The 57671-nt window shown below is 46.8% G+C and carries 51 protein-coding genes (2 of these 51 cut by a window edge); all 51 read left to right on the top strand.

Translation table 11 applies throughout. The features are described from left to right. Positions 1-349 carry the 3' portion of a TIGR01440 family protein gene (locus KJS69_RS23485; protein WP_249730684.1) on the top strand. It extends 308 nt beyond the left edge of the window, so only the last 349 of its 657 coding nucleotides appear in the window; its start codon lies beyond the left edge, outside the window; it ends in the stop codon at positions 347-349. Between the two features lie 40 nt (positions 350-389). Then, entirely contained in the window at positions 390-1637 is a 1248-nt protein-coding gene (locus KJS69_RS23490; protein WP_213586234.1) for a serine hydroxymethyltransferase, read from the top strand. Between the two features lie 351 nt (positions 1638-1988). Continuing rightward, positions 1989-2618 (top strand): uracil phosphoribosyltransferase, encoded by a 630-nt coding sequence (gene upp, locus KJS69_RS23495; protein WP_213586235.1) that lies wholly within the window; start codon positions 1989-1991, stop codon positions 2616-2618. A gap of 45 nt (positions 2619-2663) precedes the next feature. Beyond that, entirely contained in the window at positions 2664-3806 is a 1143-nt protein-coding gene (wecB, locus tag KJS69_RS23500) for a non-hydrolyzing UDP-N-acetylglucosamine 2-epimerase (RefSeq protein ID WP_213586236.1), read from the top strand. A gap of 242 nt (positions 3807-4048) precedes the next feature. After that, on the top strand, positions 4049-4282 hold the full coding sequence (locus KJS69_RS23505) for an AtpZ/AtpI family protein (protein WP_213586237.1): 234 nt from the start codon (positions 4049-4051) through the stop codon (positions 4280-4282). Continuing rightward, positions 4275-4670, top strand: a complete 396-nt coding sequence (locus KJS69_RS23510; RefSeq protein WP_213586238.1) for an ATP synthase subunit I — start codon at positions 4275-4277, stop codon at positions 4668-4670. The genes KJS69_RS23505 and KJS69_RS23510 overlap by 8 nt, the downstream gene beginning before the upstream one ends. Positions 4671-4679: 9 nt before the next feature. Further along, positions 4680-5459 carry a F0F1 ATP synthase subunit A gene (gene atpB, locus KJS69_RS23515; RefSeq protein ID WP_213586239.1) on the top strand — a complete coding sequence of 260 codons (780 nt, stop codon included), beginning with the start codon at positions 4680-4682 and terminating at the stop codon, positions 5457-5459. Positions 5460-5574: 115 nt separating this feature from the next. Next, on the top strand, positions 5575-5790 hold the full coding sequence (gene atpE / locus KJS69_RS23520) for a F0F1 ATP synthase subunit C (RefSeq protein ID WP_213586240.1): 216 nt from the start codon (positions 5575-5577) through the stop codon (positions 5788-5790). 107 nt (positions 5791-5897) lie between these two features. Further along, positions 5898-6383 (top strand): F0F1 ATP synthase subunit B, encoded by a 486-nt coding sequence (gene atpF, locus KJS69_RS23525; RefSeq protein WP_213586241.1) that lies wholly within the window; start codon positions 5898-5900, stop codon positions 6381-6383. Beyond that, positions 6380-6931 (top strand): F0F1 ATP synthase subunit delta, encoded by a 552-nt coding sequence (locus KJS69_RS23530; RefSeq protein ID WP_213586242.1) that lies wholly within the window; start codon positions 6380-6382, stop codon positions 6929-6931. The genes atpF and KJS69_RS23530 overlap by 4 nt, the downstream gene beginning before the upstream one ends. 16 nt (positions 6932-6947) lie before the next feature. After that, the gene (gene atpA, locus KJS69_RS23535) at positions 6948-8462 is read left to right on the top strand and encodes a F0F1 ATP synthase subunit alpha (RefSeq protein WP_213586243.1); all 1515 of its coding nucleotides are present in this window, start codon (positions 6948-6950) and stop codon (positions 8460-8462) included. 113 nt (positions 8463-8575) lie between these two features. Then, positions 8576-9439, top strand: coding sequence for an ATP synthase F1 subunit gamma (atpG, locus tag KJS69_RS23540; RefSeq protein WP_213586244.1), 864 nt, complete (start codon positions 8576-8578; stop codon positions 9437-9439). Between the two features lie 141 nt (positions 9440-9580). Beyond that, on the top strand, positions 9581-10990 hold the full coding sequence (gene atpD, locus KJS69_RS23545; RefSeq protein WP_213586245.1) for a F0F1 ATP synthase subunit beta: 1410 nt from the start codon (positions 9581-9583) through the stop codon (positions 10988-10990). Between the two features lie 153 nt (positions 10991-11143). Continuing rightward, entirely contained in the window at positions 11144-11542 is a 399-nt protein-coding gene (locus KJS69_RS23550) for a F0F1 ATP synthase subunit epsilon (protein ID WP_213586246.1), read from the top strand. 128 nt (positions 11543-11670) lie between these two features. Next, positions 11671-12039: an NADH-quinone oxidoreductase subunit A gene (locus KJS69_RS23555; RefSeq protein ID WP_213586247.1), complete on the top strand. Its 369-nt coding sequence runs from the start codon at positions 11671-11673 to the stop codon at positions 12037-12039. Then, positions 12024-12542 carry a NuoB/complex I 20 kDa subunit family protein gene (locus KJS69_RS23560; protein ID WP_213586248.1) on the top strand — a complete coding sequence of 173 codons (519 nt, stop codon included), beginning with the start codon at positions 12024-12026 and terminating at the stop codon, positions 12540-12542. The genes KJS69_RS23555 and KJS69_RS23560 overlap by 16 nt, the downstream gene beginning before the upstream one ends. Next, positions 12539-13606 (top strand): NADH-quinone oxidoreductase subunit C, encoded by a 1068-nt coding sequence (locus KJS69_RS23565; RefSeq protein WP_213586249.1) that lies wholly within the window; start codon positions 12539-12541, stop codon positions 13604-13606. Before KJS69_RS23560 ends, KJS69_RS23565 begins: the two co-directional genes overlap by 4 nt. 3 nt (positions 13607-13609) lie before the next feature. Continuing rightward, entirely contained in the window at positions 13610-14710 is a 1101-nt protein-coding gene (locus KJS69_RS23570) for an NADH-quinone oxidoreductase subunit D (protein WP_213586250.1), read from the top strand. Continuing rightward, the gene (gene nuoH, locus KJS69_RS23575; RefSeq protein WP_213586251.1) at positions 14710-15720 is read left to right on the top strand and encodes an NADH-quinone oxidoreductase subunit NuoH; all 1011 of its coding nucleotides are present in this window, start codon (positions 14710-14712) and stop codon (positions 15718-15720) included. The genes KJS69_RS23570 and nuoH overlap by 1 nt, the downstream gene beginning before the upstream one ends. A gap of 24 nt (positions 15721-15744) precedes the next feature. After that, positions 15745-16200, top strand: coding sequence for an NADH-quinone oxidoreductase subunit NuoI (gene nuoI / locus KJS69_RS23580; RefSeq protein WP_213586252.1), 456 nt, complete (start codon positions 15745-15747; stop codon positions 16198-16200). Then, on the top strand, positions 16193-16720 hold the full coding sequence (locus KJS69_RS23585) for an NADH-quinone oxidoreductase subunit J (RefSeq protein ID WP_213586253.1): 528 nt from the start codon (positions 16193-16195) through the stop codon (positions 16718-16720). Before nuoI ends, KJS69_RS23585 begins: the two co-directional genes overlap by 8 nt. Positions 16721-16722: 2 nt before the next feature. After that, on the top strand, positions 16723-17034 hold the full coding sequence (nuoK, locus tag KJS69_RS23590) for an NADH-quinone oxidoreductase subunit NuoK (RefSeq protein WP_213586254.1): 312 nt from the start codon (positions 16723-16725) through the stop codon (positions 17032-17034). A 58-nt stretch (positions 17035-17092) separates the two neighbouring features. After that, positions 17093-18982, top strand: coding sequence for an NADH-quinone oxidoreductase subunit L (gene nuoL / locus KJS69_RS23595; RefSeq protein WP_213586255.1), 1890 nt, complete (start codon positions 17093-17095; stop codon positions 18980-18982). Positions 18983-18998: 16 nt separating this feature from the next. Next, positions 18999-20594 carry a complex I subunit 4 family protein gene (locus tag KJS69_RS23600; protein WP_374706714.1) on the top strand — a complete coding sequence of 532 codons (1596 nt, stop codon included), beginning with the start codon at positions 18999-19001 and terminating at the stop codon, positions 20592-20594. Positions 20595-20598: 4 nt separating this feature from the next. Continuing rightward, positions 20599-22107, top strand: coding sequence for an NADH-quinone oxidoreductase subunit N (locus KJS69_RS23605; protein ID WP_213586256.1), 1509 nt, complete (start codon positions 20599-20601; stop codon positions 22105-22107). A 335-nt stretch (positions 22108-22442) separates the two neighbouring features. Then, positions 22443-25184, top strand: a complete 2742-nt coding sequence (locus tag KJS69_RS23610; protein WP_249730685.1) for a S8 family serine peptidase — start codon at positions 22443-22445, stop codon at positions 25182-25184. An 89-nt stretch (positions 25185-25273) separates the two neighbouring features. Further along, complete coding sequence (locus KJS69_RS23615; RefSeq protein WP_306434429.1) at positions 25274-25531, top strand: DUF1146 family protein; 258 nt, start codon at positions 25274-25276, stop codon at positions 25529-25531. A 180-nt stretch (positions 25532-25711) separates the two neighbouring features. Further along, a complete protein-coding gene (murA, locus tag KJS69_RS23620; protein WP_213586257.1) occupies positions 25712-27034 on the top strand; it encodes a UDP-N-acetylglucosamine 1-carboxyvinyltransferase in 1323 nt (440 codons plus the stop codon). A 391-nt stretch (positions 27035-27425) separates the two neighbouring features. Further along, positions 27426-28475, top strand: coding sequence for a stage II sporulation protein D (spoIID, locus tag KJS69_RS23625; protein ID WP_213586258.1), 1050 nt, complete (start codon positions 27426-27428; stop codon positions 28473-28475). A gap of 72 nt (positions 28476-28547) precedes the next feature. Beyond that, positions 28548-29288, top strand: coding sequence for a M23 family metallopeptidase (locus tag KJS69_RS23630; RefSeq protein ID WP_213586259.1), 741 nt, complete (start codon positions 28548-28550; stop codon positions 29286-29288). A 297-nt stretch (positions 29289-29585) separates the two neighbouring features. After that, entirely contained in the window at positions 29586-29879 is a 294-nt protein-coding gene (gene spoIIID / locus KJS69_RS23635) for a sporulation transcriptional regulator SpoIIID (protein WP_213586260.1), read from the top strand. Between the two features lie 162 nt (positions 29880-30041). Further along, positions 30042-31052 (top strand): rod shape-determining protein, encoded by a 1011-nt coding sequence (mreB, locus tag KJS69_RS23640; RefSeq protein WP_213586261.1) that lies wholly within the window; start codon positions 30042-30044, stop codon positions 31050-31052. A 30-nt stretch (positions 31053-31082) separates the two neighbouring features. Next, positions 31083-31985, top strand: a complete 903-nt coding sequence (locus KJS69_RS23645) for a flagellar hook-basal body protein (protein ID WP_213586262.1) — start codon at positions 31083-31085, stop codon at positions 31983-31985. A 24-nt stretch (positions 31986-32009) separates the two neighbouring features. Continuing rightward, a complete protein-coding gene (locus KJS69_RS23650) occupies positions 32010-32870 on the top strand; it encodes a flagellar hook-basal body protein (protein ID WP_213586263.1) in 861 nt (286 codons plus the stop codon). Positions 32871-32889: 19 nt separating this feature from the next. Continuing rightward, positions 32890-33111: a DNA-directed RNA polymerase subunit beta gene (locus KJS69_RS23655; protein ID WP_213586264.1), complete on the top strand. Its 222-nt coding sequence runs from the start codon at positions 32890-32892 to the stop codon at positions 33109-33111. A gap of 604 nt (positions 33112-33715) precedes the next feature. Beyond that, positions 33716-34231 carry a CDP-alcohol phosphatidyltransferase family protein gene (locus KJS69_RS23660; RefSeq protein ID WP_213586265.1) on the top strand — a complete coding sequence of 172 codons (516 nt, stop codon included), beginning with the start codon at positions 33716-33718 and terminating at the stop codon, positions 34229-34231. A 154-nt stretch (positions 34232-34385) separates the two neighbouring features. Continuing rightward, positions 34386-34814: a 3-hydroxyacyl-ACP dehydratase FabZ gene (gene fabZ / locus KJS69_RS23665; RefSeq protein ID WP_213586266.1), complete on the top strand. Its 429-nt coding sequence runs from the start codon at positions 34386-34388 to the stop codon at positions 34812-34814. Positions 34815-34870: 56 nt separating this feature from the next. Further along, positions 34871-36571: a phospho-sugar mutase gene (locus KJS69_RS23670; protein WP_213586267.1), complete on the top strand. Its 1701-nt coding sequence runs from the start codon at positions 34871-34873 to the stop codon at positions 36569-36571. Positions 36572-36601: 30 nt separating this feature from the next. Beyond that, a complete protein-coding gene (locus tag KJS69_RS23675) occupies positions 36602-38662 on the top strand; it encodes a DUF5693 family protein (protein ID WP_213586268.1) in 2061 nt (686 codons plus the stop codon). Then, positions 38638-39768: a polysaccharide pyruvyl transferase CsaB gene (csaB, locus tag KJS69_RS23680; protein ID WP_213586269.1), complete on the top strand. Its 1131-nt coding sequence runs from the start codon at positions 38638-38640 to the stop codon at positions 39766-39768. The genes KJS69_RS23675 and csaB overlap by 25 nt, the downstream gene beginning before the upstream one ends. Positions 39769-40169: 401 nt before the next feature. Then, positions 40170-41264, top strand: a complete 1095-nt coding sequence (locus tag KJS69_RS23685) for a glycosyltransferase family 4 protein (RefSeq protein ID WP_213586270.1) — start codon at positions 40170-40172, stop codon at positions 41262-41264. 255 nt (positions 41265-41519) lie between these two features. Next, entirely contained in the window at positions 41520-45395 is a 3876-nt protein-coding gene (locus KJS69_RS23690) for an S-layer homology domain-containing protein (RefSeq protein ID WP_213586271.1), read from the top strand. Between the two features lie 504 nt (positions 45396-45899). Continuing rightward, positions 45900-48791, top strand: a complete 2892-nt coding sequence (locus KJS69_RS23695; protein WP_213586272.1) for an S-layer homology domain-containing protein — start codon at positions 45900-45902, stop codon at positions 48789-48791. Positions 48792-48890: 99 nt separating this feature from the next. Beyond that, complete coding sequence (locus tag KJS69_RS23700) at positions 48891-49460, top strand: hypothetical protein (RefSeq protein WP_213586273.1); 570 nt, start codon at positions 48891-48893, stop codon at positions 49458-49460. Positions 49461-49548: 88 nt separating this feature from the next. Continuing rightward, a complete protein-coding gene (locus KJS69_RS23705; RefSeq protein ID WP_213586274.1) occupies positions 49549-49836 on the top strand; it encodes an alpha/beta-type small acid-soluble spore protein in 288 nt (95 codons plus the stop codon). A 140-nt stretch (positions 49837-49976) separates the two neighbouring features. Beyond that, positions 49977-51179, top strand: a complete 1203-nt coding sequence (metK, locus tag KJS69_RS23710) for a methionine adenosyltransferase (protein ID WP_213586275.1) — start codon at positions 49977-49979, stop codon at positions 51177-51179. 178 nt (positions 51180-51357) lie between these two features. Further along, on the top strand, positions 51358-54018 hold the full coding sequence (locus KJS69_RS23715; RefSeq protein ID WP_213586276.1) for a stalk domain-containing protein: 2661 nt from the start codon (positions 51358-51360) through the stop codon (positions 54016-54018). A 225-nt stretch (positions 54019-54243) separates the two neighbouring features. Beyond that, positions 54244-55401 (top strand): sensor histidine kinase, encoded by a 1158-nt coding sequence (locus KJS69_RS23720; protein WP_213586277.1) that lies wholly within the window; start codon positions 54244-54246, stop codon positions 55399-55401. A 5-nt stretch (positions 55402-55406) separates the two neighbouring features. After that, positions 55407-56132 (top strand): response regulator, encoded by a 726-nt coding sequence (locus tag KJS69_RS23725; protein ID WP_213586278.1) that lies wholly within the window; start codon positions 55407-55409, stop codon positions 56130-56132. Between the two features lie 53 nt (positions 56133-56185). Beyond that, entirely contained in the window at positions 56186-56587 is a 402-nt protein-coding gene (locus KJS69_RS23730) for a glycosyltransferase family A protein (protein WP_213586279.1), read from the top strand. Between the two features lie 27 nt (positions 56588-56614). Beyond that, positions 56615-57671: the 5' portion of an ATP-dependent helicase ComFA gene (locus tag KJS69_RS23735; RefSeq protein WP_213586280.1), read on the top strand. It continues 806 nt past the right edge of the window; the window shows 1057 of its 1863 coding nt (coding positions 1-1057); its start codon is at positions 56615-56617; its stop codon lies beyond the right edge, outside the window.

Consider the following 57671-nt stretch of genomic DNA (forward strand, 5'->3'; position numbering starts at 1 on the left):
GAACCGTGCTTTGGTAGTAGAGAAGGTAGCACTGGCTAAATATCCTGCGCTTGAACCGGTATCGGTCATTCCCGTACCCAAGGCGGGCGGTTCTATGGCTGCTTACGCTTTCGATCATTTTTCCGAGCCGGTGGTGGTGGAAGCCATTCAAGCCCATGCAGGGATCGACATCGGAGATACGCTGATTGGCATGCATCTGCGCCAAGTGGCGGTCCCGGTTCGACCGTCTATCCGCTCCATTGGCGAAGCTCATGTGACTATGGCCTATACCCGTCCCAAGTTAATTGGCGGGGCAAGAGCCGTCTATGCAGGGAAGCAGTCGGAGGAAGAGGAAGGAACTTGTTCATAAGTTGAATTTATATCATTAGAATTATAGGAGGAAGAATAGGATGGAGCACTTACGTAAAGCCGACCCGGAAGTTTTAAAAGCGATGAATTTAGAATTGGGCCGTCAGCGCGACAAAATCGAATTGATCGCTTCTGAGAACTTTGTCAGTCAAGCGGTTATTGAAGCTATGGGATCTGTATTGACTAATAAGTATGCAGAAGGATACCCAGGCAAAAGATTTTACGGCGGCTGTGAGTATGTGGATGAGGTCGAGACGCTGGCCATTAATCGGGCTAAAGAACTGTTTGGAGCCGAGCATGCCAACGTTCAGCCCCACTCTGGAGCTCAAGCCAATATGGCGGTTTACTTGGCAACGATCAAGCCGGGAGATACAGTCCTCGGAATGAATTTGGCTCATGGTGGTCATTTGACTCACGGAAGCCCGGCCAACGCCTCTGGTATTTTGTACAACTTCGTTGCGTATGGAGTCGATGAGCAGTCTTTCCGCATTGATTATGATGAAGTCCGCAAAGCGGCTTTCAAGCACCGCCCCAAAATTATCGTAGCCGGAGCGAGCGCTTATCCGCGAACCATCGATTTTGAAGCACTGGCTCAAATCGCTAACGATGTGGGAGCGTTGTTCATGGTCGATATGGCCCATATCGCCGGTTTGGTAGCGGCGGGCCTGCATCCTAACCCGGTGCCTCACGCTCATTTTGTGACGACTACTACTCACAAGACACTGCGCGGTCCTCGCGGAGGTATGATTCTATGCCGTAAAGCCTGGGCGAGAGAAATCGACAAGGCGGTATTCCCCGGCTCGCAGGGCGGCCCTCTGATGCACGTCATTGCGGCCAAAGCGGTATCGTTCGGTGAAGCGCTGAAGGACGATTTCAAAACGTACTGTCAAAATATTATCAGCAACGCTCAAGTGCTGGCTGAAGAGCTGATGGCCGAAGGGCTGAATGTGTTGTCCGGCGGCACTGACAATCACTTGATGCTCGTTGACCTGCGCAACATTAACTTGACGGGTAAGGATGCTCAGAATTTGTTGGACGAGGTGGGGGTAACGGTTAACAAGAACGCCATCCCATTCGATCCGACCAGTCCATTCATTACTAGCGGTATCCGAATCGGCACGTCTGCAGTTACATCAAGAGGAATGGGCAGAGAAGCAATGAAGACCATCGCCCAAATTATATCGCTGGCCTTGAAAAATCCTAAAGATGAAGCGATCCATGACAAAGTTCGCGGAATGGTGAATGAACTAACAGCACAGTATCCACTTTATTCCGACCTTAAATATTAAGATCATCCACTGATGACTATCAAGATCATCCAGGATGACATCTAAGATAATCTCCTCCTGCAAGCAGGTTTGGTCAGGCTCCGGCCTGCTGCCCAGGGGGGGATTTCTGTTTGTTCCTTGAGAGCGGCAAAGAGTGAACTCGAGGGAGCCGATTCCATGCGATTCCGTACACAGTTTCGACTCTGTTTTTTACCGGATATTTTCAATCTATTTGTGGTATAATGAACAAGGTTTATGGCAAAAAGCTGCTGATCGACACTCCAATAGGGTTGCGTCATGAAGGCATCTGCGAGCAGAGGCTTGGTCATAAATGAAAGGAAAGACACACACCTTTATGGGAGGATTTATTTTATGGGCAAGGTCTTTATATGTGATCATCCATTAATTCAACATAAGTTAACCTTCATACGCGATGTTAACACAAAGACCAAAGATTTCAGAGATTACGTTGATGAAGTAGCTACTTTAATGGCTTATGAGATTACAAGAAACATACCATTGGAGGAAGTCATCGTTAGAACCCCGGTAGCGGACGCCTCTTGCAAGGTTATATCCGGTCGCATGCTCGGACTGATTCCTATTCTTCGAGCGGGACTCGGAATGGTGGAAGGGGTGCTGAAGCTGTTACCCGCAGCCAAAGTGGGCCACATCGGATTATACCGGGATCCCGAGACGCTGAAGCCAGTCGAATATTATGTCAAGCTACCTACCGATGTGACGGAGCGCGAGCTGATCGTCATCGATCCTATGCTAGCCACAGGAGGCTCGGTTAATGCATCTATCGATTTGTTAAAAAGCAGAGGCTGCTCGCAAATCAAATTAATGTGCCTGATTGCCGCTCCCGAAGGGATCCGTGCTGTTCAGGAGGAGCATCCCGACATCGACATTTATGTAGCCGCAATTGACGATCGTCTGGACGAGCACGGATATATCATTCCGGGACTCGGAGATGCCGGAGATCGTCTATTTGGCACGAAGTAGAAATCTGCACCGCCGAAAGATGAGGACGCGGAAAGGAGAAGAAGAATGAAGAAAGTGAAAGTAATGACGGTCTTCGGGACAAGACCGGAAGCGATCAAGATGATTCCGTTGGTGGAGGAACTGAAGAAGTATCCAGATCAGATTGAATCGCTCGTTTGTGTTACGGCACAGCATCGCCAAATTATGGATCAGATGCTGCAAACGTTCGGGATCAAGCCGGATTACGATCTTGATGTGATGAAGGAGCGTCAGACTTTGGCAGAGCTGTCCGTCCGGGTATTACTAGGTATGGACCCGGTATTACGAGAGGCGCAGCCGGATATTGTGCTCGTTCACGGAGACACATCCACCACTTTTGTCGCCAGCTATGCCGCATTCTTGCAGCAAATCAAAGTCGGCCATGTCGAAGCCGGCTTAAGAACGTGGAATAAGCTGTCGCCCTACCCGGAAGAAATCAACCGCCAATTGGCCGGAGTGATTGCCGATCTGCATTTTTCTCCTACGGAATGGTCGGCCGGGAATTTGCGCAAAGAGAATAAGTCGGAGGAGCACATCTTCGTTACCGGAAATACGGTTACGGATGTTCCCCAGTATACTATTCGAGAGGATTACAGCCATCCGATGCTCGAATGGGCTGCGGGCAAACGTTTGATTTTGATGACGGCCCACCGCAGGGAATCGCAAGGCGAGCCGCACCGGCAAATTTTTAGGGCCATCCGCCGAATTGCCGATGAATTCGAGGATATTGCTATCGTCTATCCGGTCCATCCGAACCCGGCGGTACAAGAGCCGGCGCACGAACTATTAGGGAATCACCCGCGGATTCAGTTGATTGAACCGCTGGATGTGATCGATCTCCATAATTTCTATCCTCATACTCATCTGATAGTGACCGACTCGGGAGGCTTGCAAGAAGAGGCTCCGTCCTTTGGCGTGCCGGTGCTCGTGCTCCGGGATACGACTGAGCGGCCGGAAGGAATAGAAGCGGGGACGCTGGAACTTGTGGGCACCAAAGAAGAGGATGTTTATGGAAGAACGAGAGCTTTGCTGACGAATGAAGAACTCTATGATAAAATGAGCAGGGCGGCCAATCCGTATGGAGATGGACAGGCGTCCAAACGGATCGTTCAGGCCATTTTATACCACTTCGGATTGTCGTCACATAGACCAGAGCCTTTTAAAGTGTAGGATTTATTTCCCACCATACACCATACAGTTGCACTGTTTAGTTGGCGACACTGAAAAATCCAGATTTTATAAGGCTTTTTTTGTCAGCCGTTCACGAAATGTTTGGATTTTAATTAATTGACAAACAGGACTGCGCTTTATTAAAATGGATTAGGATTGCTACGCAAATTACCCAAATAAAACGATTTCAAAGGCAGGTTCCTTTTTGTCCGATAACGTCATAGACGATAGGAGAAAAAGTAATGAAAAAGCCTAAACCGAATGATAATCCATGGCGGGCTGCAGGAATGGTCAGTGCGATCGGTGCTGATCTAATTGTATGCATTCTGCTAGGTTACTTTGGAGGTTCGTTTGTGAGCGATCGGTTCGGCTTATCCCCTGCCTGGAAAGCCGGGGGACTGATCTTAGGCCTGTTTGTCGGGATTGTCAGTGTCGTGTTTCTGATCAAGCGATTTCTGGAGGACACGAATGAATGATTTAACGGCCTATATGAAAACCGTTTTCCGCGCCGCTTTATTTTTTTTGGCTGCTTGCTTACTTCTGTGGGCTCTTATTCCCCAGGTCAAACCTTATGCGGCCGGGCTTGTCCTCGGAACGGTCATCAGCCTGATCAATGCTCGATTGTTGGGCTACAAAATCCAGGTGGTCACCAAGCTTGTTTTGGAAAATACGGGCAAGCGAGTTAATTTGGGTTTCATCTCCAGGGCTTGCATGGTCCTTATCGGAACGATGATTTGTGTCAAGTTTCCGCAGTTTGATCTGATTTCCATGGTTATAGGTTTATTTTTTGTACCGCTGGTAACACTCCTGATGGGAATCTTTTCGATCTTCAAAACCAATAAAGGCATGCGTGGAAAGGGGTGAAATTAATCGATGCATAGCTCTCCTTTACTAGAAATTGGCGGTCTTGCTATTGATCTGTCCACTTTTTTTGTTATTATCGTGGCTGCCGTCATCACTTTTATCGTTGCTCGCTTGGGAGTCCGGAATCTTTCCGTGGACAAACCTTCCAAGATGCAGAACTTTATGGAATGGCTGATTGAGTTTGTTCACAACACCATTGCCAGCACCATGCCTTTGAAGAAGGCTGGAGCTTACATTTCACTTGGTCTTACTCTCTTAATGTTTATTTTCATCTCCAACGTATTGGGACTTCCCTTTGCGGTTGTAACCGAACATACGGAGCCTGTTGAATTTATGGGTCATCCAGTAGTGTCTGAGAAAGCCATTCAGGAAGGAATCGACAAGGGACACGCGGGGGCCGAGGTTCTGTGGTGGAAATCTCCGACGGCCGATCTTTCGGTTACGATGGGACTTGCCCTTATCGTATTTTTCCTGGTCCATTATTTAGGACTGAGACAGAATACGAAGCATTATCTCAAGCATTACTTTGAACCCTATTGGTTCTTCTTCCCATTAAACTTAATTAAAGAAATTTTCAAGCCGATTACTCTTGCTCTTCGTTTGTTCGCAAACATTTTTGCGGGTGAGATTCTGATAGCGACTATTATAATGGCGGGAGCATTCGGCATTCCGTTGTTGGCTGTATGGCAAGGCTTCAGTATTTTTATCGGAGCTATTCAGGCATTCTTGTTTACTATTCTAACGATGGTTTACATTGGTCAGGCGTCCGTCCATGAGGAAGGACACTAACATTTGTCGAGCTCTGTCAAAGGACGAAAGATATTATTGGAATCCTGAGGCACGAGATCAGATAGAACTACATTTTAAAACAAAATTTCAAACAAATTTGGGAGGTTTTTTTACAATGGAATTTTTAGCAGCGGCTATTGCAGTTGGTTTGGGTGCTTTTGGCGCCGGTATTGGTAACGGTATGATCGTGAGCAAAACGGTAGAAGGAATTTCTCGTCAGCCTGAGCTGCGCGGAACTCTGCAAACGACTATGTTTATCGGGGTTGGTATCGTAGAGGTTGTTCCTTTGATCGGGGTCGTTCTGGCGTTCCTGATGTTCTTTAGTGCTTAATCGACATAAGCCCGAAGCTTGGCGGGGAGGGCCTGGGCCATCCACGCCTTCGTTATGCTTAAGGTTGCATTCTGGGTACGTCTTCAAGTAAGAAGGGAGTGACACGAATGGGTTTCCATTGGGAATCGACAGTATTTGCGATCATCGCGTTCGTTCTATTATATTGGCTGCTAAATAAATATGCTTTCGGTCCTTTGCTCAACGTGATGGAGAAGCGGAGAGAGATGATTCAGAGTCAGATCCAGTCCGCGGATTCGAACCGTAAAGAGGCTGAGAAGCTAATGTCCGAGCAGAAGCAGGCGATTCTGGAAGCTCGTAAGGAAGCGCAGGAAATTATCGAGCAAGCCAGACAAATGAGTGTGAAGCAAGCAGAAGAAATCGTGCAGGCGGCAAGAGATGAATCGAACCGCATTAAAGATGAAGCGATTAAAGATATTGCTAACGAGAAAGACAAGGCGGTTGCCGCACTGCGCAGTCAAGTGAGCGCTATGGCGGTCATGATCGCTTCCAAAATTATTGAAAAGCAGATCGACGAGAAATCCCAACAGCAGTTGATCGATCAATATCTTAAAGAGGTAGGAGGCAAGCTATGAGCAGCGATACCATCGTAGCGAAAAGGTACGCCAAAGCGCTGTTTGAGATTGCTCAAAGCCGGAGCCTCGTTTCCCAAGTGGAAGAGGAATTGAAAGTGGTAGTTGCTGTTATTGAACAGAACGACGATTTTCAACAATTTCTTCTGCATCCGAAATATGATTTGAATGAAAAGATTAACCTTTTGTCCCGAGTGTTTAAGGACAACCTTTCCGATGCTGTATTCAATACGCTATGTCTTCTGATCGAGCGCGGGAGAGGAATGCTGTTTCATGCTTTGTTGGATTACTATGTCAGCATTGCCAACGAGGCGATGAGACAAGCGGATGCCATCGTCTATTCTCCGGCTGCTTTGAGCGAGCAGGAAAGTCAAGCGATTGCTGCACAATTCGGGAAAATGATCGGCAAAACGATTCGTGTCGACAATGTGGTCGATTCCAGTCTGATCGGCGGAATTCAGGTGCGGATTGGCGACCGCTTGTATGACGGAAGCTTGTCCGGCAAGCTTGCGCGGATGGAAAAAACGTTGAAGCAAACTCAAGCAATGTAGATAGGGGTGAGGTTCGTTGAGTATCAGACCTGAAGAAATTAGCACTCTGATTAAACAGCAGATTGAACAATATCAATCCGATATTCAAGTAGTCGACGTGGGGACCGTCATTCAAGTCGGGGACGGGATTGCCCGTGCGCATGGCCTCCAGAACGTAATGGCCGGCGAACTGTTGGAATTCTCCAACGGAGTTATGGGAATGGCCCAAAACCTCGAGGAAGACAATGTCGGGATCATTATCCTGGGTCCTTACAAAGATATTCGTGAAGGCGATCAAGTTAAGCGGACCGGACGCATTATGGAAGTTCCCGTAGGGGAAGAGCTTCTCGGCCGTGTCGTTAACACGCTCGGCCATCCGGTAGACGGCAAAGGACCAATTGCTACTAAAGCTTTCCGTCCGGTAGAAACACCGGCACCTGGCGTTATGGCCCGGAAATCGGTTCATGAGCCGATGCAAACCGGAATTAAAGCGATTGACTCTATGGTTCCTATTGGCCGGGGTCAACGGGAATTGATTATCGGTGACCGCCAAATCGGTAAAACAACGATTGCCATCGATACGATTATCAACCAAAAAGGCAATGGCGTAAAATGTATTTACGTAGCGATCGGGCAGAAGCAATCGACCGTTGCCCAGGTAGTAGAAACACTGCGTCGTAACGGCGCAATGGATTACACTATCGTCGTAACGGCCAGTGCGTCTGAGCCGGCTCCCCTGCTATTCCTGGCTCCTTATGCAGGTTGTGCGATGGGTGAGTACTTCATGTATAAAGGGGAACACGTCCTCGTTATTTATGACGACTTGACCAAACAAGCTGCAGCCTATCGGGAACTGTCCTTGTTGTTAAGACGTCCTCCGGGCCGCGAAGCTTACCCTGGTGACGTATTCTATCTTCACTCCCGTTTGCTGGAGCGTGCGGCTAAGCTCAACGACGAGTTGGGCGGCGGTTCCTTGACGGCTCTACCTTTCATTGAAACGCAGGCCTCTGACGTTTCGGCCTATATTCCTACGAACGTTATTTCGATTACGGACGGTCAGATCTTCCTGGAATCCGACCTGTTCTATTCGGGTCAGCGTCCGGCTATCAACGTTGGTATTTCCGTATCCCGGGTAGGGGGATCTGCACAAATCAAGGCGATGAAGAAAGTAGCGGGTACGCTGAAGCTCGATTTGGCTTCTTTCCGTGAGCTGCAGGCTTTCTCTCAATTTGCTTCTGATTTGGATAAAGCTACCCAAGCCCGCCTGAACCGCGGTGAGCGCACGCTTGAAATTTTGAAGCAAGGCGTCAATGAATCGATGGCGGTAGAAAGACAGGTAGTCAGTATCTACACGGCTGTTAAAGGATATTTGGATGATATTCCAGTACAGGACGTTCTTCGCTTCGAGAAAGAATTCTTATCGTTCCTGGATATGAGTCACCCGGAAATCCTGGCCTCGATCCGCGATACGAAGGATTTGACCGCGGATAATGAGAAAGCCCTGGGACAAGCAATTGAGAAATTTAAAAAAGGGTTTTCCGTATCTGAATAAGTGCGAGAATAATAAGTGATCGATATAGATCGGTTTAATTACGACCTTTATAAGGCGCTTGTTTCACAATGATTCTGACTTGCACCGGGCAAGTTCAAAGGCGGTGAACATTAATGGCTAAAGGTATGCGTGATATAAAGCGTCAGATCAAAAGCAAGCAAAGCATGAAGCAGATTACCCGGGCAATGGAAATGATCGCAGCGAGTCGTCTTAAGAAAGCGCAGGATGCCGCCGTGGCCTCCCGTCCTTATGCGGACAAGCTGAAGGAAGTCATCTCCAACATTGCTGCCGGGACAACCGATGTGAAGCATCCGATGCTGCAAAAGCGGGAGATTAAAAAAACCGGCTATCTGGTTATCACTTCCGATCGGGGGATGGCCGGTGGATATAACTCCAATCTGCTGAGGAAGCTTACTCAGACGCTGCGCAGCAAGCATAAATCGTCTGACGAATATATGCTGTTTGTGATTGGACGCAAAGGCCGGGACTTCTTAGTGAAGCGGGATTATCCGGTTGTAGAGGAAGTGGTCGGCCTGTCCGATTCTCCGAAGTTTGCCGATATTAAGACCGTTGCCAATGCCGCAGTCCGGCATTTCGAAGAAGGACAATGCGATGAGCTCATTCTGGTCTACAACCAATTCATCAACGCGCTTACGCAAAGACCGATAGAGAAAAGTGTGCTTCCTCTCGTAGAAGTAGAGGGGAACGATCAAGCCAGAACAGAGTATGAATATGAGCCTTCGGCGGCTCAAGTACTTGAAGTGCTGCTGCCTAAATATGCAGAGACTCTCGTCTATAGCGCGGTTCTGGAAGCTAAGGCCGGTGAGTTCGGCGCGAGAATGACGGCTATGGGGAATGCATCCAAGAATGCTACCAAAATTATTTCTTCACTTAGCCTTCAGTACAACCGAGCTCGTCAGGCGGCTATTACCCAGGAAATATCGGAAATCGTCGCAGGGGCCAACGCCCAGGTATAAACCGGGCGGCCCCGAAGTCGGCATCCAAGCGATTTGAGCTGTTAATTCAAATAATGATATGTATGATATACATTGCGAGATCAGCCTATGCTTACGAAGATAGCTTTTTACTTTGGGTAAAGAGCTTTAGGAGGGAAAAGAATGAACAAAGGACGCGTTTTGCAGGTTATGGGTCCGGTTATCGACATTGAGTTCGAACGCGGACAGCTGCCTGAGATATTAAATGCGGTCAAGATTCATAAACCATCCACTTCCGCCAACGAACCGGAAATCAACTTAACGGTGGAAGTGGCGGTCCATTTAGGGGATAACGTAGCTCGTTGTGTTGCTATGTCTTCCACCGAAGGACTGGTTCGCGGTATCGAAGCGGTAGATACAGGGGCGCCGATTTCCGTGCCTGTCGGCAATGCTACGTTGGGCCGCGTGTTCAACGTTCTTGGCGACGAGATAGACAGTGCCGGAGAAGTGGATAGGTCATTGACAAGCCCGATTCATAAATCGGCTCCGGTATTTGAAGAGCTTACAACCCAAGCGGAGATTCTGGAAACGGGAATTAAAGTTGTTGACCTGCTGGCTCCTTATGCCAAGGGCGGTAAGATCGGTCTGTTTGGCGGAGCGGGTGTAGGTAAGACCGTTATTATTCAGGAATTGATTAATAATATTGCTCAGGAGCATGGCGGGATTTCCGTATTTGCGGGTGTAGGTGAAAGAACCCGGGAAGGAAATGACCTGTATCACGAAATGACCGATGCTGGAGTTATTAAGAAGACGGCGATGGTCTTCGGACAGATGAACGAACCTCCTGGTGCTCGTCTTCGCGTCGCTTTGACCGGATTGACAATGGCGGAGCATTTCCGTGACGAAGAAGGAAAAGACGTTCTCCTGTTTGTCGACAATATTTTCCGCTTTACCCAAGCCGGTTCCGAAGTGTCCGCTTTGCTTGGCCGGATGCCATCTGCGGTTGGTTACCAGCCTACGCTGGCTACCGAGATGGGTCAGTTGCAAGAGCGGATTACATCGACCAAGAAAGGTTCCGTCACTTCGATCCAGGCTATTTACGTACCGGCGGACGACTACACCGACCCGGCTCCGGCTACGACGTTTGCTCACTTGGATGCTACGACCAACCTGGAGCGTAGAATTTCCGAGATGGGAATTTACCCTGCGGTAGACCCGCTTGCTTCCAGCTCGCGGATTTTGTCGCCGGAAGTTGTCGGCGAAGAGCATTATAATGTGGCTCAAGGGGTTAAACGGATTCTCCAGCGCTACAAAGAGCTTCAAGATATCATCGCGATTCTCGGTATGGACGAGCTTTCCGATGAAGATAAAGTAACGGTACAACGTGCCCGGAAGATTCAGAACTTCTTGTCTCAGAACTTCCACGTGGCCGAGCAATTTACCGGAAATCCGGGTAAATATGTTCCGGTTAAGGATACGGTCCGCAGCTTTAAAGAGATTCTTGAAGGTAAGCATGACGATTTGCCGGAGGCAGCATTCTTGTATGTCGGTACAATCGAAGAGGCTGTTGAAAAAGCTAAGAACATGAACTAATACACGCTGCACATGAATGGTAGCAGGGTTAAAGGTTTGTATTGTTACGGAATTAAACGATACAGGCTTATGAAGTGGTGTTTTCTGAGGAAGCTTCATCTACTCTAATTCGATAGATGAAGCTTAATCGGGAAACTCTCAGGAGGGATCGGCGTGAGCACCTTTTTCTTAGAAGTCGTTACACCCGAAAGTATCCTTTACGGGGCAGACGTCAATATGATCGTTGTTAAAGGAGTGGAAGGAGAGCTTGGAATTTTGCCGAACCACATTCCGATGGTCTCTCCTTTAAAAATCGCTCCGATTAGAATTAAAAAGGGCAACGAAGAGGAACTTTTGGCCGTCCATGGCGGGTTTATGGAGGTTCGCAAGGACAAAGTGGTCATTCTTGCAGAGAGTGCTGAATATCCTGGCGATATTGATTTGGAAAGAGCAAGAGCGGCTAAGGAACGTGCGGAGAAGTATTTAGCAGCAAGAGATGAATATGATTTCCGCCGGGCAGAATTAGCTCTGCAGCGGGCTCTGACTCGTCTGGAAGTCGGCAGCAAAAAGTGACCTAATGAATAAGTGCGAGGGATTGCCCTTCGCGCTTTTTTGTTTTGTTAATTCATTAGACACTATTTTCTTCATTTGTTATAATTGTGGGGATTATCATTTCAAGAGACTGGAGGGAAACGGCGAGAATGCAATATATTAACAATTATGTAATTGTCGCCATTTTCGTATCGCTGAGCGTGCTGTTGCCAGTAGTCGCTTTAACGATCGGCAAGCTTTTGAGACCCAATAAACCGTTCAACGAAAAATTAACTACTTATGAAAGCGGTAACGTGCCAGTAGGAGAAGGACATATTCAATTTAATATTCGCTATTATTTATTTGCGTTGATGTTCGTTATTTTCGATGTGGAGGCTGTATTTCTTTATCCGTGGGCCGTAGCTTATCACAAGCTGGGGCTGTTTGCGCTTGTTGAAATGTGCATCTTTGTCGCCTTGTTGGTCGTAGGATTAATTTATGCCTGGAAAAAGAAGGTGCTGCAATGGAATTCCAATTAGAGTCCATTCGTCCGGAGGAAAGGAAAGAGCTGGAGAGGACCGTTTTTTACTCGACGATTGAGCAGGTTAAAGCATGGGTAAGAAGCAATTCTTTATGGCCGCTCACCTTTGGATTGGCCTGTTGTGCCATCGAAATGATGGGGACGGGGGGAGCCCACTACGATTTTGACCGTTTTGGGGTCATGTTTCGCACCTCTCCAAGACAAGCGGACGTTATGATTGTATCCGGTACGGTAACTAAGAAAATGGCTCCGATCATCCGCAGACTTTATGAGCAAATGCCCGAGCCTAAGTGGGTTATTGCCATGGGTTCTTGTGCCACTGCTGGCGGCCCGTATGTAAAATCCTACGCTGTCGTTAAAGGTGTCGACCAGATTGTTCCGGTTGATGTCTATATTCCAGGATGTCCGCCTAATCCGGCGGCGCTTATTTACGGTGTGATGAAGCTGCAGGAGAAAATTCGTTACGAAGCGAAAACCGGGAAGCGGGTGACGAATCAGTGAGTGAGGACAAGAAAGAGCCAAACCGGCTGGAATCTGGCCAGCACGAATCTCAAACGCCTGTACCTAATCAGGGCGAAGCTAATAAGCATGAGCCTGAGAAGCCACAGTCCGACAAACAGAATGAGACTCCGGCACCATCGATAAGTGAACAAGAAGCAGCGTCCAATAATGCAGAGGCACAGGGACAAAGTGATCAGGAAGATTCGGAAAAGGCGGATAAACCGGATAAGCCGACTGAAGTCTCCGCAGCTCCTGTCGAACAAAGCAAAAGGGGGGCTAAAACAAGCTCTCCGTCTGGAACAGCGGAGGATTCAATTGTGAAATCGCTTGCGGACAAGGGAGAAGAGGACAGAGCCAATAAGCCGGTCCAATCGGCACAACGTGCGGCAGCAAGAGCAGAGAAGCTGCAGCAAGCTGACCCGGACGTTCAGACGACCTCAGAGCCATCGGATCCCCCGGCCAAAGAAATAAAAGAACAGGCGGCCGAAGACCGTGAGGCTAAGCTGAAGAAGGCCGCGGAGGCCCGTGCCGCAAGAGCGGAAGCCAAGGCGAAGAAGGAAGAAACAGAAGCTCCCAAGGAGCCTTCGCCGATGCAGCCCTTGTTAGACCAGTCTGTACAGATCATTAAAGATAAAGTATCTCCAGATGCGGTGGAAGAAGCCTTTATCAATGAACTGGATGGCCACAGGCCATACATAATAATTAAACCTGATTATTGGGTGGAAACCGCAAGGCTGATCAAGGAGGATGAAGCCTTTCAACTAAATTATTTGCGCAATGTATCCGGAATTGATCAGGAAACCCATATGGAAGTGGCGTATCACTTTATTTCCTTGAAGACTAAACAAGACTTTTTATTTAAAGTAAAAACGGATCGGGAGCAGCCTAGCGTTCCTTCGATTACTTCTTTATGGCAGACGGCAAATTGGAACGAGCGGGAAATCTTTGATTTATTAGGAATCGATTTTCCGGGGCACCCGGACTTGAGGCGGATTATGATGCCGGATGATTGGGTCGGTCACCCGCTGCGCAAAGATTATGAACCGATTGACCCGGAGGTGTAACCAGTGCTACGGACAGAAGAGCTGTTGCTGAATGTTGGCCCCCAGCACCCCAGTACTCACGGAGTTTTTCGCATTGTTGTCAAGCTGGATGGGGAAATCATTAAGGAAGCCGACCCTGTGATGGGGTACTTGCATCGGGGAACGGAGAAATTAGCTGAGAACTTATCCTTCACCCAAATAATCCCATATACGGATCGTATGGACTACGTCTCGGCCATGACGAACAACTATGTGCTGGTCCATACGGTAGAGAAGCTCCTGCAGCTGGAAATTCCGGAAAGAGCTGAATTTCTTCGGCTGATCGTCATGGAATTGCAGCGGGTAGCCAGCCATTTGGTCTGGTGGGGGACGTATTTACTGGATATCGGGGCGATGAGCCCGTTCCTGTTTGCTTTCCGCGATCGAGAAATGATTATCAATTTATTCAATGAGTTATGCGGCGCTCGTTTGACTTATAGCTATATGAGGGTTGGCGGCGTCAAATGGGATGCGCCCGAAGGCTGGATTGATAAGGTTCGGGAGTTTGTCCCGTACATGAAGAATAAGGTAGAGGAATACGATCAATTAGTGAGCGGTAATGAGATTTTTTTATCGCGAATTAAAGGAATTGGTCAGTACGATGCCGAAACAGCTATTAATTACGGATTAAGCGGCGCTAACCTTAGATGCACGGGTGTTAAGTGGGACCTGCGCAAGGACCAGCCTTATTGTATTTATGACCGGTTTGAATTTGATGTTCCTGTGGGCAAGAACGGCGATTGCTACGACCGCTATTTCGTCCGGCTGGAAGAGGTAAGGCAATCTCTGCGGATTCTGGAGCAAGCTCTGGAGCAATTTCCCGAGGGCGGACAAATCATGGGCAAGGCTCCCAGAGTGATCCGCGCCCCCGAGGGGGAAGTCTATGCAGGCATCGAATCGCCTCGTGGAGAGATTGGGTGCTATATCGTATCCAGAGGCCGCGATAAGCCGTATCGGTTGAAATTCAGAAGACCGTCCTTCGTTAACCTGCAAATTCTTCGTAAGCTGCTGATTGGCGAAACGATGACTAATCTGATTACCATTTTGGGCGGTATTGACATCGTTGTAGGGGAGGTCGATAGCTAATGGCCAACTGGTTTCAGGAGGCTCTGACCTGGCAGAGCTTCACCATCTACTTTCTACTCGCGGTGGTTTTCTTGCTTGTCATCCTCGGATATGTCACTTATGCGATCTATTTTGAACGGAAAGTGATCGGTTGGATGCAGAGCCGACACGGTCCGAACCGGGTGGGGCCGCTCGGATTGCTGCAGACGGTGGCCGACGTTGCCAAGCTGCTGATGAAAGAGGACACGATTCCGAAGAAGGCGGAGAGAGACTTATTTATTCTTGCGCCCGTCCTTGCGTTCGTTCCTTCTTTTGTCGTGTTAGCGACCATCCCCTACACTAAAAATATATATTTTGCCGATTTAAACGTCGGAGTTCTTTATTACGTCGCTCTTTCCGGAATCTCCACCATTGGAATCATTCTTGGAGGGTGGGCGTCGAACAATAAATACGCGCTTCTTGGCGGCATGCGCTCGGCAGCTCAGATGATCAGCTACGAAATACCGCTTGTGATTTCCGTAGTCGGCGTCATCATGCTGTCGGGCAGCATGCAGTTAACCACCATCGTAGAAGGTCAAAGCGGAGGCTTCTGGCATTGGAACTTCCTGCCCCAAATCATCGGCTTTGGTGTCTTTGTCGTTGCCGCGGTCTCAGAATTGAATAGAACGCCCTTTGACCTGCCGGAAGCGGAATCAGAGCTAATTGCAGGATATCATGTCGAGTACAGCGGGTTTAGATTCGCCTTTTTTATGCTGGCGGAATATGTCTATGTTTTTGCCATCGCTTCGTTAACTACGGTTCTGTTTTTGGGAGGCTGGCATGCACCCTTCCCATTCCTTGATTTCGTGCCGGGCTTCATTTGGTTTTTACTTAAATTTTCATTCATTGTTTTTTTCCTGTTCTGGCTCCGGGCCACTTTTCCCCGGGTACGTGTAGACCAACTGATGGGATTGGGCTGGAAAGTACTGCTTCCGCTTGCCCTGGTCAATATTTTTATTACCGCCGTATTCTATGAAATCTTTGGCCGGTAAAGCCAGTCGAAAGGGGGAAACCGCATGAAAGGCTTAATCAAAGGACTAGGCGTTACCTTTAAAAACATGACGAGAAAAAAAGTGACGTATGCTTATCCGGATGTGCCCATCCAGATGCCAGATCGCTTTCGCGGCATTCAATATTTGGATCCCGAGAAATGTATCGTATGCAATCAGTGTGCCCGGGTGTGTCCCACAGAGTGCATCACTCTGGTCGGTAAGCCCAATCCGGATCCGGAGAAAAAAATCGCCAGAGTGCTGGATACGTTCGACGTAAACTTTGAAATATGTATTCTGTGCGACTTTTGTACGGAAGTCTGTCCAACGGAAGCCATTGTCATGACTAACAATTTTGAGTTAGCCACCTACAGCCGAGATGATTTGTTCAAAAATATGCAGTGGCTGTATGAGAATAATCAAAATATTCGTCAGGAAAACAATTCGTCATCCCCTAAAGGAGGGGCGAAGAAAAATGTTTAGTAACATTGCAGAATTTTTCTCGAGCGGCAGCAATTTGGTTTTCTTCGTATTTGCTTTGTTTATTATTGGGGGAGCGATCTTCATGATCAGCTTCACGAAAGTGGTCCATATGGTCGTGGCCGTAGCCTTCTCCTTCCTTAGCTTAGCGGGTCTATACGTGCTTCTTGAAGCGGAATTCGTCGCTTTTGTACAGATATTGATCTATGCCGGAGCGATATCGATCCTGATGATCTTTGGCATAATGATGACTAAGCACGGGGAGGATAACGGCGCTTCGTCTGGCCGTCCCCTTCATAACATTTTGCTTGGAATAGGGATTCTGGGCTTGTTCGGAATTATTTTCTATGCTATCCAGACGGCGGATTTTCCTGCGGAGAATGTTGCCTTGGCCCAGGATAACACTTTGGAGATTGGAATGCGTATTTTTACCGATCATGTCATTCCGTTCGAGTTAATGTCCGTGCTGCTAACCGTGGCGTTCATTGGTGCTATTGTAGTCGCTAAAAGGGAGGAGGAGTAATCATGAGCGGACTCATATCCCCTTACCTGACGTTAGGCGCCATTCTTTTTTGTATCGGGCTATATGGCGCTCTTTCCAAAAGAAATGCGATCATCATCTTGCTATCGATCGAATTGATGCTCAACGGGGTCAACCTTAATCTGGTCGCTTTCTCCAAGCTGGGTATCCATCCTTCTTTAACGGGTCAAATCTTCTCGTTATTCACCATCACCGTTGCTGCGGCGGAAGCGGCTATCGGGGTAGCTATTCTTATTATGCTCTATCGAAACCGGGGAACATCCAACGTCGATGAGATGAATTCGATGAAGCATTAGCCCAAATTTATAAGAAAAGCCTCTTTGTTCAACAACTATAAGGAGGAACTATAAACCCATGGAATTGGACATTTCACAATATGCGTGGTTAATTCCGCTTTTTCCATTACTGGCATTCCTGGTCCTGATCGCTATAGGCCGGCAGGCCAAAGAAACGGGCGCCTATATAAGCATATTGGCAGCGGCCGCCTCTTTTATTTTGGCTGTACTCGTGTTTATGGAACGATTGGGAGATCCGGTCGACAATTATCTTTGGACTAAAGTTCAGTGGCTTCATGTCGGGGAGCTAGCCCTTGGATTCGGTTTTGAAATTACTAACCTGAACGCTCTTATGCTGGTGATCGTAACGTTGGTTGGGCTGCTCGTCAATATTTATTCCAAAGGCTATATGCAGGAGGATGAGCGAAAAGCCGTCTTTTTCAGCTACATATCCTTATTTACATTCTCCATGCTCGGATTGGTTATTTCACCTAACCTGCTGCAATTATATATATTTTGGGAACTGGTGGGAGTGTGTTCGTTCCTGCTTATCGGCTTCTGGTATTATAAACCGGAAGCAAAGGCAGCGGCCAAAAAGGCCTTTATCGTTACCCGTATCGGGGACGTAGGGCTTTTGCTAGCGATTCTGCTTCTATTCTGGTATATGCCCGGCAATGCTCTCGACTTTGCATCCATACATAGCGCTTTTGCAAACCATCCAGATATCGCTCCGGGGATGATCACCTTAATCGCTATTCTCATCTTCGTGGGGGCGGTGGGCAAATCGGGGCAGTTCCCGCTTCATGTCTGGCTTCCCGACGCTATGGAAGGGCCTACTCCCATCAGTGCGCTGATTCATGCGGCGACGATGGTGGCCGCCGGGGTTTACTTAGTGGCCCGCACCTTTGACATCTTCCGCGCTTCGCCGGATGCCTTGCTGGTAGTGGCGATTGTGGGAGCTTTTACTGCTATTTTTGCCGCCACTATCGGAACGGCCCAGAATGACATCAAACGGGTGCTCGCATACTCGACCGTGAGCCAATTAGGGTACATGATGATGGCGCTTGGCATCGGAACCTGGGCTTCCTACACGGCAGGAATCTTCCATCTGTTCACTCATGCGTTTTTTAAAGCGCTGCTGTTCTTAGGGGCGGGCAGTGTTATTCACGCCGTTCGTACGCAGAACATTCACGAAATGGGCGGCTTGGCAGGCAAGATGAAGATCACGACCTGGACTTTTGCCATCGGAGCTTTGGCACTGGCCGGGATCATTCCATTATCGGGGTTCTGGTCCAAGGACGTCATTTTAGCCGAGGCGTATCATTCGAATCAACTGTTGTTCTGGATCGGCTTAGTGGCGGCCTTCTTTACCGCCTTATACATGTCGAGGCTGTTCTTCCTAGTCTTTACCGGTCCATCCAAGGTCAAGCACGAAGTGAAAGAGTCGCCGGCTTCCATGACCTTTCCAATGATAGTTCTGGCCGTGCTGGCAGTCATTGCCGGATTTGTGTTTGTGCCACAGCTTAACCCATGGCTGGGCAACTGGCTTGCGCCGGAAGCGATGGATGAATCGATGAATTGGCTTGTCGTTATCCTCTCTAACTTGGCCGCTCTACTCGGTATAGGGTTGGGGTGGGTCATATATGGTAAAGGCAGTCTGTCTAGAGAAATCATTTCGCAGAGGGCCCCCTGGCTATATAATCTGGTCAGTCACAAGTATTACATCGATGAGCTTTATCGCTGGATCATCATCCGTCCTTTGCAAGCAATAGGAAGGTTGTTCAATGCTGTAGACCACTGGATTATCGACGGACTGGTCCGTCTGGTGGCTGGCTCGGTCGTTTCTCTCGGCAAGCTCGGCACCCGTGTGCAGAACGGACAAATACAAACGTATGGCTTGGTAACACTTCTCGGATTTGTTGTTCTAGTACTGGCTTTGGTGGGAAGGAGGTTTATCGATCTTGGCTAATCTACCGATTTTGAGCATGATTACCTTTTCACCTTTGCTGGGGATCCTTATTCTACTGTTTATCCCCAAGGAACGAGGACAATACATTAAATGGATTGGAATAGCGGCGACGTTCATTCCGCTGGTTCTGGCCGGTTGGCTGTACGCTGACTTTAATCAGTCGGCTGGGGGAGATCAATATGCGGAAAGCTATGAATGGATCCATCTTCCTTTGAATGCGGAATTTTTGAACGATCTCAGCTCTCTTCACCTGAGGTTCGATTATAGCTTGGCGGTGGATGGCCTGTCTTTGCCGCTCGTGTTCCTAACCGCTCTAATCGCGACGATGGCGGCCCTGGCTTCGTTCACAATCAAAAAACGGTGGAAAACTTATTTTATATTGTTTCTATTGCTGGAGATTGGAATGTTCGGCGTTTTTATGGCCCGCGATTTGTTTTTGTTCTTCGTTTTTTTCGAGGTTACGCTCGTCCCCATGTTCTTCTTGATAGGGATTTGGGGGTACATGAATCGTGAGAAAGCAGCCAACCGGTTTTTGCTTTATAACGGCGTTGGATCGGCTATTATGCTCATCGCTTTTCTCATTCTGATTACAACGGCAGGATTTACCCAGATTGTGGATGATCAGGGGATATCCATTTACTTTACAGGAAGCTTGAATGAAATCACGCATAATCTATTCAGTGATCCGCAGTCCTACGCTAATACGGAGCATCCGCAAAGCCCGTTTTATTTATCGGAAGGTTTGAAGTGGGCACTGTTCGTTATGATCCTCGTTGCCTTTGGCATTAAGCTGCCCATCTTTCCGTTCCATACTTGGATGCTTAAGGTTCATACCGAGGCACCGCCGTCAGTGGTCATGATCCACTCGGGTATTTTGTTAAAAATGGGCGCTTATGGACTCATTCGATTCGGTATATTACTATTTCCAGAGCAGGCTAAAGACTGGGCCTTTGTCTTGGCGCTGCTTGGATTGATCAACATTTTGTACGGGGCCGTGCTGGCCTTGGTGCAGAAGGACTTCAAGCTCGTCCTGGCTTATTCCAGCATCAGTCATATGGGAATTGTTCTGCTCGGTCTGGCCGCGTTTAATGAGATCGGTCTGCAGGGAGCTGTCTTCCAGATGGTATCGCACGGGCTCATTTCTGCACTTATGTTCCTGCTCGTCGGAAGTATATACGAGAGGACGCAGACATCAATGCTGGATCAGCTTGGAGGGATGTCGGCTTCTGTTCCGTTTATGAGTGGGATTCTGGTAATATCCGGAATGGCTTCTCTAGGGTTACCTGGGTTGTCCGGATTTATTAGCGAATTTCTCTCCTTCCTCGGTTTGTTCGGATCGATGAAAGTCATCACGGCTATTAGTTTGTTAGGAGTGATTCTGACAGCGGTCTATGTTCTCCGGGGGGTATTAAAAATTACATTTGGACCTATGCCTGAGAAGTACAAAGGAATTCGCGATGCGAGACTGATCGAGGCGGTCCCTATGGTTACATTGGTGGCGTTCATTCTGCTGCTCGGGATTTATCCGAATATTTTAAGCCAGCCCATAGATATGACGGTAAACAGCTTTGATCAATTTATACAACAAGTAACGGTTGGGTTAGGGGGGTAGACCAATGGAACAAGGAATCCAATTAAGCGACTTGGCGCATTTGGCTCCGGAGTTGACATTGGTCATCTCCGCTGTCATCATTTCTTTGATCGATCTGATGATGCCTAAGAAAACAAGCCGAACCATTATCGGCTGGCTTACCCTGGCAGGCTTGGTCGTTGCTGCTGTGTTCGTGGCTTTGCGTCTACAGGAAGCCCCGGTAGAGCTGCTTAATCAAACCTACCGGGTAGACAATTTCGGCAATCTGATCAAGCTCTTGCTGTTAGGCTCTACCGGTTTAATCGTCTTAATGAGTGTCGGCTGGGTCAAATCTAAAGATATTCCTCATGTAGGCGAGTATTACTACTTCTATCTGCCGGCAGTACTCGGTGGAATGATTATGGCTTCTTCCGGCGATCTGATTACATTATTCGTCGGGTTGGAGCTGTTGAGCATCACTTCCTACATAATGGTAGCGATGAAGAAGAAGGACGGCAAATCGAACGAAGGAGCTTTTAAATACACGGTTCTGGGGGGGATATCCTCCGCTATGATTTTATACGGCATGTCGTTTTTGTACGGGATGTCGGGTTCTACTAATTTGGGCGAAATTAATGCCCAGTTGTCTCTCTATTCCGGTTCGTTCGGCGCGTTAATCTATGTAGCATTTTTCCTGCTATTGGCGGGCTTTGGCTTCAAGATTGCAGCGGCTCCGTTTCATACTTGGGCACCGGATGTTTACCAGGGGGCACCGACGCCAGTCACCGCTTTCTTGGCGGTCGTTTCTAAAGCGGCGGGATTGGCCCTCGTGTTCAGAGTAATCTATACCGTATTCTTTCAGCTATCGGCTTCCTCCAGCCTGCCGATCGAAGCGGATGTTTACCTATCACTAAGTGTCCTAGCTGCGATCTCTATGATCGCGGGTAACTTTATGGCGCTTAGGCAGAAAAATATGAAGCGTCTGCTTGCCTATTCGGGAATAGCGAATGCCGGATATTTACTGGTCCCGATAGCGACTCAATTTTCGTTAGTGCACATGAACAATTTCTCTGAATTTATCTATTACTTGGTCGCCTATGCATTAATGAATATCGGGGCATTTGCCCTCTTGCTGATGATAGAAGCTACTTCAGGAACTACCGAGCTTAAAGGCTTAGCCGGCCTATATTACCGGGCGCCTTGGACGGCGGTCGCCATGGTTCTGATTGTTCTGTCCCTGGCAGGAATCCCGATATCCGCCGGATTTTTTGGAAAGCTGTTTATTCTGTTGGGGGCCTTGGAGACGCAGCTTTATTGGCTGGCTGCGATCATGATCTTGACCAGCGTTGTTTCCTACTACTATTATTTTGGAATCATAAGACAAATGTTTATGCGCGGCGGCGGGGAACCGGAAGAGGTCAAGGCTACGGTTCCTCTGCGGATCACACTGTGGACGTGTGCGGGTGTCGGGGTAGTGCTCGGCTTCTACCCTGGCTTGCTGCTGAATTATGTAGAGTCCATCTTCAAATTAGCGACGGATCTTTTCATTTATTAAGGCAAGGTTGAAATAGAGAATATAGTAAGAAAAAAGATACTTCGACAAACCTTCTCAAGCCTCGGTTAGGGCTCGAGAAGGTTTTTTTACAATATTAGAATTTATAAGTCCCGGGGCTCCCCGCAAAGTAATCGGAATATGCTTCGAAGTCCTCACGTCACTTTGTGGGGTTATTTTACATGGAAACGGTTTCGTTTGGCGGGAAATAAAGGAAGTAGAGGATTATTCGAAGATATAGGACTTTAGACCCTTTTGTGAACGCACGGAAGGGGGTAGTGTGAAGAGTATCGAATCATTATAAAGTGATACTAGAATAGCCTAAGAGGATTATACATATGCGACTAACTAAAACTCTGCTCTCCTATGGTTTAGCCTTTGTTCTACTGCTTTCCTGCATCGTCATTTCTACGGAGGAACCCATCCCCTCAGCCCCGTCAGACAAACGTACGGATTCCGAATTATCCTGGATTATTCAATGGAAGAATGAAGTAGACCCGGTTGTATATGAGAACAGTTCGATCCTTTCCCAATATTCCGAATCAAATATTACCGTTGTACGTCCCAAGGAAACCATTCATGAAGGCGATTGGTTGGAGTATTGGCGATCCTCGGAACAGGTCGAATATATTCAACCCAATCACCCATATCACATTGCCCAGACACCGGACGATCCTCTCTTTGCCAACCAACATTATTTGCAATTGATCCACGCGGAGGAAGCTTGGGAGCATGCCGTCGGAAGCGACGATATGATAATCGCGGTAGTCGATACCGGGATTGATTTAACTCATCCGGATCTCCAAGATCACTTGATAGAAGGGACGAATCTCATTCAGCCGGGAACCCCTCCGCAGGATGATAACGGGCATGGAACGAGTGTGGCTGGTGTGTTGGCTGCGGTGTCCGATAATGACCAGGGAGTCTCGGGATTACTGTGGAATGCCAAAATTATGCCAATCAAAGCTTTGGAATCTGACGGAAGTGGAGATGAGGATAAATTAGGAGAAGGGATTCGCTACGCGGTCGATAACGGGGCACGAATCGTCGTGCTTTCTCTTGGTCTGAATAAACCTTCGGAATATATGAAAAATATAGTCAAGTATGCAGAGGATAAAGGGGTGCTGCTTGTAGCGGCGGCGGGCAATGAAGGAAATGCGGTGAAATATCCTGCCGCGTATCCGACCGTTATAGGGGTCGGGGGCATTTCTAATGATCTGCAGCCCCACCGAAGATCGAACTATGGTCCCGAGTTGGACATTGTGGCTCCATGGAATGTATTTACGACTACTTTGGGAGGAGGATACGGTAGCAAGGAAGGCACATCCATGGCCGCTCCGCAGGTAGCTGCGGTAAGTGCTCTCATATGGAGCCAATACCTGGAGCTGGAGCCGTATCAAGTTCGCAATCTGATCCGCCAATCGGCACAAGAAATCCAACAACCGGGATGGGATGAGAAGTCCGGATATGGCTTGCTTCGTGCGGACCGAGCGCTAACCATTCCTTACCAGGAGGACATGTATGAAGGTAACCATGATCCGGTCGGAGCCCAAGCGATTTCAATAAATCAGCAAATTAACGGGGTTCTAACGGATAGACAAGATTGGTTCTACATAGATGCGCCTTATGACGGCACTTTATACTTCTCGATGGAAGCTGATCAGCCGGGTGCCCGAGTAAAGTTGACTCATTATACCGATCCTAACCGGCCCGGCCAGAATTATGATAGTATTGTAACAGAACGTGCCGCTGTTCAGGTTACTAAAGGACGAAGCTATATTATGCTGCAGGCGGACCAACCGGTTACTTACCGGTTGACGACTGATTTCCTCATTTATCGGGATCCTTTCGAGGATAATGACCGACAGTACAAAGCCTATGTTCTTCCGGACCGGAGTCACACGATTGTAGGAACCTTTCATCAAGAAAATGATCATGATTGGTTTGCGATGAATATCCGGCATGAAGGCATTCTCCAATTAACCGTATCCGTCGATACTGCGAGAATTGATCCTGTTCTTCTTATTCAAAGACAAGGGGAGAAGGAGATAATAATCGATGACAATGGAGACGGAGAAACGGAGGTCTCAGACCCCATTGAGGTTAAGCCCGGGATGTATTATTTTCGAGTGAGTAACATTCCTGCTTATTCTGCACCGGTTACAGGCGAATATACATTAACTATCGATTATTCACCACAACTAGCAGACCCGAATGAACCTAATAATCGATCGTACCAAGCAACATCGCTTACTTTGGGGAAAGAAATCAGCGGACTTATTCAGTCCAACGACGATGTCGATTGGTTTCAGTTTAAGCTGACTGAACGAAGTTTAGTAGACCTGGAGCTGTCCAACGTACCTGAAGGAGTCCAAATGCAGATGCTCCTCCATGATTATTCGATTAATTTAATCAATCAGGAAGCGGGCGGAGGCGATCCTCTCCGAATGACGGAGGAGTTAGAGGCCGGTACTTATTATATCCAATTGAGCGCTGATAAGGCCTTTACTCATCAGTATTATAAATTGAAGGTTTCCAATGTAGGGCTGACGGCAGGTTTTCGCGATATCTCTGGCCATTGGGCGGAGGAAGATATAGTTAAGCTGACAAGTCGGGGAGTTCTGGAAGGGATCGAGCCCTTCCGTTTTGCGCCCGACCAGCCGATGACCCGTGCCCAGTCAGCAGCCGTTGTAAGCCGCGCGTTCGGTTTGACCGGGAAGAACAGTGCAGCCGTCTTCCACGATTTGGCTCAAAGCCATTGGGCTTATGAAGCGATAAATACGGCTTCTCAATATGGGCTTATAGAAGGCTATCCCGATGGATCCTTCCAACCGGAAAGAACGATAAGCCGAATGGAGATGATAGCTCTGCTCGCTAGAGCCCAGGATCTCGATGAAGGCCTGGCCTTTTCCGATGAGGCTCCGTATACAGATGTGGACGCGAATTACTGGGGAGCCCCGCTGCTTGCGAAATTGAAGCGCGAGAACTGGGTTTCGGGCTATGCCGATGGATCTTTCCGACCCAATCAAAGGGCAACGCGTGCAGAATTTGTTTCATTCTTGGCTAAATTGTTGAAATAATACTAGCTTTCCCGGAAGTGTTAGTTGGTGAAGCCCTTTGCTCATTTATAGGCTTCATCGAACCATTTTCGGCAAAGGAAGGGAGCCGGATGGAGATGGCGGGGACCGACTCTATCAGCTTTACATTCGCTATAAGTGGAATTATTTATATATTGATCGTCTTGATTTGTATTGCATTATCCTGGTGGGGACTTCAGCAATTTCGATTTGATCTGTTCGTTAAAAATCCCCGAAGCATTCAAAGCAAGCTGCTCCAAATATTTTTGTCCCTGGCCTTGGGATATCAGGTGGCGCGATTTATTATTGATTATTTCAACTGGTCAGCCATGATTAAAGGTCTGTTTTAACGGAACACTGGCGAATAACATCAGTCCGACATGCTAACAATTAATATAAGAATAAATATAAACATTCGGACTGATCGTGTTCCAAATTAGTATGATATGGTGTTAAGAAACGATGTGTTTTAATCCTAAGATACGATGAAAACACAAATCATAAATCAAACAGGACGCGGAGGGACCCAGATGAGCAAAATTATCGTCCGCGGTGGCAACCGACTAACGGGAAAAGTTAAAGTACACGGCGCCAAAAACGCCGTTCTGCCCATCATCGCGGCTTCCTTGTTAAGCTCCAAAGGAGTCAGTGTTATTAAGGAAGCGCCTCAATTGGAAGATGTCAAAACAATTTATCAATTGATCAAAAGCATGGGGGTTCAGGTCAAATACGAGAACGAGGTCATTCGGGTGGATGCCTCTCGTTTGGATAGCTATGAAGCCCCTTATGAGTGGGTCCGCAAAATGCGGGCTTCCTTTCTTGTTCTGGGTCCACTGCTTGCCAGAGTGGGAAGAGCGAAGATTCCGTTGCCGGGGGGATGTGCCATCGGAACCCGGCCGATTGACCAGCATTTAAAAGGCTTTGAAGCAATGGGAGCTATAATAGAACTGGGGCAAGGCTATATCGAAGCCAAGGTGAATGGGAGGCTGCGTGGAGCTAAGATTTATCTGGATGTAGCCAGTGTGGGTGCGACCGAGAACATTATGATGGCGGCTACTCTGGCCGAAGGCACGACCTATATTGAAAATGCTGCCATGGAGCCGGAGATAGTCGACCTGGCTAATTTCTTGAATGCGATGGGAGCCCGCATACGCGGGGCGGGTACCGGGATGCTCCGCATTGACGGCGTGGACTCGTTACAAGGAGCGGTACATACGGTTATTCCGGATCGGATTGAAGCAGGAACGTACATGGTCGCAGCTGCTATAACCAAGGGCACCCTGTTCATAGAAGGGGCGATTTGTGACCATCTGAAGCCGGTTATTTCCAAGCTGAGGGAAATAGGAGTAAGGGTGGAAGAGGATGAGAATGGCGTTGAAGTATGCGGCGAAGGCCCGCTTCGTTCCGTAGATATGAAAACATTGCCCTATCCCGGATTTCCTACCGATATGCAGTCCCAAATGATGGCACTTCTGCTGCGAACGGAAGGAACGAGCCTCGTGACCGAAACCGTGTTTGAAAACCGGTTTATGCATGTTGATGAACTGGTTCGTATGAATGCGCAAATTAAAGTGGAGGGACGAACGGCGGTTGTCGAGGGTAACACCCTTTTAAAGGGAGCCAAAGTGACGGCCACGGATTTGCGTGCAGGCGCTGCCCTGATCCTTGCGGCTCTAGTTGCAGAAGGCGAAACAGAAATTTCCGGCGTTCACCATATTGACCGGGGCTATGTCCATATTGTCGATAAGCTGAAGTCGCTTGGAGCCGACATTGACCGGGTCGAAAGTATCGTGGAAGTGCAGGAGGAACCGAGTGAGGTCGGATTTTTTGCAGTACAGCCTACTTGGGCCTGATCATTTTCCTGATTTATACGTATAGGGGAAGATCGTCCGGGGTTTCCGTTGATCTCGAGTTGATTCTTCCCTTTGATCTTATAATATTCCAATCATCCTCCATCGTCCGATAACCATTCGGGCGTTTTTTTGCGTTCATTGCTTTATTTGGAAAAGTCTAATTTCCTCTTTCCTACACAGGGTAGATTAAAGCAATCCCCATAAGCTTTCTTCTGAAAAAGGCTATCAAGCTATTAATGGATAGCGCCCCAATAGGTTCTAGCATGTCTTTCGATCTCATAGGATAGTGTTAACTGCACAGGATGCGGATGGCGATAGCCAATAACCTGGATGGCATCGTCTGAACTCATACCTTGTAGAATTTTAACATCATGTCCAGGAGGAAGAATCTATGAACGAACAGATGAGGAAGAAAGTCATGATATGGATGGCCTCAGCTTTGTTAGTCTCTCTACTGATTACCATTCTTATCCCCAGTCTAATTTTTCGCAAGAATGATACTCCGCTGCCGCCCAAAGTATTTCTTCCCGAAGCAGAGAAGGCTTGGCCAAATTCTAGTTCAGATGCGATCCCTCCTGTCATCATTCCCGTCTATTTATCCAAGGAAATGCGGGTGGATCATGTCGATTTGGAGCAATATGTACGGGGGGTTGTCGCGGCGGAAATGCCTGTTGATTTTGAATTGGAGGCATTGAAGGCCCAGGCGATAGCGGCCCGTACTTATATTGTCCGCCGATGGATGGAAGAGGACCGCAGCAATGTGCCGGTGGAAGGGGCCATTGTAACGGACACCGTGCAGCACCAAGCCTATCTGACAGACAAGGAACTGAAGCTGCAGTGGGGAAGTGAAGCCTTTCAACGCAATGTGGAAAAGCTGAGCCAGGCGATCGATCAAACGAAAGGCAAAATTATAACCTATCAGAATAAACCGATCGAGGCGACCTTCTTCTCTACCAGTAATGGATATACGGAAAATTCGGAAGACTATTGGAGCGAGCCCATTCCGTATCTACGAAGCGTGGCCAGTCCGTGGGACAAGTCTATAGCTCCCAGATTTCAAGAGACCATAAGGCTCTCTTATAAGCAGTTTCTGAGCAAGCTGGGCTTATCGGAGGCTTTGCCCGCGGCGGCTACTCTTAATAATAGTAAGGTTACCGAATACACAGAAGGACGACGAATCAAGAAGGTTTCAATAGGAGGCCAGACGTTCTCAGGTAAAGAGGTGAGAGAAAAGCTGGGTTTGAATTCCTCACACTTTCAATGGAAGTTAAGCGGCAAAGAAGTAGAGATCACGACCACCGGGTACGGTCATGGAGTAGGGATGAGCCAATGGGGGGCTAATGGAATGGCCAAGGAAGGCAAGAAGGCCGAAGAGATTCTAAAACACTATTACACCGGAGTGGAAATCGAAAATTATACGGAATATAGCAAATTAAAATAATATGACGATTTATATCATCTCAAGTATAAAAGCTATTGATATGGCAACAATGGTTACTGAGGTGATATAACTATGAGTGATCAAAACAAAGAGATTCAAACCGAAAAAGAGGCTCCTCAATCCAAAGAAGGAGCACAAACTGCAACCCCGTATTCTCCATGGCGCAGACTGCTCGCCAAAAAATGGGCTTTTCCGGCGCTCTACATGGTAGCGGCTGCAATTATTTTAACCTTAATGTTGGTGTATCAGAATACGGGGAAACAGCCACCCCTAACGGATGAAAACATCGGTCTAGGTCTGGAGCTAGGTGAGAAAGCGACTGATGGTGACGATCCGGATGCCCAACCTGTAGCAGCCAATATCGAAAATATGCAATGGCCGGTAAAAGATTTTAACGAAATGGATGTGACCATGCCGTTCTTCGACAGCAAAGCTTCCAATGATGTTAAGCAGGAAGCCATGATTGAATACGGCGATACCTTCACTCCGCATATTGGTGTCGATCTGGCCAGACCGGATAATGAGCCGTTCGAAGTACTGGCGGCCTTAAGCGGAAAAGTGACCGCTGTGGAAAAAAATCCGGTAGTCGGCTACTTGGTCGAGATTACACACTCCAACGCATTGGTTACCGTCTATCAAAGTCTGGACGAAGTTAAGGTAGCCAAGGATGTGGAAGTGAAAAAAGGCGATGTGATCGGTACAGCCGGACGCAACGAGCTGGAGAAGCATCTGGGCAACCACCTGCATTTTGAAGTCCGTCAAGGACAAGATGGAGCCGCGATTAATCCGACTGAGCTTATTCCGGAAGAATAAGTGAAATGGCCTGCGGGGGCCTTGCAGATCTTAAACGAGCGGGAGGGAAAACCTCCCGCTATTTGTTTTGCTTAAAGGTTGTGTGCCCCGCCCAATTCATTACGTGTCGGAGTCATAAATACCCGATTAAAGAGGAATCGACAGGATGTCTCAAAATTCCACTTCTTTTGGAAGGAAAAAGTACTTGTCCGGCAAAATTAATGGCTCGTCAAGGCTTGTCAGCTTGGGAAACAAAGAATATATAGGCTCGCTCCTCATATAATGTACCAAACTATCTTGAGTAGGGAGGCGAGGGGAGTGCACGATTACATCAAAGAGCGGACCATTAAAATCGGTCGATGTATTGTGGAAACAAGGCACACGGTTCGCACTATTGCCAAACAATTTGGAGTATCCAAAAGTACGGTGCACAAAGATTTAACCGAAAGGCTGCCTGATATTAACCCTGAATTGGCCAACCAAGTAAAAACCATATTGGAATATCACAAATCGATTCGTCACTTGCGGGGAGGGGAGGCCACCAAAATAAAATATAAAAAGTCGAGAAATTACAAAAATAATTCGGATTTATTAGTCTCTTCTAAATCGTAATCCCGATTCTCCCAACCGTTCTTAAGTTTCCCCTTATATTTTAACGGAAAAAGGAGGATTTTGTTTTTTTTTGGCGAAACTACCTATTAAGGAAAATTGGCTTCGCATCCTGATTAAGGGTGAAATAGTACGGTTAGTGATTGGCAGGGAGGATCATGTTTAATGTTCAGTAAGGACATCGGAATAGATTTAGGTACGGCTAACGTATCGATTTATGTTAAGGGCAGCGGGATTGTATTGGATGAGCCTTCGGTAGTGGCTATAGATAGCGAATCCAAGAAAGTATTGGCTGTTGGTGAGGAAGCACGTAAGATGGTGGGTCGGACACCAGGCAATATTGTGGCGATCCGGCCTTTGCGAGAAGGAGTCATTGCCAATTTCGAAATAACGGAAGCCATGTTAAAATATTTTATGGATAAAGTGGGCGGAAAGAAGTGGTATAGTCATCCGAGAGTATTGATTTGTGCGCCTACGAACATTACTTCCGTAGAGCAGAAGGCTATTCGGGAATCAGCTAAACGCAGCGGGGCCAAAGATGTTTTCCTCGTAGAGGAGCCCAAGGCGGCCGCTGTTGGAGCCGGGATGGACATATCCCAACCGAGCGGTAATATGGTTATTGACATTGGAGGGGGCACGACGAATGTGGCCGTTATTTCGATGGGCGACATCGTTGCCGCCTCCTCTATTAAGGTGGCGGGAGACAAGTTCGACGATGCCATAATGAAATATATTAAAAATAAGTACAAGCTGCTTATCGGTGAACGGACCTCGGAAGAAATCAAAATCCGCATCGCAACGGTACATCCGGAAGGACGCCAGGAAGAGATGGATATTAGAGGCAGAGACATGGTCACCGGTCTGCCCATATCGATTACTGTACATGCTATGGAGATTAAAGAAGCTCTCGTGGAACCGATATATTCTATTGTAGCCTCCGCTAAAGCCTTGTTAGAGAAAACTCCTCCAGAGCTGTCTGCCGATATTATTGATAAGGGAATTATTCTGACTGGAGGGGGAGCCATGCTGCACGGGCTGGATCAGCTTTTAACCGAGGAGCTGTTGGTGCCTGTGCTGATTGCAGAGGACTCGATGCACTGCGTTGTTAAAGGAACAGGCGCAATGCTGGACAACCTCGATAAGCTGGCCAAGAAGGCTTCTATCAAAGGTTTGTAATTTTTCGGTCAAAAGAAAGGGGGAAACATAATGATACGGGGACTATATACTTCTGCCGCAGGCATGATCACTCAACAGAGGCGTCATGATACGGCGACCAATAACATTTCAAATTTATACACTCCAGGCTACAAACAAGGAAATGCGGTATCTCGCTCATTTCCCGAGATGATGATTGCGCTCACGAACGGGAGCGCGGATGGACCCCAGGCTAGACAGATAGGAAGAATAAATACGGGAGTACTGACCGAAGAAGCCCTGTCGATCTATGTGCAGGGTGATCTTATGGAAACGAAGCAGCCGTTCGATTTGGCCATTGTCTCCAATCTGCAGTCGCCCGGACTGACCTTTGACAGCTCCGGCAAGGCGATTACCGAGGATGGCGAGAGGGTTTATCAGCCTCAAGCCTTTTTTACGGTCGAGGACGGGCAAGGCAACCGTACCTATACTCGCAACGGAAGCTTTAATGTCAACACAGCAGGAGAGCTTGTCACGGAAGGCGGCTACCGCGTGCTTGGCCGCGACGGGCAACCGCTGACACTCCTGAATGGAACGACAGGGGAGCAACTGTCTGAAGCACTCGTAGGCCCGAGCGGAAGACTGTTGGATCCCGTGAATGGACAGCCTTTGCTTAATGCGGCTGGCGAGCCGCTAGCCTTGCTTTTATCCAGAGTGGAGGATCCTAATCGGCTGGTCTCGCTCGGCAACGGGCAGTATCGGTTAAATGAAGAGGATGCCGACTTGGTGCGGGAAATTACTGCCGATGAACAAGTAGAGGTTTATCAGGGATATCTGGAGCGCTCCAATGTCGATTCATCTCAGGCCATGATTGATATGATGTCTGCGCTCAGGGCTTATGAAGCGAATCAAAAGATGGTACAATATTACGATAAAAGCTTGGAGAAAGCGGTCAATGAAGTTGGTAAAGTATAAGGTTTGGCGTGAGGAGGAAAGAAGATGAATCATTCCATGATCAGCTCCGCGGTTACGATGCGCTCACTTCAACAGAAGCTGGATATCATGTCTAACAATGTGGCCAATTTTAATACGGCTGGCTACAAAAAAAAGACTGCAACCTTCGAGGATGTCTTGACGAATATTAAGCAACAGCCGGAAGGGTTCAGGAAGGAAGGGAGATTGACGCCGATCGGCTTGACTCAGAGCTGGGGAGCGCGATTGGGCCAGGTCAAAATCGATCTGTCCTCCGGCACATTAAGTCAGTCTGGTCTTTCCACCGATCTAGCTATAGACGGCCAAGCTGTCTTTGCCGTTCTGAATCCGGTAACCGATCCGAATGGAGCTCAGGCAATGGAGGAGCTTTATACGAGGGAAGGGTCCTTTCAGCTGACTTTTCGTCAAGGAGACAACGAGAATGCTTACTTGGCGACTAAAGACGGATTGTTTGTGAGCGGAGTGAATGGACAGCCTATTACTGTCCCTGCTGGATATGATATGCGCGTAGATGAGCAAGGGAATGTTTTCGCTTATAAGTCATCCGAGCCGGAAACGGATGCGATTCCGGTAGGGCAGATTAAGCTGATGCAAGTGATACGCTCCAATTATTTGGAGGAAGTGGGGATGAACCGCTATCAAGTCTCTCCCGACGTGGATCGAAATCTTGTAGTACGGGATGCTTTTGCCGCTGGAGCGCTTGAGAGAGGAATATCTGTAAAGCAGGGATATGTGGAGCAGTCGAACGTGAATTTGGGAGATGAAATGGTTGAGCTTATGATGGTTCAACGAGCCTTTCAACTAAACTCCCGGGCCATCGCTTCCTCTGACACCATGATGCAACTGGCCAACAATCTAAGAGGATAGTGAAACGAGGAATGAACCGATGAGCGAAGAAGCTAAACCAGCAAAAGAACGGAGTCCGCGCCGCAAGAAGAAGCCGCTGCTGCGTTTTTTAAGGATACTCTTAGTACCAATACTCTGTGTGGCTGCCTTATTCGCGGGACTGGTGATCGGATATGTCTATGTAGGGAAAGAGCCTCTGTCGGAAGTATGGAGTATCGAAACCTGGAGGCATCTGTTTGATCTGATGTTTAAAGATACCTAGCAAACGATAAGCTGGCGTATTAGAGGGTACGTTAAACAAAGTATTGTCTTAGGCGGTATTTATCGCCAGGCTGGCCTGCGTTACGGGCTGGCTTTTTTCTATTCGTCAAAAAGGAAAGCGACCCTTCCTCCTGAGTTTTCCTTTTCCTGAATTGTTACGGAGGAAGGAATAAAGGATCGCAAATGCAGTCGCGAAGCAAGTTCTGCTCCCTTTTCGACAGATCGACTGCAAATGTGCAGTCGATCGGCGACTTCTGCTCTCATTTTGACAAATCTACTGCAAATGTGCAGTAGATTTGTCCATTCAGGCCCGATAAAGGGATGAATCTAACGATTTGCCTGCACAAATGCAGTCGATGGATGAAAAGAGCGGAATCTGGTCGAAACGACTGCACAATCGCAGTCGTTTGTCAGCGGGACGCCTAACTGCGCCACTGCTTGCTACACCGCAGCTAAAGGCAGCCGTTTATTCCTTCGGATATGGACCTAAAATAATGCTTTGAAACAAGGGCTATTCTTCCTGGCTGTCGGAGGGGAGTTTTTTTTTTGCAATTTCAAAGGTATAATGTAACAATGTAGAATTGTGTTTAGGGGAGAGAACCGGAGTGAACTTGCCGAATACGTTAACACTGCTTCGCTTTGCTCTAGTGCCAGTCTATTTATTCGTTTTTTTCTCGGGCCATATCAAACTCGCTTTCTTCATTATGGTGATTGCCGGGGCAACCGATATATTGGACGGGTATTTGGCAAGAAGCAGGGGGCAAGTTACGGACTTGGGTGTGGTACTGGATCCTCTAGCTGACAAGACAATGATGCTGGCGGTTTTCATCTCCCTGCTTATTTCAGGAATGATTCCATGGGAAGCGGCGATCGCGATTTTTATTAGGGATGCCGGAATGATTGCCGGATCGGCATTTTTCCATTTCCGGGGCAAGAAAACCGTTCCTGCGAATACGTTAGGGAAGTTGACGACGGTCCTGTATTACATAGCTATTTTAATGGTGGTTTTTGGAATTCCCTATGCGATCCCTTATTTATGGGCGGTCATCGTCTGTTCCTTTATTACTTCGGTTATCTATATTTCCAAGTTCCGATTATTAAATCAAACCATTCCTAAATAGGAAAAGGACATATTTCCAAGACTCGCGCTGCCTCTTGTGGAAATATGTCCCTTATATCAACCTTCACTACTGCAGATTGTGAAGGGGACATTCTCTAGTCTAAGTTAAATGCGGAGTTTTTATACAATCATTTTGCAAAAGGAGCTGTTTATAGATGGACATTAAACAAATTCAAGATATTCTCCCGCATCGCTACCCTTTTCTGCTTGTTGACCGAATACTGGAAGTGGAGGATGGAGTTCGCGCGGTCGGGTTAAAAAATGTCTCGATGAACGAGCCGTTCTTTCAAGGTCATTTTCCCGAATACCCGGTCATGCCGGGTGTACTGATTGTTGAAGCTTTGGCACAGGTGGGAGGACTAGCCATGCTCAAGGCAGAAGCCAACCGGGGGAAGCTGGGCTTTTTGGCTGGGATCGATAATTTCCGTTTTCGCGGTCAGGTCAAGCCTGGCGATACTCTGATCCTGGAACTGGAAGTGACTCGCTTTAAAGGGACCATCGGCAAGGGTAAAGGAACGGCTAAAGTAAATGATAAGATAGTGGCAGAGGGAGAGCTGATGTTTGCGCTGGCGGACCCGGAATAATGGCTTCAGAATTTAGATTCCGTTAGATTTGAAAATATCAGTAGGAGGGGCAAAGAATGAATACGTTGTCTCGAGTACGAAAGCTTTATGAACAGTGGTTGCAGGATCCAAACATTGACAATGGGACCAAAGAGGAACTGAAAGCAATAGAAGGTCAGGAGAAAGAGCTGGAGGACCGCTTTTATAAAGATTTGGAGTTTGGAACCGGCGGGCTGAGGGGAGTTATTGGGGCTGGCACCAATCGAATGAATGTCTATACCGTAGGCAAAGCCACCCAAGGATTGGCTCAATATTTGTTGGAGAATAATTCGGCCAATCCTTCGGTAGCGATCGCTTATGATTCTCGCAACCAGTCTCCGGAGTTTGCCTTGGAGTCCGCATTGGTACTTGCGGGAAACGGGATTAAAGCCTATTTGTTCGACTCGTTACGGACGACCCCGGAGCTCTCTTTTGCTGTCAGACATTTGCAGGCTTCCGCTGGTATTGTTATTACTGCCAGCCACAATCCTCCCGAGTATAATGGATATAAAGTATACGGCCAGGACGGAGGACAAATCGTTGCGGAACAAGCAGATCGGATTATCGCTCAGATTCAGACATTAGAGTTCGCAAACATTCGCAAACTGACCCGGGAAGAAGCTGAAGCTAAAGGACTCCTTCAATGGATTGGACAAGCCGTTGATGATGATTATGTAAAAGCAGTCATCCAGGTTAGTCCGCGACCGGAAATTGCGAAGCAAGAAGGTGCAGCGCTTAATGTCGTATACACTCCTTTACATGGATCGGGGAACATTACGGTTCGCAGAGTGCTGCAGGAATCGGGCTTTTCTAATGTCCATGTCGTTGCGGAGCAGGAGAAGCCGGATGGACAATTTTCTACGGTTAAATCTCCTAATCCGGAGGAGCGGGAAGCTTTCACATTAGCTATCGAGCTTGGCAAAAAAGTAAATGCCGATGTCATTATCGGCACAGACCCCGATTGTGACCGAATGGGGGCTGTTGTTAAAAATTCGGAAGGGCAATACGAAGTGCTGACGGGAAATCAGTCCGGTGCTATTATGGTTCATTACCTGCTCTCCTCTTTGCAAGAAAAGAATGCCATCCCGTCTAACGGAGTCATTATTAAGACGATTGTCACCAGTGAGATGGGAGCGGAGATTGCCCGGAGTTACGGTGTAGAAGTTCTGAATACTTTGACAGGCTTTAAATATATCGGAGAAAAAATGTCCGAGTTTGAGCAAAGCGGCGAGCATCAATTTCTGTTCGGCTATGAGGAAAGTTACGGGTATTTAGCCGGAACCTATGCTAGGGATAAAGATGCGGTGGTCGCTTCTATGCTAATATGTGAAGCAGCCGCTTATTACAAGAGCCGCGGACAAACCTTGTATGGTGTACTTCAGGAATTGTATCAGCAATTCGGCTTTTATAGAGAGGTGCTGGAGTCCCGGACGCTTAAAGGCAAGGATGGGCTGGCCAAAATAAGACAGATCATGGAGGAATGGCGGCAAAATCCCCCCTCCGATGTATGTGGAAAGAAAGTAAAGACGATGCTGGATTATACCCAGGGAATTAATGGTCTTCCCAAGGAGAACGTTCTGAAATACAGACTGGATGACGATTCGTGGTTCTGTTTGCGTCCTTCCGGGACCGAGCCCAAAATTAAAGTGTATTTCGCTGTCAAAGGAAAGACGCTCCAACAGTCGGAAGAGCAAATGGAAGAACTCCGGCGAGCGGTGATGTCGCGGATTGACGATTAGACCAGGATATAAGGATAGGGAGTGGAAGGATTGATTCAATGGTACGCACGCTGGAACCGGACAGCCTCTAAATGGCTTTGGTGGATAGTCATCGTCGGCTTGTTGGCTTCCCTGCCTTTAGCTTATGAGAGGATTATGACAGAAAGATCCTCCAAGAAGGTGGAGTTTGTTTTTGACTATCGGGATCTGCTGGATATTGCAGAATATCGGGCCAATCCGCGTGAATTTGTCGATCAGGAATTAGACGCAATGAAGCGTGCGGGCATCGAATCGATGGCTGTTTATGAAAGCACCTTGAACGAGCTTAGATTAGCGCAGCGGGTCGATTTGTATTCCTCCCGCGAGGCCGGGATCATGACCGGCCAGCTTACCGGCGCTGGTGACAATTATGCTTACGTCTTGTTCAAAGACAGTGAATCGCAGCAGAGGCTTCAGCCGATGATCGAGCGGGCTTTTAAAAGCCAAGGCATCGGAACCAAGGAATGGACCTTTGAAGATCGCAAAGGGCTGATGATCGAAGCGGCGCTAGAGGAAGCCGCGATGAAAACAATGGAGCCCGACCCGTTCGCGTTGGAACTTCTTAAGCAAAAAGGCTTTCGCATTGTCGCTCGTTTGTCCAATCGCAGCCTTCCATTTAACGAGGCGGATATGGACAGGAAACTCAGCCAGTTTAAGGAGGCTGGGGCCAAGACGATTATTTTTGAAGGAGAAGCTGTTCCCGGTTATACCGGCAAGGAGAAATCTCCTGAGCTCGAGCAAATGGCCGGGCTTCTGGATAAATATGATATGACGTTAGCTGCAATTGAATTGCTTAAGGCTCCTCAAAAAGGCTTCAACTTCTTGGCAAAGGAAAGCCGTTATAATGTCATTCGTCTCCATTCGCTCTCTGAGGCGGAAGCAGACCGGCTTATCGGAAACATTACAGAGCAGGAGCAGTTAGATCGAATTCAGGTCTTTGCGGACCGCTTTGTTTTGGCCGCCAAGGATCGTAATATCCGAATGATTTTTTTGAACGCAAGGCCTTCCAAAAATCCCGAAAAAGCTTCGTATACCGATCCCTTGGAACAGATAAGGGAAACGCTAAGGGGCGACGATGGAGCTTTAAAACGGATTAGTCAAGCAGGCTATACGCTAGGCCCTGCTCATCCTTTTACTATTTATAATTCCAGCTGGCAAGGGCTGCTTAAACCGGTTGTGGTTGTAGCTTCTGTCGCGCTGATCGCTTTAACGCTGGCATACTTTTTCCCGTGGCTTCTGTTAATCAGTTTCGTCGTTGGTATAGGGATGGGTGGAGCTCTCTATATTTTATCGTCTAACATGTTATTTAAGCTGCTTGCTTTAGGCGTGGGAGTCTGTGCCCCTACTCTTGGAATGATGATAGCTATCCAAAGCATCCGCCATCGTATGGCTGGTAAGCTGACAGGAGCCAAGCTGGGCTATGCGATTAACTTGTTTATCCGTACCTCTTTCATTTCTATGATCGGTGTTGTGTTTATTGTTGCTCTGCTCAATAACGTCATCTATAGCTTGGTTATTGACCAATATCGCGGCGTAAGTTTGCTGCATTTGGCACCGATTCTGATTATTGGGATTTATTTACTGTTCTTTAGCGAAGGGCTTAAGGCGCAGCAAATCGTCGACCGCGTCAAACGTCTGCTATCCTCCTCAGTGAGTGTGTTGTGGGTCGTTATTGCAGGGGCACTGGTTGCTGGCATTATGTATTATTTGTCCCGGACAGGAAATGAAGGTAAGGCGTCTACTTTTGAGAAGCTGTTTCGCTCGCTCTTGGAGAATAATCTGGGTGTCCGCCCGAGAATTAAAGAGTTTTTATTCGCCCATCCGGTCTTTATTTTAGGGGCTTATCTGGCGATTAAATACCGTCCCTCTGCCTTGTACATTTTTATCCTTGGAATTATAGGACAACTGTCGGTGGTTGATACCTTTGCCCACTTGCACACACCGGTCTATATTTCAGCTATTCGTGTCGGATATGGAATGCTGCTCGGCGTTATCGTTGGAATTATCTTTATTGCAGTTTGGGAAATGCTTGCGAGGAGTTGGAAGAGATGGGTGCTGCCGTCAAAAGGATAGTCATTTCCGGCTATTACGGCTACAAGAATAGCGGCGACGAAGCGGTGCTGCAATCCATCCTGCTTGCTCTGCAGAAGGAAGGAGCGCGGATAGGGTGCCGGATCGAACCGATTGTCCTGTCCAGCGATCCTGCACGGACGGAGCGAATCTATGGAGTCCGGGCGGCTCATCGTATGAAGCCAATGGAAATTATTCGCGCGATCCGTGAGGGCGACGGGCTAATAAGCGGTGGGGGAAGCCTGCTTCAGGATGCGACGGGAGCGAAGACGATTCCGTATTACCTGGCGATTATTAAACTAGCCCAGTGGTTAGGTAAGCCAACGTTTGTTTATTCTCAAGGAGTTGGCCCGGTCGGGAGAAAAATGTTTTATTCCTGGATTTCTTGGGTATTTAAAAAATGTCGGTATCTTTCGGTCAGAGATCAAGAATCGGCAGAACTGTTAGGACAAATGGGAATTATGCATAATCAGGTTGAGGTGGTGCCCGATCCGGTTATGGGCCTGCCGCTCAGAGAGAGTCAAAATCTGTCGGAACAGCCCAAAAAAGATCGTCCCGTGATCGGGGTGTCGGTCCGTTACTGGAATCAGGATCGTTCGGAGCTTCGCAAATTAGCCGAATGTCTAAGCGGTTTGGTGGAGGAGCGGGAAGTGGATATTCGCTTTCTCCCCTTTCATCTTCCCGATGACGAAAGAGCTTCCGAGGAAGTCATCGGCTGGATGAATCCAGAAGGAAAAGATCACGTCCAGATGGTGAAAGATGTGGTTCATCCGCAGGATATGCTGGCTCAGGTTGGTCAATGTGATCTCCTAATCGGAATGAGATTGCATTCTCTTATTTATGCGGCTTCTCAATATGTTCCTTTAATCGGAATTTCCTATGATCCAAAAATTGACCAATTTTTACATCGGCTGGAGATGTCTGCAGCCGGATCGACCACAGAAATCGTTGTGTCCCGAGTGATGGAGGAAGTGAACGGGCTATTAGACCATAAGGAACGATGGATCGAGACAAAGCGTCCATTAATAGACCGATTAAAAAAAGAAGCACATCGTCCGGCCGAGCAGATTGTTTCACTTGTTCACGAACGAAAGGCGAGCAGGCAGTAAGTGTTCCTAAAGTGTCGATCTTTGGCGTTCCGTTCCCCAAGCTTCGGTTTGCGAAAGACGGTCCATCTGTTGACGGAGGCTGTCGAAAGCAGTTCACAGGATTCGACTTGCTGCATGAGTTGATGAAAGTAGGGGAACATAACCTTGGAAGCTTACTAGTCGGGGCGGCTCCCGATATCATGGAGATGGGGAGCCGTGGCGCTACAAAAGAATGCTCATACTACCCAAATTCGTATTAAAGTGATGCGTGAGAAAGAAAATGTGACTAAACTATGAATATTTGTCCGGTAATCTATCCAAAACCCGCATTTTGTCGATAAAATGGATTGGAGCTAGCGCCGCAAACAAGGTATAATGTGGTGCTGAAGCAACAGAGTGAGACTAAGGGGTTGTAAATAACAATGAATTGGATGATATATGTCATAGGCTTAGCTGCTTCCTGCATCTTGGCTGTCCTATTGACCCCATTGGTAAAAAAGCTTGCCATCCGGTTTGGGGCGATCGATGTTCCCAATCACCGTTCGGTTCATACCCGTGTTATGCCGCGGATGGGAGGATTGGCGATTTTCCTGGCGTTTGTCGGAACTTATTTCATTATAGCGCCTGCCATAAGCGATTTTGATATGCATGTAGCCCTTGGGATAATTCTTGGCGGTGCTATTATAGTTTTAGTTGGAGCGCTTGATGACAAGTATAATTTGTCCCCAAAAATCAAGCTTCTCGGACAATTGGCCGCTGCGGGGGTTGTCATCTCTTTTGGTATGCAGGTGGATTACATAAAGCTGCCTTTTGGAGATGCTATTGATTTGAATAACTGGATCAGCATCCCGATTACGATTTTATGGATTGTTGGGGTTACCAACGCCATTAATTTAATTGATGGACTTGATGGCTTGTCTGCGGGTGTTTCTGCGATTGCAACAGGGGCTATTCTTGTATTGGCGATCATGATGGGGAATGTAACTGTAATCCTCATTAGCATGGTACTGCTGGGGAGCATTATCGGGTTCTTGTTCTACAATTTTCACCCCGCCAAAATTTTTATGGGGGATTCGGGATCCTTGTTTCTTGGCTTTAGCTTGGCGACGCTGTCGATACTAGGCTTTAAATCCGCGACCGTCGTTTCTTTCCTTGTCCCGCTTGCAATTCTGGGTGTGCCCATTTCCGATACATTCATGGCTATTATTCGCAGGAAATTGAACAATAAGCCGATCTTTACCGCGGATAAAGGACATCTGCATCATTGTCTGATGGGTCTTGGATTCAGCATGCGTAAATCGGTTTTAATAATCTATGGCATTTCCTTGGCATTTGGATTGTGCGCGGTATTATTGTCCAAAGCTTCTCAATGGGGAACGATCGTCATTATCGTTGTATTACTTTTAGTTTTGGAAGTAGGCGCAGAAGCGATTGGAATTATAAGCAAGAGCCGTAAACCTGTTCTAAATTTTCTGCAGCGATTCCGACCGGCATCTGCCCGGAGGACATCTAAATAAGATCTTGCCGAAATTTTCGGTTTATCAAAACCCGCAGAAGCACAATGCGGGTTTTTTCTATGCAAATTACTCTAAAAAAAAAAGGGTAAATGGCCGATAACTATTAAATATATTGGGGTTTTCTTTGCCGGGTTGCAATGACGGATTGGAGGAGGAGTCATTCAGAGACGTGAGATGGAAGTGAAGTGTCAAGCATCGGTGATGAGAAGGACTGACGATAGGGATTAATGCAACGTTTTATATAAGGAGGTTCTAATGTTGAAAGCTATATTTCGTAAATCGATTAGCGTGCTAATGGCAGCAGTGTTGCTGGTCACCCTGTTTCCTGCATTAGCCAAACAAGTGGAAGCGGCAGCTCCGAACTATTTTATACCGGATAATCAACAAATCGCTAACAAGGCCAATCCTACCGAGGTGAGCAGGGAAAATTCTTATGTAGCGGATACCAACAGGATGACCATTGCCGGGACTTACAAGTACGTCTCTTCCGATTCAATTACGGTTAGAGTAGATCAGTTGATCAATCAATCGGGCAAATGGGATCCGGATCCCCAGAGATATTTTACGGCGGCAGCTAATCCGCTGTCGGATAACCGGTTTGAAATTCGTAACCTGGAACTCTTCTCCGGATTCAATAAAGTGACGATTACAGGAAAACAGGGGAATATAGAACGATCCGATACATTCTATATCGTCTATGACGATGCCCCGTATTTGCAATCTATGAAGGTGAGATCCGATAACAGCTCGGCCGTCGATCTGAACGAAGGGGCCGCTGTCGTGATGGAGAAACCATCAGGAGTAGATTCCACTTATGAGATGCAAGTATATATCGATGGTAAAGCAAACAACGTCAAATCGATTCTGGTCAATGGCAGGAGCGCGAACGTCCTCGAAGACGGAACCTTCTTCGTTCCTCCTGTTAAATTGAACCCGGGCAAAAATGAATTGGATTTCGAGCTAGAGAATCAATCGAATAAAGTGTCGGTTAAACGGACGATCTACTATTACGATCCCGATCAGCCCTACTATAAGCTGGACATTAACCACGCGGGGGACGGAATTCAATCCTTGTTATCCGGCAAGCCGGTGTTGACCGATGGTTCTACGGATCAGGCCGTTATAGAAGCGGGATTAATTCTTCCGTATTCTAATGTGGCGTTTGATATCAATAATGTGACGGTAACTGTAAACGATCCTAATAATCCTGGGAATAACCCGGTTCAAAATTATTTGGATCAAATCGTGTCGATCACGGATGTTCCTGCCAATGATGGAAGCATCAAGTATAGATTAGTGGAGTTTAAAACGAAGCCATATAAGATTACAACAACGGGATTGCCAACTACCGGAGATCAAGCGGTTGCCGTGCAATTGGAGTATGACGAGATCGATACTACGGTTACCCGTTATTTCAGCTATTTGGCCAATCAAAGGCTTATTAAAGATATATACCTTGTTGAATATGATAGCGCAGCGAACAAATACGTGAAGAAAAGCAAGCTGGATAACAGCGAGGTGCAAAACTCTACTTTCTATATTCAAGTTGAGGCGGACAAGGATATTGCTTCAGGAGCTGTGCTGAATGCCTCGCTCTTACCGCTGGGAACTCTGAGAGTAGAGCATGTAAGGCAAATTGATAATAAAACTAATATTTACAAGGTAACCGATTTTCCAACCGGACAGCAACAGATCCGATTCAGCTATGCCGGAACAGCAGCACCTTATCAGGTTATGGTAAACTATGTGTCCAAAAACTTCATCTATGTAGAAAACTACTATGATGGTCAAACCATCACGCTGGATTCCAGACAAAGCAATAAAACTTTGGATAAACCGAAAGTGAAGCTGATCGGCTTTGACGCCAATGCAGTCATTAAATTCGAATATTCGGTAAACGGAATTACCCCTTCCGGTTTTAACTACAACGGAAATTTAGAGTTTGATTTGGACCCTTTAGTTGTCGGGAACTCCCCCGGACAATTGAACTACGGGGAGAACAGGCTGGTTCTCCGGGCGATTTATACCGACGATAAAGAAATCATCCGTGAGGTAACCAAAGAGATCCGGTTGTACATTGTAGACACGAATGTATCCACTATCGAAAGATTCGAGCCTGTCATTATCCCGAGTGACGGCAGGGCGGCTTTATCCAATGGAAATGATTACAACGATCTGAATAGAATATTTATCGATTCTCCTGATATCCTGTACAAGAACGATAGATTTTCGACCAGTCTCAAAAAGGTGGATATTGTCTTCAAGGCTGGAGGGGCCAATCAGGTGAAGCTTCTTCATGGAGGTGAAGTACTCGCGGAATTTAAAACGACTAACGATGGGGATCCTGATCCGTACAATGACAGACCTAAAGGGAACAGCGTTCTGGATTTGAATCTGAAGCAAGGATACGACTATGATTACTATGGGAATCCGAAGAACTTTATTTTCCGCTTGCAAAATTTTGATATGAGCGAGACGGGAAGTTATGCTTTCACGCTGGAGTTGAAAAATAATGTGGGAGCCACTAGCGTGCAGCGAATCGAAATCGTGCGCGAGTTAGCCAGCTTCCGTGTCCTGGCACCTCAGCCTACGGTAGGAGACCGGATTGTCGTTAATAAAAACTTCGTTCATTTTGATATTGAGGCGGAAGGAGCTACCGAAGTTCTTATTAATGGAGAACGTGCGGAGAAACGCTCCGATTACGGCGATCGCTTCATTCTGGACTATGTGGGGCTGAAGCCTCAAAAAGACAACGCCATTAAAATTGTTATTGATCGCCCAGCAGGAAAAATTAACTCAACCGTTAACGTGTATTACGCCTACAGTAATCAAATAGGCGCTCAATACAAAGAGCAAATTTCGAGAAAGCACAGCATGTTTGAGAAAAACTTGGAGCTGACCTTCCCGAAAGGAACGATTTTGAGAAAAGCGTACCCGGGACTCAATAATAATGTGGAGCAATTCTACGAGGATACCAAGCTGTTGTTTGGTATAGCTGATCCGAGCGATGGTGTAGTGGAAAGAATGAATGATTACGGAAATATTATCAACTATGATCCCGATCAGGGCTCCGATAATAAGGACGGCAATGGGCATAAGATCGTTCCGATCGAACCTCGGCTCTCCAGATTGTTCACCAGTATGATGAACCGGGATCACTTCACGCCGATATCGGATATTTATTGGATATCCGGAGGAGTTGGGGAAGCAGGCCGTCAAGGAACGACTTCTTACAAACCTGCTACTAACGGACTCAATCCGTACTCGTTGGAAGGAACATTTACTTTGTTCGAACCGGCGCGCAAGCTTGTGCCTACCAAGCGGGGAGAGCTTACCATTAAGTATAACGATTCAGTTGTCGATAACGCGGGAACGAACGTTACGGTTTTCTTCTTTAATGATAAGGGCCAGTGGGTTAATCTGGGTGGGGAAGTAGACCCGAAGAAAAATACGATTACCGTACCTTTTGATGATTTTGGCTATTACATGGTTGCCAAATTGAGATATGGATTCAATGATATCACTAATCATCCGTGGGCACGTAATGTTCTGCAGGCTTTATACTCCAAAGGAGTTATGCCGAATCTGCGGACAGAGGATTTCGGGGTGGATGACTATACTACCCGTGGGGAGTTTGCCGCGTTGCTGGTTAAATCCTTAAATATTCCGTTGAATTATGACGGAGTCCCGACCTTCGTTGACGTCAATCCGGGCGACCAGGCCATTACCTGGAGCTATGAATACTTGGAAACGGCAGCGAGAGCTGGTATTATTGATGGACTGGCGAACAGATACTTTGCACCGACGCAGCGTCTGAAGAGAGAACAGGCGGCAGCTATGATTGCGCGAGCTCTGGAGCTGAAGATGTCCATCAATGATGAGAAATTGCTGGCTTCGTTAGAAAAAAGCTTCAAGGATGCGGGGGACATTACCTACTACGCTCGCACAGCCGTAGAGGCGGTTAATAGGCAAGGCATCATGGTAGGGGAGCAAAATCCGCTGGCCGAAGGTGAGAAGAAGCCAACGTATAGCTTCCATCCCAAGTCCGACTTGACGAGGGCGGAAGCAGGTCAAATTGCAGTTCGTCTTCTGCAAAAATCGACAAAGATGTTTCCTAAAAACTTAAATTAGGGTATGATGTTGGTAAGAGCCTGTCTAGTTGCAGGACAGGCTCTTAACTATGGTAATTATTTCAGAATGACGGAAGTCCAATAAGATTGTATACTTAGATTTGCCAAGCCAGAATGCTGGGATACATAAGTAAGCGATCGAAAATGACGTCGAATAAAGTTTAAACAACTTTTTTTCTTCTGAGCGCAACTTTTTCAACTGGAATACGTTTAATACATTGAGTAACAACGGAATACAGTGAGAACCCCAGAAATGATTGGATAAATTTCTCAAAATACACTTTACGACAAAGATAGGCCAATGTATAATAGGTAAAGTGGCATTCGAGTCTCTAGTTTTCTATGTTTACTAGTTTCTGTGACATCATGTTACAGACTTTCAATTATAGTAATGATGCTCAACTCTGGAAAGGGGGTGAATCGGCAAATGAGGGAATCGAGCTCCAATTATTGTAATACTCACACTCATGAACCGAAACGATTTCGAGGAGGAGAAAAAAAGGTTATGAAGAAAAGTTTGTCTTTACTCGTAGCAATAGCTATGGTCTTCTCCATGTTTGCTTCAGTCGTATCTGCGGCTGAACCCCAAACATCTTTGGAGAGATACGAAGAACTTAAAGAAAAAGGAATCTTCGAAGGAACTGACGGCGGCGAAGCTGCCCTGGACGAGAACACCACTCGTGCACAATTCTCTAAAATCATCACTTTGCTTGCTGGTCTGTCCGAGGACGCAGCTGCTGCTAACGTCTACAGTGATCTTGACGGTGCAGGTTGGGCTGCTGGATACATCGGAGCTGTAACTAAAGCTAAATACATGGATGGTACTTGGGATGGTGTGTTTTCTCCTTCCGGTGAAGTAACTATCGAGCAATTGGCTGCAGTTATGGCGCGTATCCTTGGATTGGCTAAGTCTAATGATGCTGTAGAAGGTAAAACTTCTGATAGCTGGGATGCTGCAGGCTATGTAGCTGCGGCTATCAAAGAAGGTCTGATCGCTGAAACAACTGATTACACAGTAGCAGCTACTCGTGCTCAACTCGTTGACGCTGCATACCCTGTTTACTACAAAGTAAACGTACCTGCTGAGCTTTCCATCACTGATGCTAAAGCTGTAGGTGCTAAGAAAGTTGAAGTTTCTTTCAACAAATCTGTTGAAGATACTAGCAAAATCAAACTGACTTTGAACAGAGGAACAGGTACTACTGCAGTAACTCTGGCTGACAAAGATGGTCTGGTATGGAATGATAGCAAATCTAAAGCTACTTTCAACACAAGCGTTGCCATGACAGAAGGTACTTACAACGTTAAGTTGGATCGTGCCGCCGCAGATAATGGCGTAGAAATTGGTACAGATTCTAAAGAGCTGAAAGTTGAAAAAGAAACAATCAAATCCATCAAGTTCAAGTCTACTAGCGATATCATTCCTCAAGCTAAAAGAGTGAATATCGATTTTGAGGCGCTGAACCAGTATAACGAACCAGCTAGCTTCCCGGCTTCCCGTCTTACCGTTCATGGCGGTAATAACAATGTTGCCGTAACAGCTGCTAACGATATGCAAAGACTGACAGTTAATACTTTAGATGCAGTTCAAAATGGATACTTGGTAAGAGGCGGTTACTTGCCGATTACGATTATCGCTGAGAATGGTGCTGTTAGTGCTAACAAATCCTTCCAAATTGGCGATATCCAAACTGTAGGTAAAATTACTTTGAAAGAACTCGTTCTGACATCTAAGAAAGAGCGTCTGGATGCTGGAGACTTTGCTTACATCACTTATGATGCATTCGATCAATACGGTCATCCGGTTACAGACTTGGCAACTCTGGAGCAATATGCTCTTCTGAGCCACCTTCCTGGCGGAACTCTTGAAGAGTTGAAATTTGTTGACGACGAAACAGGGGATAACATTCCTGAAATTAAGTTGAAAGCTTCTAACCTGTACAATTACAACTCTGATGTTACGGTAAGTGCTATTGCTGCAGGTACTGGTGCAAGCTCGCAATTGAAGCTTGAAGTTGCTTCCTCTAAGACTCCTTACGAAGTTAGCTTTGGAAGTTTCAATGAAACAGTAGCATTCGGTGATTCTGAGAAATACATTCCGCTTATCGTAAAAGATCAATACGGACAAACTTTGTCTGCTCAAGATGTTGTTGAAGCTTTCGATAAGAAGGAAATCTTCGCATTCTCTAATGCAGGTTTAGCTGAAGTTGATGTTGTGAGAAAAGCTGGTTCCAACAAAGGAAATCTTTACATTAAAGCTGCGGCAGACGGACGTCCTGGATCCATTAACATCAGCGTACGTGTTCCTAGAACGAACAAAGAGGCTAACATTAATGTAAGCATTCAAGAAAAGCGCTATGTAAATGACGTCTATGTATCTTCTGCAATGAAAGATAAATTGCTTCCTTCTGCAGATAGCAGCTTGAAGTTGAAATTTAAAGACCAATACGGCGATGTAATTGATTTCGATCAACAAACTAACTTGGATCTTTCTAAGTACAAAGTAGTTACAGAGTTTAGCCCAGTGACTGGATCTAACGAAGTAACTAATACAACTGGCAATGCTAACACTCAATTTGTAGGTGCTGGAATTAAAGACATCAACGACACTAACATTACTTTCAAAAATAACGGTAGTGGCGAAGGTACTTACAGATTCACAGCCAGATTGTTGGGTGAGAATGATTCTGTAGTTAGAACAAGAACTGTAAACTTCGAAACGATTAAAGCAAGTGATATCAACAAATTGACTTTCGAAATTGAAGCTTTCGACAACGGTATTTTCGCTGTTGAGAAATTCAAAGGTGAGAATTCTTCTGTAACTGAAGATACTTACAAAGCTTACCAAAGAGAAATTAAAATTGTTGCTAAAGATTCTTCTGGTAAAACAATCGCTGTTCCATCTGATGCTATTAAAGACGCTAAGTCTTCTAACACAGATGTAGCACGAATCGTTATCGATGGCGACAAGTATAAGCTTAGCGGTAAGAAGAACGGTACTGTAAATGTCAACGTTGTACTGAATGTTTCAGGAAATGATTACACTGCTGATCTGAGAGATATTAAGGTCGACGAAGCAGCTCCAGTAGCTCAATCCATCAGTGCAAAACATGATGGTAAGCAAAGAACTCTTGGCAAAGCTGGAACTGTTGAAATCTGGGATGATGGTATCCTTGGTGAAATTAAAGTTAAAGACCAATATGGTGTTGAGCTGAAAAATGCTCAATTGTGGCAAGGCGGATACCTGGGTGTAACTGTCGCAATTAGTAACGCCCAAGGTGGTACTGTTAAGAATAATTACGACGGTACGATAGATGTTCCAAATTCGGTTACTTCCTTCACAGTTACTGTGAGAACTGCTAATGGATTGACTAAATCTGTTGACGTTAGCAGATAATGCTTCATCAAAGAACCCCTTCGGGGGTTCTTTTTTTTGCACGAATTTGCTTTAATATAGATAGCTGGAAAATTTATTATTACGACATGAGGTGACTTGATGAAATCGAAATGGACATTAATAGTGGCGCCTGCTCTATTGGGAGTTGGATTATGGCTAGGATCCATTGTAACGACAAGTGCGGATAGTGGTACTGGTCAACAACCTGGGACAGTGGACGATCCGCTTGTAACCAAGAGTTATGTAGATCAGCAAATTAAGGCAATTACAGGTGGCAGTCCGGTCACGGTTGATAATGACATCGAGAAAATTAAGGAAGAAATTTTGAAAGAGCTCAAAGACGGATCAGCAACAACACCAGGAGTCTCACAAGGTATTCAAGTTGTAGAGCTTAATCCTGGTCAGATTCTTTACGCCGCTCCAGGCTCGGAAGTCATCGTCCGTAACGGTAACGCCGTCGCAGTTAGCAGTGATGATAATGGCATCCCGGATGTGACATCAGGTAAAGATTTATCCGCAGGCACCGTGGTGGAATTGAATCATTTATTATTGTTTCCAAGAGAAGGCCGCGGTATACAATCCGACTCGAGCAATAAAGAGGTCATGTTTGTGATGGTTAAAGGGAATCATATGGTGGTCAATGAAGACGGATCCAAGGTAACTCCATAATTTTACCCGTCATGGCATTAAGTTATACGTTTGCTGGCTGGTGGACAAGCCATACTACGGTTACCGGAACGCAAGGAGGTGACTTTAAATGGCAAACAACAACAAAGTCGTGCCAGCGAGCAAACAAGCCTTGGATCAAATGAAGTACGAAATAGCCGCAGAATTAGGTCTTCCTGTAGGGCAGCATTATTATGCTCAGGTTCAGGCAGGGGCCGATTCAGAATTTGCCGCAGAATTAGGAACTCCAATGGCTTTCTCCAATAGCGGAAAAGATTATTGGGGCCATATTGCTACTCGAGATACCGGAGCGGTAGGCGGAACGATTACCAAAAGATTAATCCAAAAAGCGGAAGAAGCTCTTTTTTCTTTATATTAAATAATTCAAATAGTCACTGATTGACACCTTTAGACAAATAAAGTACTATGAATAAATGAGGTTACTCCCAACCGTCTTTCTTCAATGGAGAAGGTTGGTTTTTTGTGTAAGGCATACTTTCGATTAGGGAGGTCGAAGAATTGACGACTTCAAGTAATAGACGTTTATTTACTTCAGAATCGGTGACAGAAGGGCACCCGGATAAAATTTGCGATCAGATCTCCGATGCGGTTTTGGATGCTTTTCTTAAAGAGGACCCCAATGCTCGTGTAGCTTGTGAAGTTTCGGTTGCGACAGGCTTGGTGCTGGTCATTGGTGAGATCTCCAGCCGTGCGGATTACATTGATATTCCTGCCATTGTACGTAATACTATTAAAGAAATTGGCTACACCCGTGCCAAATACGGTTTTGATTACAAAACCTGTGCTGTACTTACATCATTAAACGAACAATCCGCCGATATCGCACAGGGAGTAGACCGTGCCCTCGAAGCGAGAGAGGGACAGATGTCGGACGAGGAGATTGAAGCATTGGGCGCTGGAGATCAGGGGCTTATGTTTGGGTTTGCTGTTAATGAGACTCCAGAGTATATGCCTATGCCTATAGCGCTTGCGCACCGGTTATCCCGGCGGTTATCCGAAGTTAGAAAGAATGGAACACTCGACTACCTGCGTCCAGATGGAAAGACTCAGGTGACGGTTGAGTATGAAGGGGATAAACCAGTTAGAGTGGACACCATTGTTGTTTCTACTCAGCATGCTGAAGAAATTTCGCTGGAGCAAATTCAGAAGGATATTAAAGAGCATGTAATTAGCCCTATTGTTCCTAAAGAGTATTTGGACGATGAAACTAAATATTTTATTAACCCAACCGGACGATTTGTAATCGGGGGCCCTCAAGGGGATGCCGGATTAACCGGCCGCAAAATTATTGTGGATACTTACGGTGGCTATGCTCGTCATGGCGGCGGGGCATTCTCTGGTAAAGACCCGACTAAAGTAGACCGTTCTGCTGCTTATGCGGCTCGTTATGTGGCTAAGAACATTGTAGCTGCGGGATTAGCGGATAAATGCGAAATTCAATTGGCTTATGCCATTGGAGTAGCTCGTCCGGTGTCGATTTCTGTGGATACCTTCGGAACAGGTAAAGTAAGTGAAGATAAGCTGGTGGAATTGATCCGCAAGCATTTTGACCTTCGTTCAGCAGGAATCATTAAGGAGCTTGGCTTAAGACAGCCTCTGTACAAGCAGACCGCTGCTTATGGTCATTTTGGCCGCACAGATCTCGACCTTCCTTGGGAAAGAACGGATAAGGCAGAGGTTCTTAAACAGGAAGCTTTGTAGTAATTTACTTTCCTATTATGCTTATTAGACATGAATTCTTAAATAGTATTTGAAATTCTCCGCCTATCCTAAGATGGGCGGTTTTTTTTGTCGATTAACGTAACTTTTTGCCTTCTAGTAGAGTCTAATATAACAGACAAATAAAGAGAGACTACTAGATTTGGAGGAGAGAAAAGAAATGCAGCAGCAGGAAAGGCGAACAAGGACCAAGAAAAAGCGGTCGTTCAAAAGATGGACTTGGGTGTTGGCGTTTATGCTCGTTCTGCAAACGAGCTCTTTATCCGCAGACGTAGCTTCCGCCAATGGCACGGTAACTTATAAGGGACAAGAAATTATTACGGCAGGGGCCATTCTCAAGAAATATGACTGGGTCTCCACACGCAACAATAAACCGGCGCATGTCAATGTGAACGTCATCGAAATAGCTTTGAATAATCCAATGGTCAAGCTGGACGTGATGACCGGGAAGGGCGGTAAATTTACTACTAAGAACACGGTGAAAAAGATGGCCAGTGAGTCGGGCGCCGTAGCCGGAGTCAATGGGGACTTTTTTAATACGAAAGCGACTTTGGCCCCCATGGGACCGCAAATCTCGAACGGCGAAATCATGGCTACGCCTAACGATTTGCCTGGATTCTATAGCTTTGGCTTAACCAAAGATAACAAACCGATTATCGATATGTTTACATTTACGGGATCCGTCACAGCCGCTAATGGGACTAGCTACCCACTAGGAGGAGTAAATAAAACTTATTACTGGTTTGAGCCTAGCGGCCAGCATAGTATGATTGATAGCATTTTCCTGTATACCAGCTCTTGGGCTAGTTCTGATCGGGCTAATGATGGGGTTACGGTGCCGACCGAAGTGTTAGTTCAAGACGGAATCATTCAAGATATTAAAGTAAATGGAATCTTTGAAATGGCACCGCCGGAAGACGGATACATACTTAGAGCCGCCGGAGCAGGCGCTCAGTTTGTTCAAGATAATCTAAAGATAGGGGATCCGATAGATTCCGCCTACAATGTTGTGCCAAGAGATCCTACCAGAACCTACGATGGCGAAGATTTCCAGATGATGATCGGAGGGCACACTATTCTAGTGGACAACGGAAAGCCGGCCGAATTGTCGAGGAAAGATGCGGATTACACTAGAGCCAGGGCTCGTACTGCCATTGGATACTCACAAGATGAAAAATATGTATATCTTATTAACGTAGAAGATAACACAAACAGTACAGGTATGAGCTTTGCTGAAATGCAGGATGTCATGACCCAAATCGGGATATGGAAAGGAATGAACCTCGACGGAGGAGGTTCCTCCCAAATGGTAGCCCGTCCGCTAGGGGATACTAACGTAGAGTTGGTAGCCGCACCGGAGTCTAACTATCAGCGGGAGATTGTCAATGGACTCGGCGTCTATACTATCGCTCCCAAAGGCGAAGCGTTAGGGTTAACCATTTCAGGCCCTAAGGCACTATTTGTTAATGAATCGGCAGCATACTATGCCGGAGGTTACGATACCTATTACAATCCAATTCCAAGATTGGAGGATTCCGCCGTTTGGAGCAATACTAATGGCATGGGTACTATGGAGGATAATGTCTTCACCCTGACCCAAAGAGGAAAAGCAACCCTCTCCGTTTCTTCCGGACAGGCTACAGCTACCAAGGAAGTGGACGTCGTGGGCCGTAAAGATATCGCAAGCTTGAAAATTCAGTCTTCCAGCGGAGTATTAATGGAGAATGAAGATATTAAATTAGCTGTCATGGCTAAATTAAAAGACGGTACCGAGAGAGTCGTTCCCGCAGAATCATTTGAGTGGGAAATCAAAGGCTTTGAAGGCGATATTCAAGGAGATACGCTTCATGTTAAGAATATTCAGGGGGCAACAGCAGGTCAAATTATTGCCCGTTACGATGAGTTCAGTACCATTCTAAACTTGCCACTAGGCTCCGAGAAGCTGTGGGCTAATTTTGATGACATAAATCCAACAGTAGCTTTCAGCGCAACCGAGGGAGTGACTGGAGAAATTCAGAGAATGCCTGGAATTTTTGGCCTTGCGCCGGATAATTATGCGGTTCAGATGGATTATCAATTCACTTCTCCTACAGGAACGCTAGCCGCATATGCTGATTTTGGCCAGGATGGAATGCTGTTGGAAGGCGAGCCGCAATCCATGAGTGTCAATGTCTGGGGAGACAACAGTAAGAATTGGCTCCGTGCAGAAGTCATCGATGCCGCCGGAACTACCCACCGGGTAGACCTGGCCAAGGAAATCGATTGGGACGGATGGAAAACTGTTACCGGAAACTTCTCCAGCTTGAATATGAGCTATCCGGTTCAGCTTAAGCGAATTTATATCGCGGACATCGAGCAAGGTCGAGCCGATAGAGCCCGAGAAGGAACGGTTGCATTTGACGATATATCTTTCCATTATAAAACTAACGTCTCCAAGCCTAAGCGCAATGTTGTCAATCTGACGATTGATAAACCGGAGATTATCATTAATGGGCAAAGCAGCACGATCGATCAAGCACCGGTGTTGATTAGCGGGAATACGCTTGTGCCTGTCCGTTTTGTAGTAGAGGCTCTCGATGGGGAAGTCGTTCCGTGGAAGGAAGGCGATGAAGAACGCAAGGTGACTTTCTATAAAGACGGTCAGATGGCCGAGTTATGGCTGGATCAGCTGGAATTGAACGTAAATGGTAAGGTCGTTACAGCAGAGGTGCCCCCTCAATTAATTAATGAGCGCACCATGATTCCGCTTCGAATTTTGTCAGAGAATTTTGGCTGGAAGGTTTCTTGGGATCAAGAGACCCAAACCGTAACCTTAGAGTAGTTCTTCGGTTTAGGGCTTGGTCAGGGCAAAAGTCCGCGTGAATCGACAAAAATAAGCCGATAATTTAAAGAATTCAACAAAAAATTATAAAGTTTGTGTTTGGCGTTCTTTATATGATGCGTAAATATGGTAAAATAGTTCCATCGAAGCTCTTCAACTATTCCCGAAATATGTTAGTATGTTATCATTAAGGGAATAGACCTAATTAAAGGGGTACAGGATAGAGTGAAGGTAGATGCCATAGATCGTGTCATAAAGAGCGCCATTCATGTTATGGAGAGCAGCAAATATAAAATTTTCGAAATTAGCGAGAGCGCCCGCAACGAGTTAGAGGCTCTGAATCGAGAACTGCAGCAGGTGATAGAGGAAACGACTTTAACGATTCACCAGGTGGATAAGCTCGAACTGGATTATCGAAGATCAAGAATTCGGCTTACCGAGGTAAGCCGGGATTTTCACCGCTTCACAGAAGAAGACATCCGGATTGCTTACGAAGCGGCTACTCAATTGCAACTGCAGCTAACCATATACAGGGAAAAAGAGTATCATCTCAAAATGCGCAGAGACGATCTTCAAAAGCGAATTCGCAGCGTGGAGCGTCAGGTGGAAAGAGCTGAAACCCTAGTCTCCCAAATGAATGTCGTACTGGAATATTTGTCTGGAGATTTAAACCAGGTTACGCGTATGCTGGAATCGGCGAAGAACCGCCAGATGCTTGGGTTGAAGATCATTATGGCCCAGGAAGAGGAGCGTAAACGTATTGCTCGGGAAATACACGATGGTCTGGCGCAAACGATGGCCCATGTCGTTCTAAGGACGGAAATAGCGGAAAGAATGTTGACTCAGCAATATTTTGATTCCGTTAAGGAAGAACTGAGCGATTTGAAAGGCCAGGTTAGAGACGGACTGGAAGAAGTCCGTAAAATGATATTCAACCTTCGCCCAATGGCTCTGGACGATTTGGGTTTAATCCCTACCCTTCACAAATTTGTACAGGATTTTGAAGAGAAATCGAAAATTAGGACGCGCTTTGAGCTGGCAGGGCGGGAGAAGAGACTTCCGACCGAAATGGAAGTGGCGGTCTACCGTCTGATTCAAGAAGCTTTTTCTAATGTATTAAAGCATGCTAACGCCTCCTTCATTTCTTTAACGATAACCTTCCAGAAGCAGATGGTTCAAATTGTTGTCAAAGATAACGGGAACGGTTTTAACGTGGAGGAAATGGAGTCTAAGATGATGGTGGGCAATAATCATTTTGGTTTGATAGGGATGAAGGAACGAGTCGATCTATTAGAAGGAAGAATCGACATTGATTCCAGCAAAGAAGGCGGTACAAAAATTACAATGCTTATTCCGATTAATCCTGAACATAGGGAGGAATGAAATGGATGGTCATTACCGAAAATCCTAAAAAAACCGTTAAGCTGCTGCTTGCCGACGATCACCAGCTATTTCGTGAAGGCGTCAAACGAATAATCAATATGGAAAGCGATCTCGAAGTTATCGGAGAATGCGGAGACGGGATTCAAGTCATAGAGCTGTGCAACTCTCTAAATCCCGATATTGTTCTTATGGATATTAACATGCCAGTCGAGAACGGGGTAACCGCTACTCAGAGGTTGAAAGAAATCTTTCCCTCCATTAAAGTTATTATTCTATCCATTCACGATGATGAAAGCTATGTTTTTGAGACTCTGCGCAAGGGGGCGTCTGGCTATCTACTAAAGGATATGGAGGCGGAATCGTTAATTAATGCTATCCGCTCCGTTGTTTCCGGACATGCTTATATTCATCCTAAAGTAACCGGAAAGCTGATCAATCAGCTGCGCCGCATGACTTATCTGGAGGAAAGCGGAAGCCCCATCGATGGCTCCGCTGATAAAGAAGCAGGTGTCAAGTATATCCATTCTCCTAACAGTCCGCTGACTCGAAGAGAAGCGGAAGTGCTTCGGCTGATGGCAGAGGGCAAGAGTAATAAAGCAATCGGGGAATTTTTATTCATCAGTGAAAAAACGGTAAAAAACCATGTCAGCAGCATTTTGCAAAAATTGGAAGTGGATGACCGAACCCAGGCAGTGATTATCGCTATCAAAAATGGCTGGGTAACGTTGTAGGAACCCGATTGCTCATGGCGGCATATACTAACCCTACAAGGGAGGTAGCCGCTATGGGGATTGGGTTGCTTTTTATAGGCGGGGTTTACGGAACTATGATTCTAGCTGTTCATTGGCTATGCCGCATGCAACAAAAAAAGGGCTCAGCTAAGATGGTCCGGTTTATTTTCACGACTAAAAATAACGCTAATCAATTAGAATGGTACTTGTATTCCCTGCTGTTTACATCCTGGGTCAGAGGACGGCCCATTAAGATTGCTATATTTGATGACGGTTCGACAGATGAAACCTTGGCCATCGCCCACAGGGCAATAAAGAATAGGGACTGCCTGGAAATCTATGAATCTGTCGAACGGCTGGACGATTATATTCAGACTCATCAAGAAGAGCCGCTTCATATCGTGGCACTAGGGCAAATGGGTACACAACAACAACTAACAGCCTTACGTTGGTAAACGCTTACAGGCAAAAGGAAGGAAGGTATGAAGGTAACTTTATATGGTGCGCAAATCCAGGGAGAGTGGAAATGGAAGTTCTCGCTGGATTTTCAAGTGGATGTTTCTTATTGGTTAGGAGGGCAAGAGCGGCGGGTCGATCGCCTGGTCCGGATATTACCGGAACTATCTGTTGGACAAGCGGTCTGGTTAATAGAGAATATGGCACAAAGCCCGCTAGCTGTTCAACCGCTCGCGTCGGCCAAGGAGGAATTGAAGCGCCGAATACATAAGCTGCCGATCGGCATTACAACGGACTCCATTCAATTGGAGCTAATAGAAAGTGGGAATTATGACGAAATAATTACTAGAGAGACTATCCAGGAAGCGGAGGAGGTAGCCAAGCTCATACAAGGAAGATCCCTGCTGCACGAAGAGCTTCAGCCGATGCTTGGATTTCACAACCTCCTGATGGGAAAGCGGGAGATCCATCGTTCCATTCAACTGGCCTACCTGCAAGGGTGGCTTGAATATGGGAATGGAATGGATCTCGTATACCGCAGGCAGGGCTGGAAACGGGCGCTTGGCTATCGGTGCAGACGCTGCGGAACCGGTGAGAGCCGCATGTTCTGGTCGGAATGCCTCCATTGTGGTCAAGCTTGTCCCTACTGTGAGGAGTGCCTCACCATGGGGAGGGTTCGTTTCTGTTCGCTTCTTGTTCAGGGAACACGAAGAATGGAGGACAGGCCGGAGATTCGTTCAATGGACGAAACCGCTCCTCTCGGAGGAGAGTTGAGAAAGCATCTCCAGGAGCGCTGGAAGCTCAGTCCTGCACAAACCGAAGCTTCCTTGGCTGGCTTGGAATTCCTTGCATCTCACAGCTCGTTCGGAAGACAAGCTAGAAATCACGAGTTGGATCAATTTCTAATCTGGGCTGTGACCGGGGCTGGCAAGACGGAAATGATCTTTCCGCTAATTGAGCATGAGCTTCAGCGAGGTCGCAATGTTCTTGTTGCTACTCCCCGCAAGGATGTTGTGCTCGAATTGATGCCGAGATTGAAGGCTGCTTTTCCAGCCTACTCCATCGTTACTCTGTACGGAGGCA

Source organism: Paenibacillus sp. J2TS4 (genome assembly GCF_018403245.1).
Classification (GTDB): Bacteria; Bacillota; Bacilli; order Paenibacillales; family NBRC-103111; genus Paenibacillus_L.

What these genes read in the sequence shown, in the direction of transcription:
- nuoI (WP_213586252.1), top strand. Translation starts at nt 15,745, where the DNA reads ATGAAAGGCTTAATCAAAGGACTAGGCGTTACCTTTAAAAACATGACG.
- nuoK (WP_213586254.1), top strand. Translation starts at nt 16,723, where the DNA reads ATGAGCGGACTCATATCCCCTTACCTGACGTTAGGCGCCATTCTTTTT.
- KJS69_RS23605 (WP_213586256.1), top strand. Translation starts at nt 20,599, where the DNA reads ATGGAACAAGGAATCCAATTAAGCGACTTGGCGCATTTGGCTCCGGAG.
- fabZ (WP_213586266.1), top strand. Translation starts at nt 34,386, where the DNA reads ATGGACATTAAACAAATTCAAGATATTCTCCCGCATCGCTACCCTTTT.
- KJS69_RS23555 (WP_213586247.1), top strand. Translation starts at nt 11,671, where the DNA reads ATGCAATATATTAACAATTATGTAATTGTCGCCATTTTCGTATCGCTG.
- KJS69_RS23630 (WP_213586259.1), top strand. Translation starts at nt 28,548, where the DNA reads ATGAGTGATCAAAACAAAGAGATTCAAACCGAAAAAGAGGCTCCTCAA.
- KJS69_RS23615 (WP_306434429.1), top strand. Translation starts at nt 25,274, where the DNA reads ATGGAGATGGCGGGGACCGACTCTATCAGCTTTACATTCGCTATAAGT.
- KJS69_RS23610 (WP_249730685.1), top strand. Translation starts at nt 22,443, where the DNA reads ATGCGACTAACTAAAACTCTGCTCTCCTATGGTTTAGCCTTTGTTCTA.
- upp (WP_213586235.1), top strand. Translation starts at nt 1,989, where the DNA reads ATGGGCAAGGTCTTTATATGTGATCATCCATTAATTCAACATAAGTTA.
- spoIID (WP_213586258.1), top strand. Translation starts at nt 27,426, where the DNA reads ATGAACGAACAGATGAGGAAGAAAGTCATGATATGGATGGCCTCAGCT.
- KJS69_RS23670 (WP_213586267.1), top strand. Translation starts at nt 34,871, where the DNA reads ATGAATACGTTGTCTCGAGTACGAAAGCTTTATGAACAGTGGTTGCAG.
- atpE (WP_213586240.1), top strand. Translation starts at nt 5,575, where the DNA reads ATGGAATTTTTAGCAGCGGCTATTGCAGTTGGTTTGGGTGCTTTTGGC.
- KJS69_RS23600 (WP_374706714.1), top strand. Translation starts at nt 18,999, where the DNA reads ATGATTACCTTTTCACCTTTGCTGGGGATCCTTATTCTACTGTTTATC.
- wecB (WP_213586236.1), top strand. Translation starts at nt 2,664, where the DNA reads ATGAAGAAAGTGAAAGTAATGACGGTCTTCGGGACAAGACCGGAAGCG.
- KJS69_RS23510 (WP_213586238.1), top strand. Translation starts at nt 4,275, where the DNA reads ATGAATGATTTAACGGCCTATATGAAAACCGTTTTCCGCGCCGCTTTA.
- atpF (WP_213586241.1), top strand. Translation starts at nt 5,898, where the DNA reads ATGGGTTTCCATTGGGAATCGACAGTATTTGCGATCATCGCGTTCGTT.
- KJS69_RS23655 (WP_213586264.1), top strand. Translation starts at nt 32,890, where the DNA reads ATGAGCGAAGAAGCTAAACCAGCAAAAGAACGGAGTCCGCGCCGCAAG.
- KJS69_RS23705 (WP_213586274.1), top strand. Translation starts at nt 49,549, where the DNA reads ATGGCAAACAACAACAAAGTCGTGCCAGCGAGCAAACAAGCCTTGGAT.
- nuoL (WP_213586255.1), top strand. Translation starts at nt 17,093, where the DNA reads ATGGAATTGGACATTTCACAATATGCGTGGTTAATTCCGCTTTTTCCA.
- nuoH (WP_213586251.1), top strand. Translation starts at nt 14,710, where the DNA reads ATGGCCAACTGGTTTCAGGAGGCTCTGACCTGGCAGAGCTTCACCATC.
- atpG (WP_213586244.1), top strand. Translation starts at nt 8,576, where the DNA reads ATGGCTAAAGGTATGCGTGATATAAAGCGTCAGATCAAAAGCAAGCAA.
- KJS69_RS23490 (WP_213586234.1), top strand. Translation starts at nt 390, where the DNA reads ATGGAGCACTTACGTAAAGCCGACCCGGAAGTTTTAAAAGCGATGAAT.
- KJS69_RS23685 (WP_213586270.1), top strand. Translation starts at nt 40,170, where the DNA reads ATGAATTGGATGATATATGTCATAGGCTTAGCTGCTTCCTGCATCTTG.
- murA (WP_213586257.1), top strand. Translation starts at nt 25,712, where the DNA reads ATGAGCAAAATTATCGTCCGCGGTGGCAACCGACTAACGGGAAAAGTT.
- KJS69_RS23585 (WP_213586253.1), top strand. Translation starts at nt 16,193, where the DNA reads ATGTTTAGTAACATTGCAGAATTTTTCTCGAGCGGCAGCAATTTGGTT.
- KJS69_RS23715 (WP_213586276.1), top strand. Translation starts at nt 51,358, where the DNA reads ATGCAGCAGCAGGAAAGGCGAACAAGGACCAAGAAAAAGCGGTCGTTC.
- KJS69_RS23505 (WP_213586237.1), top strand. Translation starts at nt 4,049, where the DNA reads ATGAAAAAGCCTAAACCGAATGATAATCCATGGCGGGCTGCAGGAATG.
- KJS69_RS23560 (WP_213586248.1), top strand. Translation starts at nt 12,024, where the DNA reads ATGGAATTCCAATTAGAGTCCATTCGTCCGGAGGAAAGGAAAGAGCTG.
- KJS69_RS23690 (WP_213586271.1), top strand. Translation starts at nt 41,520, where the DNA reads ATGTTGAAAGCTATATTTCGTAAATCGATTAGCGTGCTAATGGCAGCA.
- csaB (WP_213586269.1), top strand. Translation starts at nt 38,638, where the DNA reads ATGGGTGCTGCCGTCAAAAGGATAGTCATTTCCGGCTATTACGGCTAC.
- atpB (WP_213586239.1), top strand. Translation starts at nt 4,680, where the DNA reads ATGCATAGCTCTCCTTTACTAGAAATTGGCGGTCTTGCTATTGATCTG.
- KJS69_RS23650 (WP_213586263.1), top strand. Translation starts at nt 32,010, where the DNA reads ATGAATCATTCCATGATCAGCTCCGCGGTTACGATGCGCTCACTTCAA.
- mreB (WP_213586261.1), top strand. Translation starts at nt 30,042, where the DNA reads ATGTTCAGTAAGGACATCGGAATAGATTTAGGTACGGCTAACGTATCG.
- KJS69_RS23645 (WP_213586262.1), top strand. Translation starts at nt 31,083, where the DNA reads ATGATACGGGGACTATATACTTCTGCCGCAGGCATGATCACTCAACAG.
- atpD (WP_213586245.1), top strand. Translation starts at nt 9,581, where the DNA reads ATGAACAAAGGACGCGTTTTGCAGGTTATGGGTCCGGTTATCGACATT.
- KJS69_RS23700 (WP_213586273.1), top strand. Translation starts at nt 48,891, where the DNA reads ATGAAATCGAAATGGACATTAATAGTGGCGCCTGCTCTATTGGGAGTT.
- KJS69_RS23730 (WP_213586279.1), top strand. Translation starts at nt 56,186, where the DNA reads ATGGGGATTGGGTTGCTTTTTATAGGCGGGGTTTACGGAACTATGATT.
- KJS69_RS23725 (WP_213586278.1), top strand. Translation starts at nt 55,407, where the DNA reads ATGGTCATTACCGAAAATCCTAAAAAAACCGTTAAGCTGCTGCTTGCC.
- KJS69_RS23530 (WP_213586242.1), top strand. Translation starts at nt 6,380, where the DNA reads ATGAGCAGCGATACCATCGTAGCGAAAAGGTACGCCAAAGCGCTGTTT.
- KJS69_RS23695 (WP_213586272.1), top strand. Translation starts at nt 45,900, where the DNA reads ATGAAGAAAAGTTTGTCTTTACTCGTAGCAATAGCTATGGTCTTCTCC.